Origin of the sequence: Spirosoma sp. 209, assembly GCF_002006735.1 — a bacterium.
Classification (GTDB): domain Bacteria; phylum Bacteroidota; class Bacteroidia; order Cytophagales; family Spirosomataceae; genus Spirosoma; species Spirosoma sordidisoli.
In genome coordinates this window covers 115,344-172,715 of record NZ_MVEC01000001.1, presented here as the reverse complement: position 1 = coordinate 172,715, position 57,372 = coordinate 115,344, and the positions used below count along the sequence as shown (strand labels likewise).

The window sequence follows — 57,372 nt, the reverse complement described above, 5'->3', positions numbered from 1 at the left end:
CGCAAACGACCGACTCGCTGGCGGTAGCATCGAGACACTCGGCTACGTACGGGGTCGAGGTAGCGGGACTGGCCGCATCGGCCACCCGAACACCGTTCTGGCTGCGCGCTAATCAGTTTGGTATTGTTCCCGTCAGCAGCCCGGCCGGCCTGGCCATAGTGCAGACAACCGGCCGTTACGGCCTGAGCGCTGCCCATCCGAATCGGCAGCTTTCGTACGGGGTAGAGGTCGTAGGAAACGCGGCTCCTCAGTCGCGGGTGTTGATTCCGCAGGCGTATGTGTCGCTCGATATGGGCCGTTTCAGTTTGTGGGGCGGTCGTAAAAAAGAAATCATCGGTCTGGGCGACTCAACCCTGACATCTGGTTTTTACGCCTGGTCAGGAAACGCCCTGCCCATCACTAAAGTACAGATTGGCACCCGCGGATTTGCTCCGCTGGGTTTCACCCGGGGACTGGTATCCATCAACGCTTTTTTTGCACATGGGTGGTTTGCCAATACCGACTCCATTCAGGGCTCGTTTCTGCACCAGAAGGCGGTATACGTCCGGATCGGCCGTCCCCACAGCCGACTTCGTTTCACCGGTGGTGTGCTGCATAATGCCCAGTGGGGAGGCCGCTCGGCAACCCTGCCCAAAACACTCGCTATCAACGGACAACTTCCCAGCTCGTTCCAGGATTACCTCTATGTCCTGACCGCCCGGGAAGGAGGGGAGTCCGATTCGCCCAATCTGACCGACTTCGATCGCCTGAACCGGGTGGGTAACCATTTGGGTTCCATCGATTTTGCCCTGGAGACAATCGTAGCGCGCTGGCAGCTTATGGGCTATTATCAGCATCCCTTCGAGGATAAATCGGGGGTGGTGTTCGTCAACATGCCCGACGGTCTGTATGGGCTGCGGCTGAAACGGCAACCGGGCACCGGCTTCGGGGTCGACAACCTGCTGATCGAGTACCTGACCACCCTCAGCCAGAGCGGATCGATCACCGGCACCGTACGCTACGACGGCAAAGACGATTACTTCAACAACTACCAGTACCGCGACGGCTGGGTACAGGATCGGAACGTAATTGGCACCCCGTTTTTCGCGCAGCTCCGCGACGTCCGGACCGATGTGCCTTTTTCTGTCAACTATAACGTGCTGGCTATTGCCAGCAACCGGGTCGAGCTGATCCATCTGGGACTGGCCGGATCGGCCGGCGAACGAACCCGCTGGCAGCTGAAACTATCGGCCAGCCAGCATTACGGCGCCCCCCGGCGGGTATTCAGTCGGGCCGTACCGCAGTTTTCCGGTTTGGCTTCGGTTAGCTGGCCACTCAACTGGCTGGGCGGGTCTGAACTCCGGACGGCCGTTGCCCTCGATCAGGGCGAGCTATACACCAATTCGCTGGGCGGCTGGATCAGCCTCCGAAAGACCTGGACAACCAGCCGACCCTGAGCCACCCCCGTAGTCACCGCTGCCCCTGCCCCGCCTTATTACTACTAATCCGATCGAAGCACTTTACATAAACTACCAATTCCAACTATACAGCTTATGTACGTACAACCTATGCCGTTACAACAATCAGAACTGTCTACGCTATCAACGCCCGTTAGACGAACTCGTGTAATCAGCCTGAATGTCTCACTCGGCAACTACGCTCATTTGCAGGACTGGGTCATAGAGGCAGCCCGTCACCGGGAGTCAAGGTCTGTCTGTTTCGCCAATGTACACATGGTCGTCGAGGCCCGTCGTAATGCTGCTATTGCCCAGGCCGTAAACAGTGCCGACTGGGTAGCGCCCGACGGAGTGCCTTTATTGTGGGCCATGCGTGGTTTGTACGGCCTTCGTCAGGAGCGTATCGCGGGCATGGATGCCATCAGCAGCTTATTGCAGAAAGCAGCCGAGGCTGGTATTTCGGCATTCTTCTACGGCTCTACGCCCGACGTGCTGGACGAAATTCGCCGGATCTGTGCCCGGGAGTTCCCGTCGCTGCAGATAGCCGGTATGGTATCACCGCCGTTTCGGCCCATGACCCCCGCCGAAGAAACCGCCGTTATCGATCAGATCACCGCGTCGGGGGCCGGGCTGGTTTTTGTAGCGCTCGGATGCCCCAAGCAGGAACTCTGGATGGCCCGGATGCGGGGGCGTATCCCGGCTGTATTACTCGGTATTGGCGGAGCGTTGCCGGTGCTGGCCGGCCAGCAGACACGCGCCCCCCGCTGGATGCAGAAGATCGGTACCGAGTGGTTATTCCGCCTGATGCAGGAGCCCCGCCGGTTGTTCAAACGCTATACGGTTACCAACTCCCTGTACATCTACTACTTCGTCCGTCAGTTTCTTAACCAGCAGCTATCGTATGACAAAGTCCGGAACTAACGGAGCCGGACTGGCTCCTATTGCGCTGTTCGCCTACAAGCGCCCCGATGAGGTGCGTCAGGTACTGGAAGCCTTGCAGGCCAACCATCTGGCTGCGGACAGTGAACTGTATATCTTCTCCGATGGGCCCCGTAGCCCGGCCGATGCCGACAAGGTAGAAGCCGTACGGGCTGTGCTGGATACCGCAACGGGCTTTCGGGCCGTACATCGTCAGTATGCCGAGACCAACAACGGATTGGCTAAGTCGATCATCACCAACGTAACGGCTCTGCTGGAAAAGTACCGGAGTGTGATCGTGCTGGAGGACGACCTGCTGACCAGCCCTAATTTTCTCGATTACATGAATCAGTGCCTGCAACGGTACCAGGGTAACCCACGGGTATTTTCAATTACGGGCTACTCATTCCCCATCGACCGGCCAATCAGCTACCTGGCCGACGCCTACGCCTTTCCGCGTACGGGTTCGTGGGGCTGGGCAACCTGGTCGGACCGCTGGCAACAGGCCGACTGGGCGGTGTCTGATTACGCAGCCTTCAGGGCCGATCCGGTTCGTCAGCAACAGTTTAACCAGGGAGGAAGCGACCGGGTGCGCATGCTCCGGCGGCAGCAGGAAGGCGAGATCAACTCCTGGGCAATCCGGTGGTGTTACAGCCAGTTCAAAGCGGGCGGATTTACCATTTACCCGACCGAGTCGAAGATTCAGAACATCGGCTTCTCTACTGAATCGACCAACACCAACGTATTTAACCGCTACCGGACCCGGCTCGATACGGGCGCTCAGCGAACGTTCATGCTGCCGGACAACATCGAGCCCACGGCCTACTATACCCGCCAGATCCAGCATCAGTTCAGTTTACGCGTCCGGTTGTTTAACCGACTGAAAACCTACGCCGGTTTACGCAATTAATCGTTCCGTAGGTATACCCGTACATGATTCATATTCGTATAGCTTATGCGTATTCTGTTTATCCATAATTACTATCAGCAGCGAGGGGGAGAGGATATCATATTCGAGCAGGAGGTGGCCATGCTACGGGAGGCCGGTTCGATCGTCGAAACGGTTGAATTTACCAACGATGGTTTCGACGGTTCGCTACTGGGGACGGTTACAGGGGCGGCTCTGTCGTTATATAGCAGTCAGTCGGCCAGGCGGGTCGAGCAGGCCATAGACCGGTTCAAACCTGATGTCGTTCATATTCATAATTTATTCTACACGGCAACGCCTTCTGTCATTCAGGCCGTTAAGCGACGGAATATTCCTGTCGTCATGACACTTCATAACTACCGGCTGGTATGCGCCAGCGGTATGTTGATGCGCGAAGGTGAGGTGCCCTGTGAGCGTTGCCTGACTAAAACGATTCCTCTTGACGGTATTCGGTTTGGCTGTTTCCGCGACTCGCGCCTTCAGTCTACGCAGCTTACGGCAATTACCAGCCTGCATAAACTGACGGGGGTTTGGCGTGTGGTAGACCGGTTCATCGTGCTGACCGAGTTTGCCCGTGCCAAAATGTTGCAGTCTTCGCTGCAGCTCAGACCGGATCAGGTAGTTGTAAAGCCAAATGCAGTACCTGATCTGGGGTACGCCGATCCCGCCCAGCGCGAAGATTACTTCCTGTACATCGGCCGGCTCTCACCCGAAAAGGGTATTCAAACCTTGTTGGCAGCTTTCGGAGCGACTTCACAACGGTTGAAAATATTGGGCGACGGGCCTTTGAAAGCCGATGTGGAGAAAGCCGTTCAACAGCATCCAGCTATCCAGTTTCTTGGCCACCAGCCACGGGCCGCCGTTGTCGAGCAACTAAAGAAGTGTCGAGCATTGGTTGTGCCTTCAATATGGTATGAAGGGCTACCTACGGTAATTCTCGAAGCGTTTGCAACCGGTACCCCTATCATTTATGCTGATCAGGCTAACCTCCGATCAATTGTAGGAAACTACGGAACCAGCTTCGCACCCGGCGATGCTACTCGGTTAGGGCATGTCATTAATGACGTTTCATCAGCTAAGTTGTCTGAGAACGCAAGTCAGGCAATACGCAGGCTGTATGAAACACAGTATACATCAACAGAAATTGCCCATAAGCAACTGCTTATCTATAGAGAAGTAATTCCGGCCAAAATGGCGAACGAATACGCTGTATAGCAATTCATACGCCGATAGCACCGTTCAACGAGCCCTGACTCTTCATGCGTCAGGGCTCGTTGGTGTTTATAGCAGCCGATGACATAAAAAGGTAAATGATGTCTGGAGAACTGGTACCGTTAATGAGAGTATTGTAGAGTTAAAGTCATTTTGTAATCAAAATTTTTATTAGGTAACTAGATGTAAACCGCCAGGGGTCACCAACTTTTTAACGAGTAAACGAAACCTTAAATCCCCATTTTAATCATCATTTAAGCAGGTTAGCAGGCCTTGTTAAAGAGAGATGGTGTGGATTTTAATCCACAATAGTGTAGAAATAAGTTCTTATGTATGCCTATGACTCAAATTGATTAATAAAATACTGTTTTTGGTAATTAGTGAGTTATATTATGTAAGTGTCGGAAAGTAATGAGCGATTGATTTTAATCTCTAAATTTTAAGTTCACTTTAATTCGCTGATATGTCTTAATTCCAGCTTAATCCGGTATTAACAAGTTTATAATTTGACCTTAAGTGCATGTTAATCAGGCTTTAAGGTTGATTTTATGTCGGTACATCAATTTTGTCTCAACGAAAACGGACAAAAAAGACGTACCAAATGACACAAGTTTCTACCTCCGCCACCAAGTTCTATACGCTTTTGATCTCCCTGATTATCACCGGTTTAATGACAGCATGCAGCCAGCAGGTTGATACAATCGCGCCGATTTCCAAAGCTGACGAATACACAGCATCTGCCCGTTTGGACAACATCACTGTAGACAGCAGTGCCTCGTTAAAATCAGTTGCTACCTTTCCAATAGGAAATATCATCAGCAATGATGTTAGAGACGGAGGGGCTGCTATTCAGGGTATAGTGGCTAATGAATTTAATTCAATCACCGTTGGAACATTTATGTCTTTGCAGCCATCGAAAGGTAAGTTCGATTTTTCTGCATCAGACAAACGGGTTAAAATGGCACAAACGCTTGGCCGACGGTTACATGGTCACTGCCTGGTGTACGTAGGTGGAGCACCTAGCTGGTTGCTGAACTTCAAAGGCAGTTCAGACGAGTTTGAAGCGATTGTTAAGAACCACATTCAAACCGTAGTAGGTCACTACAAAGGGCAGATTACTAGCTGGGACGTTACGAATGAAGCTATCGAGCGTAAAGATGGCACCGTGAAACAAACCCAGTTCAGAAAGCTATTCAGCAGCGACGAAGCGTACATAAACTTCATCAAGAAGTGTTTCGTATGGGCTCATGAAGCTGATCCGAGTGCCAAACTGTTCTATAATGATTGGGGTTACGAGCAATTTCAGCCTATGCTTCCTGCCCTGCGGAAAATGCTTGCTGAATTCAAACGGAGCGGTACGCCGATTGACGGCCTTGGCACACAAATGCACATCACGATCAATACGAAAGACGAGGGTATTCGTTCTGCATTGCAGGAATTGTCAGCAACTGGTCTGCAAGTACATATGTCTGAACTTGATATCGCAATTAATCCAAACAATGATAAAAACCTGGTTGTTACAGATCAACTCCTGAAGGTGCAAGCGCTTAAGTTCCAGTCTGTTGCTGCTGCTTACAAACAACTGGTACCGGCTAATCAGAAGTTTGGTATAACGGTGTGGGGATTGGCCGATACGGCTGTCGAATCTACCGGTCTCAACCAGATGCGTGTACTCCTCAATACCGAATACAAGAAGAAACCTGCGTACTACGGTTTCATGAGCGGTCTTAGAAACTAGTGTGGGGGAGTGTAGAAACAAAAAAAGCCGACGTAGAACGTCGGCTTTTTTTATGATAATTCAAATTAATTCAATCGCATACGGCGGAGAAAATATCCGGTAAAAATGCGGGCAACATCGAGCACAAAGTATAGTCCTCTTGTAGGAGCGTGTTGCATCGCAAAGTAGTAACGTAATGATAAACTAATTGGGGATCTGGTAGATGACAAACCTTTCCAGAACTTACCAAATGACAGGTCAGGTTTTATTTGCAAGCCAGTAGCGTCAACATGTCCGTATACGATACTAGGTAGCGAAACAAGTAATTTATAGCCTGCTTTCCTGGCACGTACTGAAAACTCAATATCAGCCATATACTGCTTAAAATGAACCGCATCGTACAGCCCGACCTTTTCAAAAACAGAAAAGGGAATCAGTACACCCCGGCCGGGTAAACTACCAGACTCAATAGTTGTTCCGTGGGCTAGTGCTTTCTTATAATCGTTTTCAAACTGGGCTGCGAAATACGTTTCCCCTGACCAGTACAGGTTTACTTTAGCCCCTGCGTACTCTAATCGGTCTGGATTTTTAATGTCTACACAAGCAGAGCCTACCAGGCAGGGTTTATTGGCAGCATAGACAGCCAGTAACGTCTCTACGTAATTGGCGTCCACTTCCGTATCGTCGTTGAGGGTGAGAACGAAATTCTCTTCATTCTTTACTGCATGATTCAACGCATAGCGAACGCCCACATTCGTACCTTCTGTCCACCACAAATTGCCGTCGCCAGTCAGCAACACAACCTCCGGGAACTCGGCTCTGATCATGTCGCCGGTACCATCAGTAGAACCGTCATCGACAACAACAACAGTTAGGTTAGCTATTGTTTGCTGTTGTAAGCATTGAAGACAACGCTTAGTGAACGCTTTACGGTTATGAACAGGGATGACAACAAAAATCATGATAAATTGAATTTAGCTGAATAGCAAAAAGATCGGAATGAATCAGTCCAATAAACATAAAATCGTACAGAAAATGAATTATCGTGCAACAGCGATCTCGGCGGTAACCTGCTCTGGCTGCTTTACAACTGATCTGCGATACCGTTTATTAAAAATCCCAAGCACCCAGTATCGAATATCCCGATCAGTCATTTCTCTGAATGATTGAGAAAAACACATACCAATCATTATCCAAAGGAAGAAGTACGATAAGTCAAACTGGCTGAAGTCTTCTACCCAAGCGTATGCCCAGCGGAAAGCTATATACAGGCCCATGATTGGAAGAAAAATATTATTTGATCTGTTTATAGCTAAATAGGATGCCTTGTAAAACACGAAAAAATATAAGATTACACCAACGAGTCCTGTCCATGTCAATATGTTAAGAATCGAAACTTCATTACTAAACCGTTCCATCTTACCGGTCTTCAATTCTTCAAAAGCGTGGGCACCGTAAGCATCCGAATCATTACCACGAGCAGGGGTTCTGCCAATCCAGATATAATTATTCTTAATCGCAGAGGACAACACTTCGGTGTAAATTAAGCTACGAGTATCGGCAATTAAATTCTCCTCTTTTAACTCTCCATTTGAACGTTTCAATGTAGTGTAACTACCCGAAATGTATTCTTCCATTTTAAATATGTTGAATACATTTGTGACACCAAGCCCAAAAAGAATTAATGGAGTAGCCAACAAGGTTACCCTTAAAAATTCAAGAAGTTTTGTATTTACAATAAATCTAGCAAAGTAAATGGTGCTGAGTAGAAGTGGAATGGAAAATTTTATAATATTACTTCGTGCGCTTAAATCTCCTAAAAATACAAATAGAGAAAAAATCAGTATTATTATTTTGTATTTTATTTTTAATATGGGAAAGAATAATAGTAAAAAACTGATAGGTATAAGGTATCTTCCAATTGCTTCTCCCTTAATGAAAAAAATAAAAATAAAAAAGGCTGGTAGTGCATACTTCATCCAATTTGATATGATTTTTTGAATAATGAATGGATTAGTGGAAATGTTAATAGACAAAGGCAACAGTAAGACCATACTAGTTGCAATCAAGTTCTTCCATTCCCAGTAGTTTTCTGCGATAAAAAAACCTCTGAATATGCAGCATACATTCCATAAAAGGTACCAATTGAGTACATTGATGAGTATACGACTTCTTTGATCAAGAAATATATTTCTCGATTTATACATGGCAAATAGGATGCATGTATAAATGGCCCACCAAATATAGGTGTTGCCAAGTGGGATATAAGACCATTGATTAATTGATGATACAGTTATTAAAAGTATCAAAATTGGTAAATACTTTTTAAACAAATAAGACATAACTTTCAAAGTTATTAATATAGATGTTGAAGCTCTAGCCTAAATCAATTTTCAAATTGACTTTGATACTGAACGTGGTCATTACATATGTCATTAAGCCTCTCTTTAGATAAATATACATCTTGAGCTGACTTTTTCCACCATTCACTTTCCAAAAGGGCATTACGTATATTTTCAGAAAATCTATACCTTATCACTTTAGCCGGCACTCCTCCAACAATAGCGTATGGTGGAACATCTTTTGTAACAACTGCACCTGCCGCAACAACTGCACCATGACCGATTGTTACACCATCCATCACTATTACCCTAGCACCAATCCATACGTCACTACCGATAATTATTGGTTTATATTCTTGAACTGATATGTCTCTTTCCACCAATTTTACATTTAAATTATTATAGACTTTGTAAAATATTGGCGATGTGGAGAACATCGTTAATGGGTGAGCACCTAAGCCTAGAATAACATCATGTGATATAGAACAATAATTACCTATGGTTGTATTCTGGATCAAAGCGTTTCTGCTTACGTATGTGTACTTACCAATTTGAGTATGATTAATAATACAATTCTTTAGAATATGGGAATGTGAACTGATTATTGTGTCGTCTGAGAAACAACTGCCATCATCAATGATTGATGAAGAAAAACGGCGCTTGTTTTGTATATCACGTGCACCACTGTTAACCATTCTAGCAATGCCCTTTAATAAGGCGATCGGAGACAGTAAAATACGATCTATTATTTTTTTCATAAACGTTACCAGTAGCAGGCTTCTTCAACAACGGATGCATTTTTAGGCTTCTCTTTTTGGCCTGGCCTAACCCAGTACTCATTGAACAGATTGGTATAAGGCCATACGATGAACTGTTCCCAGCGTTTACCTTTTATCCCGAACAGCAACTGGGTTGCTCCGGCCAGATGAACCGCTTTTTTACCCATCCGCTTTACATGCGCGGCCAATGGCAAACCATACGCTCCACACCCGATGATGCAGATGTCATAATCTGTATTATCGATTTCGGATTTCATCCAGTCCAGGGCCTCGAACCAATCGGCGAATGCTGTTTGTTCACCTGCAACACTTTGCACCGCTTTTATCGTTTTTAGTTCAAAGGCGGGTAATAGATTGTTGTCGAAGAGTAACTGGCGTTTTTGATACTGCTGCTCAATGGTCTCGGCGAAGGGATGGACAACCAGTACTTTTTTGCCGGCCAATGCCCTGGTCCAGGGGTTCGTGCAGAAGAAAGGCTCCAGATCTTCAAGGACCACCTGTTTGGCGCTGCTTAGTTCATTCTTGAAAAGGGTCTCTTCCTGAAGCCAGGAGCCGAGAATATCGATCTGTCTGATGTCCGACAGCATCAACTGGCAGAATTGTTCAGCTTTATCCGGTTGAGGTGGGTAAAACCCGCTCCACTGCTGCATCTGGTTAAGTGTTGCTGGTTGCCACCACCAGGGTAACGATTTGCCTTGTATAAAATCCAGCCAATTAGTGTTATGCTGTTTGATTCCCACATAATTGGTTAGGCAAAGCATTTCAGTTGAGCCAAATCGGGCAATCATGCGCGGCTTGCTATCGGTCAGTGCCTCGTAAATCAATTCATTCGCGTATTCTTTATTAGAAAACATTTTCCAGTTTCGGCCACTGGCTACCGAACCGGGCTTAACTGTAGTATAGAGCTTGCGTAAGCCTTTCAGAACGTTTGTAGAAAATTCATTCATGACCTGATCGCTAGTAAGTTTATATCAAATGAGCCGTCTTCTTCGGTAAGTATCCAGTCGTTGGTACGGGGGTACCCATGCCAGAAATTGCGTGGGCAAATTTTTATTCCGTTGCTTAGCAAGGCCGGTTTGTAGGAGAATGAGCTTTTACTCGTGATCAGCAAATCTGCGTGAACCATGTGCAGAAAGGATTCCTGAGCGCCCATGTCCAGGCAGAAATTTATGTTACTGATATCCTCAAATTTACTAAATTCTTTTTTATCTCCCTGAGAAAAAAGAAACACTTTTATTGGTTTATTAACTTGTATTGAGTTTATTACATTAAATAGTACTTTTTCGAAGTAGTCTGCATCCTGCCAGCGCATGAGCAGATTGGGATTGTTATTTTCCTGGCCAGTTACGATATCGCCACGCCGTACGTGAATCGCGATATTAAAGTTATTGCTGTCGTATAGCAGCTCATCTTTCTGACGGGCTTTGGCAGCATAAAACTTTTCTTTCAGCGCATTTTGCACGCCATACTGCTCGGTATAAAACTGGTCCTGTTCGGCAACGAAGAGTACATTCTGATCTGCGTAAGAGCTGATGATATGACGAGTCAGGCTTATTTCTCTAGCCGATCCTTCATCGAATAAAGGGAGTCGCACTTGTTTGAAACCTTTCCGGGTCAGTAGATCAGCCGCTAATATTTCATTTTCGCCAAATCCCAGTAGCGATTCCCACTTATCATTTGAAAAAGGGATATGAGCAAACTTTAGATCAAACAAACCGGCAAACCAATACCCCGCTATCCAGTTGGCCATTTGATGCCCAATACCGGCCCCTCTGTTAGGTACGGCTGTGTAATATTGTTGTTTATCCGAATCAGGCGGTTGAACGGAATTGAACCTGTAATGCCAGTACGATTTGTAGATATACGGGTAGCAGGGCTTATGTCTTAGCCAGGAAACGGTTTTGCCCCAGAGCCGCCTTCTTGCCTTTTCTATGGTGTGGCTAATCTTACCCGAAGCTCGCATATGTGTAAAATCCATCCGTCCGCTGCTACCGGCGGTTTAGTTGTTAGGCACTTTCTCCAACCTGTGGATACCCCCTCATACGCCACCTGATTTTTGTAGCGGCTATGTATATAATTCCGGCCCATCGGAGTAGTTTGTTCTTGTACAGGGCCATTTCCAGAGCTGGAAACTGAGTGATAATTTGTTTATTCAGATTTTCCAGAAACACATCGATATTCCTGTAGTTGTTCTTTCTCAGCTGCGACATAAATTCATGCCTTAGCTCGTATTTCATGAAGATCCGAAACTCGTCTTTTGTGTATCGTGAGGCTAGCCAGTTCTTATACACAGTGTTATATCGGTTCACCTTATGTAATAGTATAGTCGACTCTGGAGTAGCTGTTGCCTGACCCTGTACGCCACCTACATACACACTCAGTGGAAAGCCGCAGTACACAACCGGGGTTATAAGAGCCAGTGAGAAAAACAGGGCGAAGTCCTGATTTCTCTTCATGCCTACGGGAAAACCGCTCGTCTTATTGAATTCTTTCTTTGCAACTATAGTAGCGCTCGTATGCAAAAACACGTGGGGATTCTCGAAGAAATTGATTTCGAGAATCGCTCCGGCATATTTCCTGGCAAGTCGTATTACTTCAGTACCGTCGGCATTTCTTACAATACCGGCGCAGCAGAACATGCCTGCCTGCGGGTACTTCTCAATCGCCTGTTTCATTGTCGTCAGATAATCCCGACTCCATTCATCATCGCCATCCAGAAAAGCTATGTACTCATATCGCGCACTGGCTACCCCTTTATTTCTTGCTGCGCTTACGCCCTGGTTAGTTTGATTGACGATGCGAACGCGGCTATCCTGTGTAAAAGTGCGAATGACATCAGCTCCATTATCGGTAGAGCCATCGTCTACAATGACAACTTCGAAATCATGAAAGCTTTGCTCAAGAACAGATGAGAGTGTCCGTTCTATAGTATGTGCTTTATTATACAGAGGAATGACAACTGAGATCATGGTTTTCATAACGAGCCAGTAAGTTTGCGACTTCAATCCTGTCGGTCGAAAATGGTGTTATCAATCTTTGTAACCACTACTTTTCGCTCTTCTATATGGCAATTTGACAAGATCGTTTTGTAGCCAACGATAGAGGAACTCCCCAGTTCTACTCCTTTAAGAATAGAAACACCCCGGCCGATCCAGCAGTCACTACCAATCGTCACAGGCTTTGTTTTAGGTCGTTCATATTCGTAGCCAAATATGGGAAAATGCTTATCTGTTAGTTCTCTACGGGTAGCATCGTCGTATATCGTGTGTGTATTGGTATCCCAAATCACGCACTGATATGAAATTTGGTTGTAATCGCCAATTATTACTCTTTCGTCAGCTCTGATTTCACTTTCGTCGTTGATATTGTTATGGTCGCCTATCGTTAATAAACCACCAAACCGGACCATTATTTTTGACTTTATCCGATTATAGCTACCAAGCGTAAAAGCGCCTTTAGATATGTATATAGAGAGTTTTGAAAATTTTCCGCCCTCAAGTATATTATTTTCTCCTATTGATAATTCACCATCTACATGAATGAAAACATTCTTCAAAACAGAGCCTTTTCCTATTTTGAGGTGGCTGCCTGTTTTTACGTAGATTTTAGAATTACTTATTTGGACACTACTCTCAATGATTATGCTTCCTGGTTGTTCAGACTGAACTATAGAATTCTTTAGCAGATATTTTATTTTTACCTGTTTGAGAATGCGGTTCAATTTAGCTATGCGATACATACTACATTCGATTATTGATGGCTTAATCGCATAGCTTTTAATTTCAAGCCAGCCGTTATCTTACTCAATACATTCTTTTCACTTTTATCCAGCCCTGTTACATATGCTACAAGGATAAATATTGTTACAGAGGCTGATACAGTGAAAACCCAACGATGATCAAAATTTGCATAGGATGTTACAAATACGCTTGTTCCTACACCTGCTATTGTAGCTGGCAATACTGGAAATATAACTTCTTTGACGTATTTTTTTAAAGACAACCTTGTCTGGCTTCGTAGCACATATACCCGTACTATACCGCCAACACCTTCAAGTATTGTATAAGTGATAAACACGTAAATAATATCAAATTTGTAAGCTAATAGAAAATAGGCTATCGGAACGATGAGTAGTTTAATGCTACCACCTATCAACATATACCGTTGAATTTTCCCCGTGGCTTGTATGGCTGAATCAAAACCAACTGTGAGTTGATTCAACATCACTCCAATTAAAATTAGTGAACAAAACGTAACAGTATATTTAGGCACAACTTTTAGCCAAATTGTTAATATAATATCCATTTCGGCGATACATGGAATTGCGATAAAAGCAAATAATAGGAATCCAAACTTACATGTTTTCATGGCCAGTTTTAACATGTGATCTCTATCTTTAGCACCTTCACTTTTCATGATTTGCGGGTTCAACGCCTGAAGCATGGCCGCGCTGAAAAATATTAACTGACCCGCAACCTGATTAGCTATTCCAAAAGCAGCATTAATTACTGTGCCATAAAAAATATTAAATAACACTGACAATCCTTGATTTCTGCCAATGTAACTGAACGTTCCAAATAAATTCCAACCGGCAAAAGATATCAATTGCTTGATGACATGTGTGTCATACTCAGAGCGGTAATTCACGTGAGATTCCCTATACTTATTTCTTACGTATACCCGCTTAATGGTTCTTATTACAATAGCCGTAACCATTGTAAGGAAGCTATACATTATAAGCTTATCCGACTCTACATAAAATAGGCACAAGGCTATACCTAATTTCAATAGACTCTCAACAATACTTATAACTGCCAAGAAGCTCATGTTTTCGTGAGCATTGGTAATAGCGTCGTATGGGACTGAAATGATAGATACGAATGTTGATGCGACAACCATGTGAAAAACTAGGTTAGCGCTGCTTAGTCTCTCAGAATCTATTTTTAGTTTGTAGTTAAGAAAATAAAGCCCAATTCCCTCAATGAAAATAACAAGAATTAGAGCAATTATAAAATGAAGAATAATGCTGTTGGCAATTATTTTTTTTGTACTTTCTATGTTATCCTTTCCTATATTATAAGAGATATAGCGTTGAGTAGATACTGTCATGGCTGCATTTAAAAATGCCAGCATGGATATAAGACCACCAATAACATTGAATAAACCATAGTCTTCTACCCCCAGCGCATTAATCACCAGACGGGTCGAAAACAATGAAATCAGAATAGTGATTATTGTTTTGGTGTAGGTTATACCCGTATTGAAAATTGCTCTTTGTGCCGCTTGCATATTGAGAAGTTTACTAGGATATTTTTACCTGTAATCCTGACAGATGGCTTATATCATTTTATTCTTCCACATTCAGACTTATTGATCTAAGCTTAAGTCAATAAGTCTGAATGTGGAAGAACCTGTCAGAAAGCATTGATATTTCCTTTAATCATAGATTTTACGGTCCACCAGCATATCTTGATATCGAGCCAGACGGATTGTTTATGAATATAGAATTTATCCAGTCGAACCCTGTGTTCCATCTGAATAAGTTTGGACGTCTCTCCCCGACATCCGCGAACCTGTGCTAACCCGGTAATGCCGGGCTTAATCGCATAACGGCCTGGATAGCCGGGTATCGTGTTCCAGAACTGAGCATCATGCTGGATAGCATGGGGGCGTGGACCTACCAGACTCATGTCTCCCCAGAGAACGTTCAGTACCTGTGGTAACTCGTCGATATTGCTTTTGCGGAGGAAGCTTCCGATGCGGGTGACCCGATTATCATTCTTGGCTGCCTGTTTAAACTGCGCATTGGGATCATACGTCATAGTTCTGAACTTCAGGCAGCGGAAGAGCCGACCATTTCGGCCCGTTCGTACCTGAATGAACAGAACGGGGCCGGGGGAGGTGAGTCGAATAGCCAGACCAAGTATCGGGATGAGCCAGGATAGCACTAGGAGTACAACAACTCCCGAAACCAGCAGGTCGACCAGACGTTTGCTTACAGTTATCCATATCGGTATGGATACAGTGTCCACTTCCGTCTGGACCGGCTCAACAAAAGAGGTAGAAAGGCTGAGCATGTGGATGGTAGGTTAACGATTCTATTGTTCAGATTGTAGTAGTACGCATAAACAGGGCTTACCAAAGGGCAAAAAGAGCCTTCAGTAAGCCGTAGTCGGGGACCACGGCTTACCCATACTGAAATCATTTACCTCAAATACTGCTTAGGAGAGCGCTTTGCGGGAGTTGCCGGTTTCTTTCTCGTAATAGCCGTAGCTGTAGTAGTACGACTGGCCTTCGCCAACGGCGTTCAGGACGACATTCAGTCGCTGGAAGCGGTGCTCTTTGTAGAGCGTATCGATCATCTTCAGACACGTTTTCGGCGTGTGATCGTTGCGGATCATGAACATGGTCGTGTCGGCAAACGGAGCAATGAGCTGAGCATCCGTAACGAGGCCGATCGGTGGCGAGTCAACAATCACGTAGTCGAAGCGCTGGCGCAGTTCGCGGAAGAGCTGCTCGAGTTGTGGGCTGCTCAGCAGCTCCGACGGGTTCGGGGGCAGCGGTCCGCTCGTGATGATCTGGTAATTGGGGAAACCCGGTACCGGTTGCAGAATATCGTCCAGGGTGGCTTCCTGAATCAGGTAGTTGCTCAGACCCGCCCGGTTCGGAATGTTCAGGACCGAGTGGAGCTTGGGTTTGCGCAGGTCCATTTCCAGAATAACCGTTGGCCGGTCAACCAGGGCCAGGCTGGCGCCCAGGTTCAGCGACAGGAAGGATTTGCCTTCGCCACTGATGCTCGACGTAAACAGGACAACCTGACTGTCGGTGGGGTTGCTGCGCAGGAACTGGAGGTTGGTACGCAGCGTCCGGATCTGTTCGGCAATGACCGAGCGTTTGCCGGAGAGCATCACCAGCGGATCGTTGTTCCGGCTGGCTACCACTTCGCCCAGGATCGGTACCTGCGAGGCATCTTCTACGTCGGAACGGTGGCTGATCCGGTCGTTCAGCGCATCGCGGCCGGCCAGTACGCCTACCGGCAGTAACAGACCAAGCATGCCGAACAGCAGGAAGATAGTACTCTTCACGGGCTTTACCGGGTTGCTGCCGCTCCGGGGGGCGTCGATAGTACGGCTGTCGGCTACGGTCGATGCGTAGGAGAGGGCCGTTTCTTCGCGTTTCTCGAGCAGGTAAGTGTACAGGTTGTTTTTGATAGCCTGCTGGCGGGTAATGTTGACCAGGGTCCGCTCCTTGCTGGGAATGCTGCGGATCTGGCTTTCCAGCTGGCGGTTGGTGTTCTTAAGGCTGCGCTCGGTGCTCTGCAGTGTCCGTTTCATGTTCTGAACGTTCTCCGAGAGGCTGCTCCGAACGATCTTGATCTGGCTGTCGAGCGACTGCAGCATGGGGTTGTTGGGCGCGGTAGTGCGGCTCAGCTGATCGCGCTGGAGTTCCAGTTCGTTCATTTTACCCACCAGGCTGATCAGCACCGGATCGCCAACGGTCAGGGTAGACGGGGCCACCCCGCGCTCGTTGTTCTGGCTGTTGACGTAGCGCTCAATATCCTGAATGGCGTTCAGCTGGATGCTGGCCTGGTTCAGCTGAGCATCGTTTTCTTTGACCGTTTCGAGGAACACCTGCGCCTGCGAACTCAGGTCCGTGATGCCCTGCGACGATTTGTACGACTCTACCCCTTTTTCAACGGTGGTCAGCTCGCCCGCAATCAGCCGAAGCCGGTCTTCGATAAAGTTGAGGGTGTTGGAGGCAACGATGTTCTTGTCGGTGATGGCGTCCTGATTGTAGGCTTCGATGAGCTTGGTCAGTACGGCTTCTCCCTTGCGCGGAACGGCGTCTTCGAGCGTCAGCTGCAGTACGGTAGAGGCTTTGCTGCTGGGCTCGGCCGTCAGATTTTTCAGGTAGCGCTCAACGGTAGCGGCCCGTGGGCTAACCCGTACGATCAGCGGCTCATCAGCTACATTGAGGGGCTGTCGGGTAAAAAAGCGTAATCGGCCATATGGCGTATGAACGCTCTGATTAACCGGATAAGCCAGGTTGTTGATGCGAACGACCCGAGGGCTAACAACCGTGAGGGTCAGCTCTTCATCGTACAGATGCGGCTTGGCTTTTTCAACAATCAGCTTGATCGGCGACTGGTCGTAGATTTCCTGTTTAATGGTAGCAGTCGGGCGGAAATACTGCACTTCCAGCCCCAGTTCACCAACTACTTTGCTCATGAGCGAAAACGATTTGAGAATCTCCATCTCGTTTTCGATCACTTTTTTAGGGGCGAAGATGTCCATCTCTTTCAGGATGTTTTCTTCGCTCAGTCCTTTTTTGTCGTCTTTGATCAAAAGACTGGTTTTCACCTGGTAGATAGGTGTCTGGTACAGGGAGTAAGCATAGGCCGACCCCAGTGCTACGAGTATCGATAGCAGAAACCAGGGCCAATGCTTCAAGTAGCGCATCAATACGACCCGTAGATTTGGCTCTTTTTCGCCGTCGTACACCTGGTAAGGCGCGTAAGCATACGTACTCTGATTTGACATAATCGTGTCAGTTTACAATTGAAAAGTCATTAACAGTTGAATGGCATCGCGTAAGGTGGAGTGACTTAGAAACGGGATACGATAATCGCGACAAACGAGAGCGCGCTGAGAACAATGGGTAAAATCTGATTGGTACGGTCGGCCGTAGCGGCCCGCGCCCGGCCCGGCTCTACATAAACTACATCGTTCGGGTGCAGGTAGTAGTAGGGCGAGTTGAACACATCGCGTTTGGTCAGGTCGATCCGACCAAACGTACGCTGGCCGTTTTCTTCCCGAATGATGAGTATGTTATCGCGCCGGCCGTAGATGGTAACATCGCCCGACAGGCTCAGGGCTTCGAGCAGGGTGATCTGCTCGTTTGGAATGGCAAACAGCGAGGGGCGGCTTACTTCACCCATGACCGATACCCGGAATGTCTGGTTACGAACATTGACAGTAGGTTCTTTCAGGTATTCGGTCAGCATACCGCGTATTTTCTCCTTGATCTGCGCTACCGTCTGACCCGCCACGTTCACTTTGCCCACCATCGGCAACTCAATGGCGCCGGTTGCATCGACCAGATAGCCATTAACAGCTTGCAGAGGGGTGGTTGGTGAGGCTGGGGCGGCCTGAACTGATCCGCCGGCAGCAATAGGAGAATACGGGTTGAAGAATGAGGAGGCTTCAGGGTTTAAGCTGCTCACCTGAACCGAGAGAACATCGCCGGTCTGAATTTTCGGGATGTACCGTTCTGCAGCGCCAGTTGTGGCAGTAGCCTGAGCTAGGTCATCTTGAAAGTAAGCGAGTTCTTTTGTAGAAGCACAACCGGTTATGTACTGACTGCAAATCAGTAAACCTAGTATAACATAGTGTCCGTAATGATTAAGTCCGTGCGGGAGAGCTATTTTCATAAACTAGTATCTTTAGTATGATCGTGCGTATTATTGACTATTAATTCGAACAGGCTTAGCAAAAATAGTAAATACTATATTTACGAAACAAGAGTTCAGTTAATTAATTATACAACTGTATGGAAAAGTAATATCGCTTGTATGTCAGCGATTTACTCCCGATTGTGCTGAGGATCAGTACAATTAGCTGTCAAATAAAGCGCTTTAGTGACAAAAAAGTCAGTTTTGTAAGTATTTGATTTTCAATTAATTAAAATCTGAATATATTGGTTTTGTCCAGTTATTGAATTTTAACGATAAAGTCTATGTTTTAAATATACATATATTCATTTAAGATAGTGATCAGGTTAAAATTGTATTTTAAACAGAATAAACCCGATTAAATGTTATAGTACTTGTTACTGTAATTATGCTTACATAAATTTGATCTAAGCCTATTAGATCTTATGTATACCCTGCACAAGTATCTCCTGAGCATTGGTCTTAGCCTGTCTGTAGGGGCAGGCTACTGTCAGTCGTCTTCAGATTCACTGGCGAAAGGCCTCAACAGCCAGTCGCTGGGTATACAACTCACCACCACCGGCCCCGGCGTTTTTTACGCCCGCACGCTGAGCCAGCCGCATCGCCTGGCGCTGGTGATCCGCGGCCAGTACATTGCCTACCGGAAGCCTATCCAGATCGAAACGGCACCTAACTCGTTCCTGACCGTAGATCCTGATTTCATGATCGGTATTGCCCAGGCCGGGCTCAACTGGCATCCCTTCCGGCGGGGGTCGTTTTTCCTGGCGGGCGGGGTCGGGTACTCCTGGCATCCGCATCTGGGCGTGGTGGCTACGGCCGATACGAAGCTGAACCTGGGCGGGCTGGAGCTGACCCCCGAAGATGTGGGTACGATCGACCTGGCTATCCGCTGGAGTCCGGTGGTAGGCTATGTAGGCTGGGGGTTCGGGCGGGTAATTCCCCGCAAGCGGGTCGGCGTCGGATTCGAAATGGGGCTATTCTACCTGGGTAAGCCCCGCATCGATCTGAAGTACGAAGGATTTCTGGAAACGACTAACCTGTCGGAGCAGATTCCGGTGGTCGAGCGTAACCTGCGCCACTACCGCTACCTGCCCACGCTGAACCTGCGCGTCGGCTACCGGCTGAGCCGTTGATACACTGTTAGCTGCGGACACGACTGCAATCCAACTCAACTCATGACTATACGTCGGCTATCCTCTCTTTTATGTGCTGGTCTGGCTGCTGGCCTGCTTACCTGCCAGAACCCGTTAGACGGGGTTCAGCTGCGGGTCAAAGACCCTATCCAGATCGGGGTCGTCGAGGTACGACTCTACGATCCGGCGGGTAACCCGCGGCCAACCGATAATCGCATTACGCTGGCTGGCCCGAACGCGGCTCAGGTCGTTACCACCCTCAACACAACCCGCTACCGCATCAATCCTGACGGGGTGTTGCTGCTGGCGCCGTCGCCTTTGGTGACCCTGTCGGCGCAGGCGCCGTTCCGGTTTACTACCGTCGTCGAAGCGGAAGGGTATATGACGATCGTGCAGCCCATCGTACAAACCGGGCCGGGGCGGGTAACGCGGGTGATTCGGCAAATCAGCCTCAGTAAGCCACCCCGCACCCTGACGCCCGCCCGCCTGGCCGGACAGGCCGGTACTGACGGTACCCTGACGGCGCCCTTCAGCCTCACCACCACCGGCCTGACCGCCGACGCCGACCGGGCGTCGGTCAGCCTGCCGGCCGGTACCCGCCTGACCGATCGGGATGGGCAGGCCGTGGGGGGGAAGCTGACCATGCAGGTGTTACAGACCCACACCCGCGCCGGTGATGTGACCAGCCAGGTGCCGGGGGGCGGTATACTCTCCAACGTACACGGACAGAACGGCGGACCGGCACCGGGTAGCCTGCGGGTAACCTCGCTGGCGGGCTCGCTAACGCTGGAGATCTATAACGAAGCGTATCTGCTGGCCCACGGCCTGTCGCAACCGGCCCGCCTGACCATGGATATCAACCCGGCCACCATCAACGGCAGCAACGGCCGGCGCGTACAGCCTGGCGACTCGATTCCGCTCTACAGCTACGATGCCTTTACCAACCGCTGGCAGCAGGAAACCCCGGGAGTTATCGTACGAAACAGCCAGAACAGCCGGCTGGAGTACCGCGCCACGGCCAGCCGAACAGCCGCCTACGTGGCCACCTGGACGGAGTCGGTCTGCGACCTGGGGCCCGTTTTTACCATAAACAGCAAGCTGGCCAATGTGGATGTCAACTACCGCTGCGAACTGATTGACGCCACTACCGGTCAGCGCATCAGCAACTTCTACGCGAACGTGAACAACGGGGCCTCTATACGAGTGTCGGGCCAGCCGAGCGGGCGGCAGCTGAAACTGCGGATCTACGACGAAACCGACGCCTGGGGCAAAGGCGCCAAGGGGGGGCTGATGGCCGAGTCGGCGGCAGGCGAAACCTGCGATCCGTCACCCATTGCGGTCAGCCTGGCGTCGCTGCCGGTACCGCCGGTCATGAACCTGTCATTCGATTTCGAATGCCCCAAAGGAACCACCCTCGACGAGTCGGCCCTGCCGGCCCAGATCCGGACCCAGTACAGCGAAACCGGCAAAGAAAACTGGCGGGAGCTGATTACGGCCACCCGTACGCAACGCAAGGTAGCCTCGTACAAACTGAAGATCGGGCAGCGGTACGATTTTCGGGCCAGCACCGACGGCGGAGCTACCTGGCCCCTGCGGCAGAACAATTACCTGGTCGACAAGCCCGAGTGGAAACTGGATATCAACGCGCCCATGTACTGCAAGTAAACGGATTCTCTGAGTATGGCACGCCCCACAAAAATCCTGATTCTGCGGTTTTCATCCATCGGCGATATCGTGCTGACGAGTCCGGTTGTGCGTTGCCTGAAGCAGCAACTGCCCGGCCTGTTGGTCCACTACGCCACCAAACGGGCCTACTCGGCGCTGATCGGGCCCAATCCCTATATCGACAAAGGCTATTACCTGGACGATAGCCTGGCCGCGTTGATTCGTCAGCTGCGGGCCGAAGACTATGACCTGGTCATCGATCTGCACAACAACCTGCGGACCCGGGCCGTGAAGCTGGCGCTGGGGAAGCCGGCCTATACGGTCGACAAACTCAACTGGCGGAAGTGGCTATACGTCCGCTGGAAAGTCAACTGCCTGCCCGACCGGCATATCGTTGACCGCTACCTGGACACCGTAGTCCCGCTGGGCGTCAGCAATGACGGCGGAGGGCTCGATTATTTCATCCCCGACGCCGACCGGCTAAGCCTGGACCAGCTCCCGGCAACCCACCGGTACGGCTACGCAGCCTATGCCATGGGTGGGCAACACGCCACCAAGCGACTACCGGTATCGCGAATGATCGAGCTGGTGCAGCACATCGATTACCCGGTGGTGTTGCTGGGCGGGGCCGAAGACCGGGAGGCCGGAGCCGCTGTTGAGCAGGCGCTCGGTCCCGACCGGGTTTACAACGCCTGCGGCCTGTACCGGTTCAGCCAGTCGGCGTCCCTGGTGCAGCAGGCCCGGGTGGTGTTCAGTCACGACACGGGTCTGATGCACGTGGCGGCAGCGTTCCGGAAGAAGGTCTACGCCCTCTGGGGCAACACTACCCCCGAGCTGGGCATGTATCCCTATCAGACTCCGCACGTATCCCTGCAGGTGCCGAATCTGCCTTGCCGCCCCTGCTCGAAGATCGGTTCGGCGCGTTGTCCGCAGGGGCATTTTCGCTGCATGAACGAGCTGAATCTGGCCGTGCCCATGCCCGAGCTGAGCCACGAGCGGATCGCGTAAACAATTCGGTTTTCCCCCGAAAAATCACTATTTTTGTTTACGACAACAGCCCGAAACTAGTGAAGACAGCCACTGCAGCAAAGCCACAATCCAGGAAAACAGAAACCCCCCTCAACCGCCAATACAACCAGATTAAGGCCAAATATCCCGGTGCGCTGCTGCTCTTCCGCGTCGGTGATTTTTACGAGACCTTCGGCGAAGATGCCGTGAAAGCCAGTAAGATTCTGGGCATTACCCTGACCAAGCGGAACAACGGCGGAGCGAACGAAGAACTGGCGGGTTTTCCGCACCATTCGCTCGATACCCACCTGCCCAAACTGGTTAGGGCGGGCGAGCGGGTAGCCATCTGCGACCAGCTCGAAGACCCGGCCCTGGCCAAAGGCATTGTCCGGCGGGGCGTTACTGAACTCGTTACGCCCGGCGTTTCCTTCAACGATAACGTACTCGATACCCGCCGGAATAACTACCTGGCGGCCGTTCACTTCGGTAAGGCCGGCAGCGGACAGACCGACGATGTGTTTGGCGTGGCTTTTCTGGATATTTCGACCGGCGAGTTTCTGGCCTCGCAGGGCAACGGGCCCTATATCGATAAACTACTCCAAAGCTTCAACCCGTCGGAGGTGCTGTACTGCAAGCGCAACCGGCAGGAGTTCGGCGCGCTCTTCGGCGATAAATTTCATACCTATACGCTCGAAGACTGGGCCTTTACCTACGATTTCGGCTACAACTTCCTGAAGCAGCACTTCCAGACCACCTCGCTGAAAGGGTTCGGTATCGAAGGCATGCCCGACGGGATTATTGCCGCCGGGGTCATTCTGCACTACCTCAACGAGACGGAGCACAAGGACCTGCAGCACATTACCCGCGTTACCCGACTCGAAGAAGACCGTTACGTCTGGCTCGACCGGTTTACCATCCGCAACCTCGAGCTGACAGCCGCGCAGCAGGAGGGGGGCGTTCCGCTGATCCAGATCCTCGACCAGACCGTAACCCCCATGGGCGCGCGGCTGCTCCGGAAGTGGCTAAGCCTGCCTCTCAAGGAAAAAGCACTGATCGACGAGCGGCTCAACATGGTCGAACTGCTGGTCGAGGATATCGAACTGGCCGATACCATGGTCAGCCACCTCCGGCAAATCGGTGATCTGGAGCGGCTCGTCTCCAAAGTAGCTGTTCGGCGGATAAACCCGCGCGAGCTGCTGCAGCTGAAACGGTCGCTGCAACACGTGTTGCCGATCAAGGAGATGCTGATCACGGCGCTGAGCCAGTCCGAGTCGCCGGGGCTTCATCCGGCGTCGCTGAAGAAATACGCCGACCAGCTCAACCCGGTCGCCTTCCTGATCGACCGGATCGAAGCCGAACTGCGCGAAGATCCGCCCACCCTGTCTAACCAGGGCGGCATGATCAAGCCGGGCATCAACGCCGAGCTGGATGAGTTAACCGCCATTGCCTACTCGGGTAAAGATTATCTGCTTCAGCTCCAGGAGCGGGAAGTAGAGCGTACCGGCATCAGCTCGCTCAAAGTGGCGTATAACAAGGTGTTCGGCTACTACCTGGAGGTGACCCACGCCCACAAAAACCGGGTGCCCGACGACTGGATCCGGAAACAGACGCTGGTCAACGCCGAACGCTACATCACGCCCGAGCTGAAAGAATACGAAGAAAAGATTCTGAACGCCGAGGAGCAGATTTTTCAGATCGAGTCGCGCATGTTTGCCGATCTGATCATGGCCGCCGGTGAGTACGTAGGGGCCATTCAGCAGAACGCCCGTGTTTTGTCGGTGCTGGATGTGCTCTCCTCGTTTGCGCGGGTAGCCGTTCGGAACAAGTACGTCCGGCCGCAGATGAACGAAAGCAAGGTGCTTAACATCAAAGACGGGCGCCACCCCGTTATCGAGCAGCAGCTGCCTCCCGGCGAGCCCTACATCCCGAACGATATTTACCTCGACGACGAAACCCAGCAGATCATCATCATTACCGGCCCCAACATGGCGGGGAAATCGGCCCTGCTGCGACAAACGGCGCTGATCGTGCTCATGGCCCAGTCGGGCAGTTTTGTGCCGGCTTCCCTGGCCGAGATCGGACTGGTCGACAAGATCTTTACCCGTGTCGGTGCGTCGGATAACCTGTCGAGGGGCGAGAGCACGTTCATGGTCGAGATGACCGAAACGGCCAGCATCCTGAATAACCTCAGCGAGCGGAGTCTGGTCCTGATGGACGAGATCGGGCGCGGCACCAGCACTTACGACGGGGTGTCGATTGCGTGGGCCATTACCGAATACCTCCACAACAAGACCGACTGCCGGCCCAAAACCCTCTTCGCGACCCACTATCACGAACTGAATGACCTGGCTGTCGATAACCCGCGCATCCGCAACTACAACGTGTCGGTGAAGGAGATGGGCAATAAGGTGATCTTTCTGCGCAAGCTCAAAGAAGGCGGGTCTGAGCACAGCTTCGGTATTCACGTGGCGCAGATGGCCGGTATGCCCGCGCAGGTGGTAAACCGGGCGGGCGAAATCCTGAAGCAGCTGGAGGCCTCCCACGTTCGGGAAAACAACAAGGAGAAAATCCGCGAGGCCGTACCGCAGGAGCGCGAGCTGGCCCTCCGCATCATCGAAGCCGGCGACCCGCGCTCCGAAGCCATCCGTGAAAAACTCCGGGCCATCGACGTCAACCGCCTGACCCCCATCGAAGCGCTGCTGAAACTCAACGAACTGCTGAAACTGGCCGAGTGATGTAGCAAAGAGATGCGGATGTGTCTTTCTATGGCTGACTGGACAGGGTGCTATTTATTTTCGCACGATGAAACAATGGAGTGGTTACTGGTCAGTACAAAGGTTGGTGCGTCACCATCCTGGATTGGTAAGGGAGTATACAATTGGAAGCAACCCAGTGCTTTGGTAAACAATCTTCCTGAAAAGCATAAGCTTACATCAAATCAAACCTAACCAGATGAACAAGACACTGCACCCCCAGTATATTACCGACGAGCAGGGGAAGCGAGTCTCGGTTGTTTTGCTGATTCAGCAATGGCAACAGGTGCTGGATGACCTGGAGGAACTCGATGACATTCGGCTTTATGATGAAGTGAAGGCGCGACAGGAGCCGACTCGTTCGCTGGCCGATTATCGCAAAAAACGACAGCCGTCGAATGACTGAGTATGCAATCGTATTGACCCGGACTGCCCAGAAACAGCTGGATAAGTTGCCCGATTCAGTGGCTGAAACACTGCTTGACGCGATCGAACTGTTAGCCGCTGACCCTCGTCCGGACGGTTTTAAAAAGCTGAAAGGGCGGGCCGGGTAGCGACTGCGAAAAGGTGACTATCGCATCATTTACGACATTCACGACGATGTGTTAACGGTTAACGTAATTGGCGTTGGGCATCGGCGGAATATTTATGACTAAGTAAACAACAACCAATGGACTTGAACGTACTCACGGCTCCGCTCACGACGCACGAAATTGAATGGCGGGTGCAGAGCCAGACCAAAGATGGTCAAAAGATTATTGTCGTGCCTTACATTACCAACCGCTGCGTGATGCAACGTTTCGACGATCAGTTCGGCTGGGCGGGCTGGCAGAACGAAATCCGCGAAATAGAAGGGGGGTTTTTGTGCACCATCACGGCCGTATTGCCCGGTGGCGAGATTGTTCGCAAAACCGATGGCGCCAGCCGTACCGGCATCGAACCCATCAAGGGCGGTATCAGCGATGCCATGAAGCGGTGCGCCGTACAGTTCGGGCTGGGCCGCGCGCTCTATGACTTCCCGAAGGTGTTCATCGAAACAACCGATAAATATATTCCCAACTGGGCCACGCCCCTGCTGGACAAGATGGTCGATAAAATCAACGCGGGTGGGGTCGTTCGCGATGTGGTCGTGCTCAAACCCGAACACGCCAAGCCGGCCAAAGCGTAAACGCTGTTTAAGCCAGTTCTTCGATCCTGAATTGCTTAACCGGCTTTTGGGGTAAACGTGCACCTGCTTACCTGTTGGCGCACGTTTACCCCAAAAGCCGGTTTTTGTCTGGGGGCTAATCAATAGCCGCGGCTAGGAAAATGAGCTCATTTCCCTCCGCCTACGCTGGCCGGGCTACCCATACCCTGCGACAGGGCCAGTAATTTCTCACTTAAGGTGTTGATCGCTTTCTTGTAGCGCATTTCCAGCTCGGGCAGGTTGGCCGTCGATTTCAGCGAAGCTTCGTAGAGTAAGCCCGGCAGCATCCAGGACGCGTAGCCGCTGTTGGGGTCCGATGATGCGTAGAGCGACCGGTACCACGATCCGAACGCATTGCCTTTGGGGTCGATGAAGGCCCGCTCCAGCAGCCGAAGTTCGCGGTTCAGGTCGACCAGTTTGTCGGTACGGCCGGTTTTTAGGTAGTTCTGGCGGGCCACCTCGCAGGCATCGGCGCTCTTCTTTAGCTCGGTGACGGCGTCGAGCAGGGGTTGAATGGTATAGGTCGGCGCGTAGGCTTTGATGGCCCGTTCGGCGGCTTTGAGGTGAACGGTCAGGTCGTTCGGATAGCGGGCCACATCGTAGGGAACAAGATCGGCGTTGGCCAGTCGCAAGGTCATCGTACCCACTACCTGCTCCATCATCGGACCCATTTTGTAGGTCGGGTCGGCAAACTTGTCGTAGAAATACAGATCGTCGTATTGCGAGTGGTACAGCGTCGGGCCTTCCATACCGGCGCTCAGGGCGGGTATGCCCACGTGCATGTACGGACCGATGTGGTCAGACCCTCCGCCCAGGTTACCAATGGTTGGCTCGCCATCCTGTACGGCCGGTGCGCTCGATCCCGTAACGCGGGTGGGATTGCCCGCAGCTTTGTGGCCCATCCAGTGCTGGTAAACGGTCTTGTTCGAGTCGGGGTACTGCACCGACTGGGTAGCTTCGATGATCAGCTTTTTCAGGCTGGGCGAGGCCGAGGCTCCGAAGGTGCGGCCCGATACGGCTGCGTCGTAGTTCATGTAGGCCACGGCTTTCTGGGTCAGCTCATCGCGGAACTGCTCGCTCCATTCGGCCGAGCCAATGACGCCCGGCTCTTCGGCATCCCAGTGGCAGACCTTGATCGTGCGCCGGGGCCGCTGGCCTGTTTTGGCCAGTTTTCCGAACGACTCACACATACTCAGCAGCATGGCTGTACCCGAGTTGGGGTCGGTAGCCCCGAAGCTCCAGGCGTCGTAGTGGCAACCCGCAATGATCCATTCGTCGGGAAATTCGCTGCCCGTCAGCGTGCCGACAACCTGGTAGATGCGCTGGATAGACCGTTCCTGCTTCACCATGAGCCGCACCCGCAGGGCGTTGCCGCCTTCCAGCCGGTAGGTAAACGGAAGGCCACCCTGCCAGCCGCCGGGTACGGGGCGGGTGCCGGTCATGCGCTTCAGAATTTCAACGGCCGATCCGTAGGGGAGGGGCGTTACCGGAATTTTATGGAAGGCGACATCTTTCTCGGCCAGCCGTTTGGGCGTGTTTTTGGCATCCATGGGCAGGGCCGCTTCGCCGGGGGTGAGCGGATCGCCGGTATAGGGAACCGTCAGCAGCGAGCCGCGCTGGATCGTGCTCTCCGAATAGAACGGCCCCTCGGGAAAGGTCAGACCCCGCATGTAGCCGCTATCGGCCGGGTCGGTGAAAATCAGCACGCCCGCAGCCCCGGCGGCCTGCGCAAACTGGGCTTTATACCCGCGGAAGTTGCCGCCGTACCGCGCCAGCACGATCTTGCCGGCCACCGAAACGCCCATGGCTTTGAGCTGCTCGAAATCTTCTTTCCGGCCATAGTTGGCGTAAACGACTTCGGCCGTCACGTCGCCCGAACCCGACCAGGCGTTATAGCCGGGGGTGAGCCGCGGGTCGCTGGCGTACTTGTCTTCCCGATAAATGAACTCGCGGATGTTGAGCGGCTGCCGAACGGGTTCGACCAGCTCGACCGCAATCTCGCCGGGGCCTTTGGGAAGCATCACATCGTGCGGGTAGATGTCGACCTGCCAGCCCGCTTTGCGCATGGTTTCGGCAATGTAGTCGCGGACGCGTTCGTTTTCGGGCGAGCCCGTAATGTGGGGCACGCTGCTTAACTTTTCGAGATGCGCCTTGAAGGCAGCCGGCGACTGTTTGGTCTTGAATTCGGTTTCGAGCTTCTGCTGGGCTTCCTGCCGCGCCGGTACGAACCCACTCAGGGTTTGGGCGCTGGCCGACAGGCCGGTGGCGAGCGTAAGGACAAGTAAAGCGGTTGGTTTCATACAGTCAGGTCGTTTGGTTACGATTCAGGCATAAGATAGGCAGAAAACAAAAGCCGGAAAATACGCAGCCCGTGAAAACGCCGAAGCCACCCCATCGGGAGGTGGCTTCGGTGACTGAAATCTCTAACTGGCTGATCTTATTTGGGTTTGGCAAAGATCGTCGCGTCGACCGGGGCGTTAAAGGTGATCTTGGTGATTTTGCCGGTGATCGGGGCGGGCACCATCGGTGAGGTTATTTCACTACCGTACGGAATGGTGAGCCCGTCGGTCGTTTTGTAGTCGGAGAACGAAGCCGTAATCTCACCCTGGGGCGTTGTGCCTTTCATGCCGACAAGCTGGTAATTGGTGGCATCGACAAAATAGTTGAAAACGCCTTCGGGCCGGTTCACCTTCAGGTTAAACACGTCTTTGTCTTTGTATTTTTCTTTGCCGACCAGTTCGTAGGGGTATTTGCCACTCTTGACGTAAGCCAGCGGCATCATCTGCGGTTCGGTACCACTCTTGGCCGCTTTCATGGCCTCGGCGGGCATATCCTGCGGGGTCGTGCCGCCCTGCATGGGGTTGATCATCCAGCCTTTGTCGCCGTCGAATACGGTCGTTATCTGCGAACCCATCACCGATACGTCGCTGCGCATCGACTGACCAACGACGTACGTACTTTTAGCCGTCAGTTCGTTACCCATGACCGACATAGACTGCTCTACGTCGAGGGTTTTGATGGCAGCGACCTTGTCTGCCCCACCCAGCGCAGCCAGGTGTTTATCAATCACTTCGTCGGCCGTTTGTGCCAACGCGAGGGCCGGCACTGCCACGAAGGCAACGAAGGCAATCAGTTGTTTTTTCATGTAGAAATTAGCGTTAACGTATCCAAAGATACTAAATTAAGAACGTAAAAATTGACCGGTTTGTGATAAGTGGATACCAGTTTCGGGGAGCAAGTCCGCAAGAATCGGGTTGGCCTGGGGCGGGGTTATCCCGACCTTTGTAAGGGTCAATTGAACAACAAATTCATGAACACGAACAGCACCTACACCTATCAGCAGATGGCACAGGCAATTGAGCTGCTGGCGGCTACCTACCGCGACCGGCCCACGCTGGCCGAACTGGCCAGCCGTGCCAACGTGAGCGAGTTCCACTTTCAGCGACTCTTCACGGAATGGGCCGGGGTGAGCCCCAAAAAGTTCAGCCAGTACCTGACGCTCGAACACGCCAGGCAGCAACTGCGGCAGGGTAGCCCGCTGGCCGACACGGCTTACGATGCGGGCCTGTCGGGTACGGGCCGGCTGCATGACCTGTTCGTTACCCTGGAAGGAGTTACCCCGGGCCAGTTCAGGCAGGCCGGAGCCGGGCTTCGGCTGCAGTACGGCCGGTTTGTAAGTCCGTTCGGTGACTATGTGCTCGGGGCCATCAACGGAAAAATAGCGGTACTGCAGTTCCTGGATGAAACGGGACCGTCGGCTGAGTCGCTACTTAGGGCTGCCTGGCCCGAAGCGAGCCTGTACCACGACCCGACCGCCCTCCAGCCCCTGGCCGATCCGATTTTCAGAGTCACGACGGCAGATGGTCAGCTGCAAAAACCGCTGTCCGTCTTACTGCGCGGGTCGGCCTTTCAGCTAAAAGTATGGGAAGCGCTGCTGCGGATTCCGGAAGGACGCCTGGTCAGCTACGACCAGATTGCCGCATCCATCGGGCAGCCCACGGCCTCGCGGGCGGTCGGCACGGCCATCGGGAACAATCCGGTCGGATATCTGATTCCGTGCCACCGGGTCATCAAAAAAACCGGACTCTTTGGCGGATACCGCTGGGGCGCCGACCGCAAGCAGGCCATGGTTGGCTGGGAAGCCGCCCGGACCGCTTCCGACGCCGACTGAATCCAGGGCCGACCGGATCGCAGCCTGTTGCTGACTCGGGCTTACGACCGGTTGCCGACCGGGCCTGGCGTTAACCCGATTAAACACGGTCCGATCCTTGCTGGTTAGTTGGGTATGGCTGTTTACGATCTGGAACATCATACAATACAAGTTACCAAGCCGGGTGCACGCCAACCGGTTCGGCTTCACGTGGTGCAGGCGGGTCCGGCCGATGGCCCCCTGCTTGTACTGCTACACGGCTTCCCCGAATGCTGGTTTGGCTGGAAACAACAGATCGGGCCGCTGGCTCAGGCCGGCTACCGCGTTTGGGTGCCCGATCAGCGGGGCTATAACCTCAGCGACAAACCGGCCGGTATCGACGCCTACACCATCGATACCCTGGCGACTGATGTGGTCGCGCTCATCGACGCAGCCGGTCGGCAGAAGGCTATCGTTGTCGGACACGACTGGGGCGCGGCCGTTGCCTGGTGGGTAGCGGCCACCGCGCCGGAGCGGGTCGAGCGGCTGGTCGTGCTGAACGTACCGCATCCGGGGGTGATGAAACAAATGGCGAGCCGCGACCCGGGGCAGATGCTGCGGAGCTGGTACATCGGTTTTTTCCAGATACCGTGGCTCCCTGAAGCCATTTCCCGGCTGAACAACTGGGCTATGCTGGCCCGGACCATGCGTAGCAGCAGCCGGCCGGGTACGTTCAGCGATGCCGATCTGGATCAGTACCGGGCTGCCTGGAGCCAGGGCGGGGGCGCTCTGCGGACCATGATCAATTGGTATCGGGCCGCGCTGCAACACCCGCCAAAGCGAAACACCCAGCTCCGAATACGGGTACCGACCCTCCTGATCTGGGGCGCCCGGGATCGGTTTCTGAAGCGGGAGATGGCGCAGCCGAGCATTGACCTGTGCGACAGCGGCCAGCTGGTGTTTTTCGAGAATGCTACCCACTGGGTTCAGCACGAAGAGGCCGACGCGGTTACGGCGCTGATTGCTGCCGGCTAGATAAACCAACCCAGGGCCTACCCGGATCAATGATTGGTAGGCTGACAACCGGTTACCGATTGTTCACGGCTTGTTTCAGCAGGGCCACCGCCTGCTCCAGCTCGGCTTCTGTGCTCGAGGCAAACCCCAGTCGGGTGCCGTTGAGTAGTTGCCCCGGCGGATTATGAAACAACCCGTTGGCTATGGACAGCCCCGTTTGTCGGGCCCGTTCGGCGAGACTGGCCATGTCGATGGCCGGGTCGAACGTAGCCCAGACGGCCAGACCGCCATCGGGCCGGGTAAACTGTACGGCCTCGGGCAGGGCGGTGCTGAGCAGCTGGCAGAAATAATCGCGTCGGCTTTCGTACGTACGCAGCGCCTTCCTGAAATGGCGTTTCAGCACACCCGTTTTGATCAGCTGGCCAATGGCGAACTCCAGCATCTGGTCGCCCTGCCGGTCGATGATGCGCCGGAGCTGAGCCAGCTCGGTAATGACGGCAGTGGGCGCTACGACATACCCAACCCGAAAAGCAGGCGCTACCGACTTGGTGAGCGAACCCACGTATACGACCATGCCGCGCTGATCGGCGCTGGCCAGTGGCAGAATGGGGCGGCTCAGGTAGTGAAAATCATAGTCGTAGTCGTCTTCCAGAATCACGAACCCATACTGCCCGGCCAGTTGCAGCAGCCGTACCCGCCGGTCGGCCCGGAGGGTAACCGTTGTCGGGTAGTGGTGGTGGGGCGTCACGTACACCATCCGGATCGGTCGGCCCAGGCGTTGCTGCTGGTCGCAGAGGTCGGCCAGCTGGTCTGTGTTGAGCCCGTGCTGATCGACCGCAACGGGCAGTACCGTAGCGCCGGTGTTGAGAAAATTCATGGTAGCACCCGCCCAGCTAGTCAGCCCCGTGGCTACCACATCGGCGGGGCGGAGCAGCAGCTGACTGGCCAGGTGCAGGCCCATGATGCTGCCCCGGGTAATGAGCACATTGTCTGGGGTGGTATGCAGGCCCCGGGTTTCGTTGAGGTGCCGGGCCAGCTGTTCGCGCAGGAGCGGGTGGCCTTTGGTGTCGCCGTAGCCGAAGTGCTGTTGCGGATTGCCCCACCGGAAATAAGACCGATAGGCGCGGCTCAGCTCGTCCATGGGGGCCAGCCGGATGTCGGGAAAACCGTCGTCCAGCCGCAGGCCACCCGGGTTGGTGAGTACCGGCCGGGCCAGAAACGAGCGGGGCTCGAACGAATAGCCGGGCTGATGCCGGACCGACGGCAGGGCGAGACTGTCGGCCAGGGGCTGAGGCCGGCTGTCCAGGGCGTGACTCGTAACAAAGGTGCCGCTGCCCGACCGGCTTTCGAGCCAGCCCTGCGCCAGCAGCTCGTCATAGGCAGCCACCAGGGTTTGCCGGTGCAGACCCAGCAGCTGGGCCAGCTGGCGGGTGCCGGGCAGGCGCTGCCCGGCCGTTAGGGTGCCGGACCGGATCAGTTGCTGAAGCTGGTCGGCCAGCTGGACGAAGACGGGCGTGGCGGCTGTTTTATCGACGGCGAGCAGCGACTTGAAAGGAAGCATAACCGGACTAGCTGTTTTGTATAAACCGGACGATTTGTACGGGCCGGTAAAGTACGACTTTTGCCAGAGAAACGATTGATACCGCCATGACAACATCCCGCCTTATCCCCAGCCGACTGGCCAAACGCGCTCACTATGACGCCGAAACGATCCACCCCATTCTGGACGAAGCCTTGTTCTGTACCGTCAGCTACGCCGTTGACGGGCAGCCCATGGCCATCCCAACGGCCTACGCCCGCAAAGGAGACAAACTCTACATCCACGGATCGGTGGGGAGCCACTTTATCCGGACCATCGAAGCGGGGGCGCCGGTCTGTATTTCGGTGATGCTGACCGATGGGCTGGTGCTGGCCAAGTCGGCTTTTCATCACTCGGTAAACTACCGGTCGGTGGTTATCTTCGCTACGGCCGAGAAAGTAACCGACGAAGCCGAACGGATGGAAGCGCTGGCATTGATAACGGACCACCTGGTGCCGGGGCGCTGGGCTGACCTGCGCCCGACTACCGATAGTGAGATGCGTAAAACCACGGTGCTGGCTTTTTCGCTGCACGAAGCATCGGCCAAGGTACGCACCGGTGGCCCCTCCGATGATCCGGAAGACATGGACCTGCCCACCTGGTCGGGAGTCGTGCCGATGCAAACCGTTCGGCTGGCGCCAGTGCCCCAGGATTCCGACAGGCCCTTACCTGACTATCTGCAATGATACAGATCAGACCCTGGCAGGTTGCCGATACGGAGCCGTTGCTGGCTGTGTTCCGGAAAAACGTACCGGTCGCTTTCGGCGAGAGCGAAGTAGCCGAGTATACCGACTTTCTGACTACCTACCAGGAGCCCTATGTCGTGGCCGAACACGAAGGCCGGGTGGTCGGCGCCTGCGGGCACTCGATCCGGCTCCACGAACAGAAAGCGCACATTGTCTGGATTTTTGCCGATCCGGCGCTGAAAGGACTCGGTATAGGTACCGCACTGATGCGGTATAACCTGCTGGCGATCCGGCAGTATCCGGAGGTAACGGAACTAGTTTGTCGCACCTCGCAGGTTGCGTATGCCTTTTTCGAGCGATTCGGCTTCCAGCTGCAGTATACCCAACCCGACTACTGGGTGCCGGGACTCGATCTCTATTACATGACCGTGAAGCCGGACGCGCTTCGGGGCCTGTAACGTACCCCATAACCGCCTATGTACATCAATAAACACAACCGGGAGAACGATCCCGAGAGGCTGCTCCAGTTTATGCAGGCGCATAGCTTCGCCCTGTTCATCACAACCGGGGAAAACGGTATGCCCATGGCTACACATCTGCCCATCGAGCTGGTGGTTAGTGCCGACGGGCCGCATAAACTGGTTGGGCATCTGGCCAAAGCGAACCCGCAATGGAAAACGCTGGTGCCGGAAACGCCCGCGCTGGTGGTGTTTTCGGGGCCGCACGCCTATATCTCGTCGTCCTGGTACGATCATCACAACGTGCCAACCTGGAACTATCTGTCCGTACAAGCCAGCGGCCGGACCCGCATCCTGTCTGACGACGAAACGCTGGCCCTGCTGCGGATACAGCTAGATCGCTACGAGGCCGCTTCCCAGCATCCGGTATCGGTCGATAGCCTGACCGAAGCGTACGTGCGCCGGGAGATGCGCGGTGTGGTGGCGTTCGAGATGACCATCGACACCCTGGAGGGGGCCGCCAAACTGAGCCAGAACCGGGACGATAAGAACCATGCGGCCATCGTAGCCCAGCTCCGGCAGCAGAGCGACCCCAATGCCCGGCGTATTGCCGACGAAATGGCCGCCCGGCGTCAGCCGCCCGACCGGTTATAAATCGCCTTTGTCCTGATAAATCAGCAGCGGCACGTCCGATAGCTTCACCATCCGGCTGGTCAGGCTGGGGTTGAGCAGGCCCGACAGGAAGTCGCGCTCGCGGGTTGTCATCACCAGCAGATCGACGGTATGCTGGCTCAGGTAGGTTTCCAGACCGCCCGTTACGGTGTTGGCCTCAACGGTATCGACGGGGAGCGGTTCGGTACCGTAGACCGCCTGCAACTGGGCCGTCATCTCGGCATCGTCGTTGAGGTTCGGCTGGTTGCTGGCGCGTACGTGCAGCACCCGCAGCGAAGCCCCGAAGCTCCGGGCCAGCGCCACGGCCTGCGCAAATGTATCGTCCTGATCAAATTCGAGGGGTGTCGTAAAGACCAGTTTTTGCAGCGATACGGGCCGGGCTTCGTCTGACTGATCGGCGGGAACGACCAGTACCGGACAGTGGGCATCGCGGGCAATGCCGGTGGCTTCGCTGCCAATGAGCCGGTCGAAGAACGAAGACAGATCACTGCGCCCGGTTACGATCAGGTCGGCCTGGTGTTCGCGGGCGGCTTCCAGAATGGCTTCTTTAACCGCACCCCGGCGCAGGTCGGTCTGGCAGGTGAGCCCTTCGGCTTCCAGCTGGCCGGCCAGCTTCGTGAGCTGGTCCTGATAAACGGGTTCGGTATCCATCATCACGGTCGTGCCCACGCCCAGATCGCCAATGACCGGCATCGATGTGTCGGGCATGGGCATGGGCTGCACGTGAAGGAGTATAAGCCGGGCTTTGTAGTGGCTGGCCAGCAGGCGCGCCCAGTTCAGGGCCTGATTGGTGGCTTCGCTCAGGTCGGTAGGCAACAGAATCGTGTTCATGGTGGAAGAGGTTGTTTCCTGCAATAAACACAAAAAACAGGGCAACCTTCCCGAAACCCGTGTTGTCTGATTGTTAAGCCGTGGGCAAATACGGGCTGGCCTGGTACGAACAAATGCTCAGATTGGGCTGCACCAGAAGCAGGAACGTATCGACCGGCTCAGGGCTGTCGGCTGGATCGATAGCGCTCAGCAGCAGGTGATTACCCACCGTGTCGATCCAGATCAGCGAATCGGTCAGGTAGGTGAGCGCGATCCGGTGCTGGCTCCGGTCGGTGATGTGCGAATCGAGCAGGGTAAACCGATGCTCGACGAACGAAACCGGCTGGCCGATCGCGTCGACCAGCCCGGGAATCTGTCTGTTCAGTTCGTTTACGTACAGGCCTATGGCGAAGCTGACCCGAACCGACAGACCGGGGTCAGCCTGCGGAACGGCGGCCCGAACCTGCTGATAGGTGGTGTACTGGTTGTTGGGATTGTAGGCCTGTACCTGCAGGCGAAACTCCTGGTACGAGTCGGCAAAAACAACCTTTTCGAACTCGGAGCGGGCACTCCCGGCGTCGATGAGATGACGGAAGGCCAGCCGGATGCGGGCTTTACTCATGCGTTGACTATGGGCGGATTAACGACGGGCTGGGGCCGAAAATGTCGGGCCCTGGGGTGGGCAAAGAAAAAACCGCAGTCGGCCGAAAGCGGGTTGGCGGGGTCGTTGACGATACCGATGTCTGGCGTCAGGCCCAGCAGGGCCGCCAGCCCGAAACGCTCGACCGGGCCGGAGCAGGCGTAGTCGCCGATCGACACCCGAATGCCCTGGTGTATGCCTTCGATGATGTCGGTATTGCTCAGATCATCGTCGTCGCAATAGGCCCAGATAAACCGCCTGAGCCGGTAATGCAGGTAGTCAGCCACCGCCGATCGGTAGAGCGCGCAGAGGTCGGTAGCCAGAAACACCCGGTAGTCGTCTTCGGCAGCAGCCCAGGTTTGAATGGCCGTACCGATACGCTGGTCGAGCCGGACCGCGTACCCGCCGATGTAGTCCGACTCGCCGGTGGTCAGGAGAGCGGCTGGCTTGATCAGGTCGGCCAGGCAGTATGACGAACCATCGGCCACGGGCAGGCGGGGGAATGTCAGCCGAACGGCACCTCCGCCAGGGGGCTGAATCATCACCTGATCCCCTTCGGCCCAAGCCTGCCAGACGCCGAAGGTAACCTCAGGCCGCAGCAGCCCACCGGCAATCCAGTCATCGAGCAGGGCGTTGGCGTCGGCCAGTAAGCTGCGGGCCGTTGTGCCCCAGTCCGGACTGTCGAGGGCGTCCGGAAACGGAACCGGGATTTCCCACTGCCGAAACAGCTCACTCCAGTTCAGATAGGTGCGTACCCGGTCGGTGTCGGCGGCATCGAAGGTCGACACGCCAACAAACCGGCTGGGAAACGGGCTGAACGCAGGCCAGTCGATCATCAGGCTTTTACGTAGATGGTATGAGTCAGGTTGTACCCACCGGTGGCGCTGTTAGCGGTAACGGTGGCGAGTTCATTATCCAGGGAGTCGCTGAGGATGTTGTCGCCGGAATTTTTGAGCGAGTTCTGTCCGTGCGCTTTGTAGAGATCGGTAGTATAGACGGCCGTGTTGATGTCTTCCGGAAACGCAATCTGTGAGGTCAGCTTCAGGGTATTGTCTACGTAAACCTGCACGTGGATATGCGTAGCGCGACCCTGGTACCAGCCAGGATAGATACCCGTAAACTTTACCTGTCCGCTGGCATCGGTATACTGGAGGCCCCGCAGAAAGGTCTTGCCGGTATTGTTCTGGGTACCCAGGTAGCCCGAGTTGCTATAGCCCGAATAATACCCGTCTTTATCGCAATACCAGATGTCGACGCGGGCATTGGCCAGCACGGCGCAGCTGTTGTTTACGTTTTTAACGGTCATGGTCATGTCGAGCTGAAGGCCGGTTTTACCCTCGCGGATATCGACCCGTTGCAGGGCCGAACCCCGGCTGCTGTAGAGCGGGTAGGGGCCGTCGGTTTCGGTATCGGTTACTACGCAGCTGCCGGTGGTGGAGCCGCCCGTGGTAGAGCCGTTGGTTGTTGTACCGCCAGGGGTAATTTCCGTCTGGCTGGAGCAGGACTGTAGCAGGGCCGGGGTCAGTACCGTGCTGGCAATGGCTTTGCGGAGAAAACTCAGCCGGGAGATGGGTTCGCTGGGGATCATAGAGCGCTGATGGCAGACGGGTTTGTGTCGTCTTCTGCATCTAGTACGTCTACAGGCCCGGCTTCGTTGCCCAGTTTCCGCCTTGTGTAGAGCAAGGCGGCTAATGTGCCGACCAGCCTGCTCAGGGTGCGACGTAGGAAAACTACCCCCCAAAAAAAGCCGCGGTCCCGGTAGCCCACAGAAGGCATACGGAGACCGCGGCTACCGGTAAAGCACTGCGTATTATTTCTTTTCGGCTACCGAGCCATCCTGTTTGGTGAACTCACCGGCCGCTTTCAGCTCCACTTCATCGCTGACAACGGTTACCGGAATGGTACCGAGGCTGAAGTCTGACCGTTTGATCAGGCCGGTTACTTTGAAGCCTACTTTTTCCTGCTTGCCGCGGGGGCTTTCGTTGGTGACGGGGCCTGTCATCACCACATCGAGGGTAACGGGCTTCGTAATGCCGTGCATGGTGAGGTCGCCAACGGCTTTGTATTTCTTGCCTTCCACTTTGGTAAACGACTTGCTCTTGAAAGTAAGCGTCGGGTATTTGGCCGCATCGAAGAAGTCGGGGCTCTTGAGGTGACCATCGCGCCGTTCGTTGTCGGTGTTGATGCTGTTAACGTCGGCCGTCAGATCGAATACGGCATCAGAAAGGTCCGGTTTGGCGGCTGTTACTTTGGCGTCGAATGTTTTGAAATTACCGTCCACTTCAGACAGCATCAGGTGAGTAACCGTGAAGCCGACTTTCGAGTGCGATTTGTCGACGGCCCAGGTCTGGGCTTGGGCTGCGAAGGCGAACAGGGCAATAGCTGGGGTAAGGAAAAGACGTTTCATTGGATATACGGTTTTTATTGGGGTAATACTCAGTTACAACGGTAAATATGCCTAGAAATTAGATGCTGCTACACGTATTTTTCCCGAATGCCGAAATTCCCTGAGCGAATCCCTGTTTTAGGCTCTTTAATGCCCTGCGAGGCTCTGCAAAAAAAGACCCGGCCAGATGACCAGGTCCTTTTTAGTTGAACAGACAACGGGTTCGGTTATCGCTTCCGGCGATTTATCTGAACAAATGTACCGTCGGCCGCAAACAGCAACTCGGCGGGGCCATTGCTGGCCGTCTGGATCAGGACTTTAAACTGCCCGGTGCTGCTCTTTCCGGCTACCTTAATCGTTGAGCCTGCGTAATTGGTGCTGATGTAGCTGGTTACCGAAGCGGGTAACTCGCTGGTTTTGATGATGGTATAGTCTTTAAATCCGCGAACGATTTCCTGAACAAAGGCCCCGCTGGTAGTAAACAACAGCGCCTTACGGCCGTCGGCCTGGGTAATCATGACGATATAGCCGCGGTCCGGATCATTGACGGCTGCGTTGATGGTAGCGCTGGCAAAGTTGGTGGTGATGTAGCTGGTAATGGCCGCTGGCAGCGAAGCCACCGCTATTTTGTTCAGGCTGTCGCGGTTTCCTTTGCCACCGTGTCCGCGGCCCGGACCCCCTTTTCCGGGGCCGCCACCCCGCAGGGACAGCTCTTTGTTGAACGTGCCGTCGGCGTTGAACAGCAAGGCTTTACGGCCGTCGGCCTGGGTGATGGCCACCAGGAAGTTCCCCGTATCGTCTTTGGCTGCGTAGTTGATGGTAGCGCTGGTGTACTTCGAGGTGATATACGCCGTTACAGCGGCTGGCAAAGCCGACACATCCACGCGGGTCAGACTGTCGCGGCAGTGGAAACCCGTTGAATCGGACGAAAGCCGGGCAGCCCCCAGCGTCGAATCGGCATCGACCGACAAACCTTCCTGCTGATTGCAACTCCACAGGCCAATACCCAACAGGGCAATGAGGCTGGATAAAATTAGTTTTTTCATGGTTGTTGTTTGGTTTACTGTAGACGATTACGTGGACTCTGGCTACTCCGTTGCAGCCTGTCCGAAATTTCTGGTAGCCTACCCGTGGGTGAGTAAAACTACCTGGCTGTGTATGAGCCGATCAGGCCCATAAAAAAACCAGCCGACCCTGCCGAGGAGCACCTGTCTCCTCAGCGGGGTCGGCTGGTTCAGAACCAACCGGTAACGGTTGACGTAGCTGACTTAGTTGGCCAACTCCAGTGTCTTCAGCGGTTTCACCATGCCATAGCGGGCACCGGCTTTGCGCTGGATGGATGAGCCGATCGAGCTGAGCGGATTGGCGTTGGCCGATCCGGCCCGGGCAGAGGGGGCGGTGCCGGTAATCTGCGCCAGGGCCGTGCCGAGCAGCGGTTCGCGCGTATCGCCCAGCGGCAGCAGGTTGAGCGGCTCTTCGACCTCGATCGTGGGTTTAAAACCACTGGCATAGTCAGACTGCCCCAGGCTGTTAAACGACTTGAATACAATCGGCTGCATGCCCCATTTTATTTTGCCACTGTCGTCGGTCAGGGTGATCGAGCCTACATTTTTGCCGGTCGTGGTCGTGCCGATGGTCGTCACGGTCATGTAGGGGCGCAGGCCGTTGATGATCAGCTCACTGGCCGAGGCTGTATGGTCGGTGGTCAGCACAAATACGCGGCTGAGGTTGGCGCCTATGTTCTGGGGCTTGGTAACGAAGTTGTTGACCAGAAAATCGCTGCCGTACTGGCGGGTCCAGGCCGCCGTCAGGGTCGGGTTGCATTCCTCGCGGAAAAACAGTTTGCCGGTCGTAACGCCCTTACCGATCAGGCTGGCCAGGTTCGTCGACGAAGAGGTATAGCCACCCGGGTTATAGCGCAGATCCAGTACCAGCTCGTTAACGCCCTGGGCCTTGAAATTGCTGAAGATGGCATCGATTTGGGCGTCGTATTCGTTGGCGCGGCTGTTGTTGGCGCCGGGAACGAACTGATTGTAAACCAGATAGCCAATCTTTTTGCTGCCGACCGTGTAGACCGAGTCCAGAAACACCGGATTCTCCTGAAAAACGGTGGCCGTAACGCTCCGGCTCACGTCCGTATCGACGAGGCTGCCATTATTGACGCTGGCCAGACCGAACGTAAAATTGGTGGTGTTACCAAAGAGCAGGCTGAGGTAATTGCTCCGGTTCAGCACCTGTCCGTTCACTTTCGAGATGATGTCGCCCCGTTTCAGCCCTGCCTTCTGAGCGGGGGAGCCGGGTAGTACGTACAACACCTGGGCAATGATATCGTCGGAGCCGGATGCCCGCAGGTACAGCTGGTATTCCATACCGGTGGTAGTGGTTTCGCCACTCAGGCTGGCCTGGAGTTCCTCCGCGCTTTCCTGAATCCAGGAGAAACGGTCGCCATCGGGGTTAGAAGTTGCGTTGTATGTATTCAGCAGCGAGTTGAAAAATGGCTCGGGGGCCAGCGTCAGGTCGGGGTTAGCCGGGATCTTCGTATTCCAGTAGTAGTAATACCGCATGTTGTCGAGAATCCAGTTGTTGACCTCGGCATTGGGGTTAGCGGCTGTGGTTGTCGTGGCGGGGGTCACCAGGTCTGCCTCTTTTTTACAGGCCGATAGCAACACCGCGAAGCTGGCGACAAGTACCCAGGGCGTCCGTCGCCGGGTAGGGTTTGTGCTTACGTTTCTCATAGTTATTTGTTGGATTGCAGGGATTTCCCACACTCGTATAACGATTATTACGCCCGTAGAATGCCCGACGTTGCATTAATAATCTATTAAAGTGGTAAACTTTATGGCCACGACGACGGTGGGCCTCTGTGTGCCGACGACCGGCGCTGAACCTGATTATATCGACACATTCGCAGCCCCTGTCGGCAGATGGAAGGCCAGAGCCGGTAAAGCCGCCCCAGGCTTGTATTTTGCATCCGTATGAAGTTTTTTGAACGCTACCAGACCGGGCTTCATCTGATTGGGTGGCTCGTTTTTATCGGATTGCCGTTTCTGACCCTGCCCACGTTTCTCTGGAACCAGCAGGATCTGATCAGCATCGGTATGGCCCAGTTGCTCACCAGCCTGCTGATCATTGCGTTCTTTTACGTCAACCTGCGCCTGTTGATGCCGAAGCTGCTCGACAGTCGTGATCAGGCTGGCTCGGATGGCCTCTCAACGGGGCAGTATCTGTTGATCGTGCTGGGGATGCTGGCTGGTGTCGTGCTGACCCGTTATGCCAGCTTTTTCCTGGTTCCACCCGCCGACATGATCCAGCGGTCGATGGGTGGCCCGGGGCCGGGTTTCCCGCCACCACCCGATGGCCACCGGGGGCCGGGACCGCATAGCCCCTGGCCGGGGGCACTGAGCAGTGGTATTTCGTTCGGATTTGCCATGATGGTCAGTTCGCTGATGGCGTTGTTCCGGTTTCATACCCGCAGTCGGGAAGCCCGGCAACAGATGGCCCTCGAAAAAGTATCGGCCGAACTGGCCATGCTTAAGCTACAGGTGAGTCCGCACTTTCTGTTCAATACCCTGAACAACATCCGGTGGCTGGCCCGCCGAAAGTCGGATCAGACCGAAACGGCCGTGGTTACCCTGGCCCAGCTGCTCCGGTACATGATTTACCAGGCGCAGCAGGACCGGGTGCCGCTGCGGCAGGAAGTCGACCATCTTCGCCATTATATCGATCTGCAGCAGATGCGGCTGGCCGATAAACATACCGTCAGTTTCAACTGCGAAGGCCCTATCGATGAGCATACCATCGAGCCGCTGCTGTTTATCCCGTTCGTTGAGAATGCGTTCAAGTACGGATTACACGGTCAGCGGGAGAGCCATATCCGCATCGGCCTGACCGTCACGGACGATACGCTGACCTTCCGGACCGATAACCCGGTTGCCGGGCCTCCGCCACTCGAGCCTGGTTCGGAGCCGCCAGAGGCTGGGCTGCCTGAGTCGGGAATCGGCGTCGCCAACGTCCAGAAACGGCTGGCGCTGCATTATCCCGGCCAGCACGCGCTGTCGCTGGTGCAGGAGGATAATCGCTTTCGGGTTGTACTGACCTTACATTTACGCCATGAACAAGCTCCGCTGCATCGCCATTGACGACGAACCGTTTGCCCTCGAGATGCTGGCCGACGATATTGCCAGGGTTCCTTTTCTGGAGCTTGTCGGGCAGTTTGCGAGTCCGCTCGATGCGCTGGATACCCTCCGGCAGCAACCGGTCGATCTGCTCTTTCTGGATATTCAGATGCCAACCCTGACCGGGGTGCAGTTTCTGCGCACCCTGCCGCAGCGGGCCGGCGTATCGGCACCCATGGTTATTTTCACAACCGCCTATGAGCAGTACGCCCTGGAGGGGTACGAACTCGACGTGGTCGATTACCTGCTCAAACCTATTCCGTTCGAGCGGTTTCTGAAAGCGGTCAACAAAGCGTACGATCTCTTCGCCCTCCGGCAGCCACCCCCCGCACCCGCCCCGCCCGATGCGCCGTCGGCGGCCACACCGCCCCCCACCCGGGGCTACTTCTTTATCTTCTCCGAATACCGGGAAATCAAGCTTTATTTCGATCAGGTGCTGTACGTAGAAGGACTGAAAGATTACGTGAAGATTTTCGTGGCCGATCAGGCGCGACCGTTCCTGAGCCGGCTGACGCTGAAAGCCATCGAGACCCGGTTGCCTGCCGAGTCGTTCTGCCGGGTGCATAAATCATTCATCGTATCGCTCGATAAAATCAGCTCGTTTCAGCGAACGAAAATTTTTGTGGGCAAGCAGGAGATACCCGTGGGCAGTAGTTATGTCGACGAGTTCGAGCGGAAATACGGGGCGGGCTAGGGAGCCGGCCGCTTCGGGGGTGGGGTGCGTCGGGCCCGTTTGTCGAGTTCCAGTTGCCGGTATACCTGCCTGAACTCCTGTCCGCTGGCAACGGCGTCGGTCAGAACCCGCACGTTGGCCCGCCCAACCGTAGTGAGCCAGCGCGATACCTCGTCGGCGGCCGTCTGGTAAGCGAGCATAACCCGTTCGTAGCCTCCGCCAAAAAAATCGCGGGTCGATTCGAGTTCCGAAAGCGGCAGCACCGACCGTTGGGTGAACGGAAGCTGGTACTCGTCGACGTCGAACGAGTCGGCCGGAGCGGGCGTATCGGCGGGTTTGTCCCAGAGGTCGGGGGGGCTGAACCGATAATCGACCATGAGCGCCAGCCCTTCGTTGAACCAGACGGGAATCTGCCGTTTCACCCGCCACCAGCCCAGCCGCGCAAACAGCTCGTCGTGACAAAGCTCGTGCGCAATGACGTCGGCGTTGTTGCCTTCTGGCCCAAGTACCAGAAACGAATCGCCCCAGGGCGTTCCCAGACTGCATCCGGCGCCTTCGCCACCCAGGCAATATTGTTCATAATCAGTCTGTTTCGGGCAGTAGATCAGTACGGCCTGGCCGCGTCGGTCGCCCCAGAACCGGCTGATCCGGTTGCGGGCCGTCAGCACGTGGGCTTTGAGCTGGCTGGTTTGCCGGGCTGTGGCTGCCTGATTGACGTATACCCCCGGGCTACCGTTCAGCAGGCGAAAGCCCGGCGTCTGTCCGATCCGCATACACCGCCACAGCTGCGGATACAGCAGCAGAAAACCAATCGGCAGGGCAATCAGTAAAGGCAGGAGATAACGAACAAAAAGGCGCAAGCGGAAGCAGATTTTATTCGACGCGAAGTAAGCGACGAAGTATACTACGAAGTACGGTATAAATTCAAGACGTCGTAAATCGCAGTTTGTTTGGTCAGAGCCGGCTGGCAAAACCAAACGCTTAGACAATACCTTACGATCAAAGCCGGATTACTGGCCTACTTTATTGGTTTCTATGGCAACATCTACACTTATCATTGGCGCGGGTATGGCGGGTCTGTCGGCCGCCCAGGCCCTGACGCAACAGGGCTGGCGCGTTACTTTGCTCGACAAAGGGCGCGGAGTTGGTGGTCGCATGGCTACCCGACGCCTGCTGACGGCCCGTGCCGACCACGGCGCTCAGTATTTCTCCGCCCAAAGCACGGCGTTCAGCTCGTTCACCAACAGGCTGGCCGCGGCCGGGGTGGTGACCCCCTGGCATCTGGAAGAAGCCGGTCGCACGGAGTCGGAGTTCACCCATTCGCGCTTCGTTGGGGTAGGGGGCATGAGCGCTATTCCTAAATACATGGCCGATGCTCTGACGGTGCTGACCGGCCAGAAAGCGATTCGCATTGGTCAGGACGACGCAGGCTGGCAGGTCATTACCGAGACCGGCGATACCCACCGGGCTGACTCGCTGCTCATCACCATACCCGCTCCGCAAGTCCTGGCCCTGCTGCACGATAGCGGTCTGTCTCTTACCGACACTGACCGCCAGGCTCTGTCAGCCATTGTTTACCAGCCCTGTATCGCGGTGCTGGCCGCGCTCAACAAGGCCAGCCACATTCCGGCGCCGGGCGGTATCCGCTACGAAACGGGCGATATTGCCTGGATTGCCGATAATGAGCAGAAAGGCATTTCATCTACGCCTTCCGTTACCCTGCACGCCAGCGCGGCCTTCAGCCAGGCTCATCTCGACGAAGCCGATCTCAACACCCTCGGCCAGCGGCTGCTTGAGCAGGTGGAGGACATGGTGCCGGCCAGCTCGATTGTTGCCATGCAGGTGCATCGGTGGCGGTATAGCCAGGCCGAGGTCCGCCATCCGGATTCGTATCTGGCCGCTACGGCACCGTTTCCGCTGCTGTTCGGGGGCGATGGTTTCGGGAGCGGCAACGTAGAGGGTGCGTTCCTGTCCGGTCTGCACATGGCCCAGGCTCTGACGGGTGTAGCGATGGAAGGTTAATTTTTAGTTGACTATCAATGGTTTGGTCTTCACCATGGTCCGTGTCCTCACCGGGACGCGTAGTCGAACCAAGCCCGCGTCAGCAATAATCAGGTATCAGCTAAACCATCCGGGCGAGTGGTCCGTGAGGACACGGACCACGGTGAAGGGACACGGTGAAGAGCGGGGAGCCGACCGTACGAACCAGGTTGGTCGGCGCTACTGTGGTTGCAGGTTGGGCTGGGCGGTTGCCTGCGGCTGGGCCTGAATCACCTCGTAGTCACTGGCATTGACCCGGCGGGTGGCCTTTCGGTAGGCTGCCGTCAGGTCAGGCCAGATGGTGGTGTTCCGGCCTTGTTTGTTCAGGTACCAGCTCTGGCAGCCCGAGGCCCAAACGGTGGTGCTGAGCTTCTGCTGGATACCCTGGTTGTAAGTCTCCTGCGCATCGGGTTTAACATCGAGGAACGCGCCCTGGCCCGCCCGATCGAGTAGGTCGAGATAACCCATGACGTAGTTCAGCTGCGATTCGATCATGTGAACAATGGAGTTGTGCCCCAGGCCGGTATTGGGCCCGACCAGAAACAGCAGGTTGGGGTAGCCCGATACCGTCAGGCCGTAATGGGCTTCGGCGCCGTTCGTCAGCCACTCGTCGAACAACACCCGGCCCCGTCGGCCCGTCACGTGCAGATCGCAGATGATGTCGGCAGCGACGAAGCCCGTGCTGACTATGATCGCATCGACCGGGTGTTCGGTACCGGTTTTGTCGACAATGGCGGTGGGCGTCAGTTCGGTGATGACGTCGGTAACCAGCTCGACGTTGGGTCGGGCGAGGGCCGGGTAATAGTCATCCGAAACCAGCACCCGTTTACAGCCCAGTTTATAGGCTGGCGTGGCCTTGCGCCGTAAGGCCGGGTCCTGAATGGCACTTTCCAGATGCCTGAGCGCCTGTTTGGTACCGAAAGCGTTGAACGTGTCATTGCCCAGAAACGACAGCCCCCGCAGCTCGTTGGTCCAGTAAATGAACGACCGGTACAGTTGCCGGAGCGCGGGCACGTGCCGGAACAGCCGCTGCGTGAAAGGCGACACGGGTCGGTCCAGGCGCGGGGTGACGTACGGCGCGGTTCGTTGAAAAACGGTGAGATGCCCAACCCGCGGGGCAATGGCCGGTATGATCTGGATCGCGCTGGCACCGGTACCCACTACCGCTACGCGTTTCCCGGTCAAATCATACGAACTGTCCCAGCTGGCCGAGTGAAACAGGCGACCGGCAAAGGTATCCATGCCCGGCCATACGGGCAGGCTGGGGCGGTTGAGCGGACCGATCGCGCCGATCACTACCCGTGCCGTTGTAGTATGCCCCGCCCGGTCGGTCAGGGTCCAATAGCCGTCCTCTTCCGAAAAGGTGGTTCTGACAATCTCGGTATTGTAGCGGATGTACGGGGTCAGGTCGAACTGCCCGACGGTTTTTTTCAGGTAAGCCAGAATCTCGGGCTGGGTCGAATAGACCCGTGACCAGTGCGGATTGGGCGCGAACGAGAAGGAATAGAGGTGAGAGGGCACATCGCAGGCACAGCCCGGATATACGTTGTCGCGCCAGGTGCCGCCCACTTCGCTGGCCCGCTCGAACACGACAAACGAAGTGCCCCGTTGCCTGAGCCGGATGGCTGCGCCCAGACCCGCAAAACCGGCTCCGATAATGGCTACGTCAACAGAAGGCGTCGACATGGTTACGATGGATGAGTTGATGTACACAAATATACCTTAAACCAGACAGGATTGAACGATACGCCGAAAGAAGGGTGTTAGTGGGAAAAAGTGTGGAAAATAATCTACTAAATCCATCTGTAAACCTACGTTTCATCGTATTTTTAGTGTTAATCCCTCTTTCCATTAATCAATATCTGTTTATGCAACGTACTCAGCTGAAAGAGTTTTACGGCTATGGACTGATTCTGGCCGTTCTTATTTCTGTACAGGCGTACTCCATTTATGTAGCCGTAACCACCGACTTATCCCTTAGCTGGCAGCATTATCTGGGTTTTGGCGCTACGGCCGTAGCGGGGGTGTTGTGGGCGTTTCGTAAGCCGCAGTATCTCTTCTACGCGCTCGGACTCACGTTGATACTGGGGTACGAGAACCTGCTGGGGTTTACGCCCTCGCTCGATTTCACGGCGACCCGCTATTACATCAACAACATGGCGCTGCACGTTTCGTATCAGGATTTTTCGATGTACATGCTGCTGATCTGGGCCTACGTTGCCCATGACCGGTTGCGAAATCTGGTAACGGGGCTGCTGGTCAGATAGCCCGTGCGCCGTTTACCCGCGTAACGCATTTCGTAAACACGTCAGGGAGTGGCTGGTTTCTCGTCCGGAAAGCTGCCACTCCCTGACGTGTTTGTGTTGATGGCCGGTCAGGGTCGGCAGCCGCACGATCTTACCCGTTTGCCAGTTGGCGTCGAATCGTCTGTCGTCGGGGAGCAGCCTGCAAAACCGGGCGGGTTGTTCGGCGGGGTTAGGGAAGGGCCCAACAAAAAAACCGCTCGTCTGAGCGGTTTTTTTGATCAACGCATGGCCGATAAAACGAATCCAACGAACCACTTAGGCCGTCAGCGACCAGCCCTCGCGGTACTTGCGCGATACGAACTGGTTGGCTTCGTCGAAGTTGGTGATCTTCATGTTCTTGCCATCCCAGGTTAGCTTCTTGCGTCCTGGGTAGCTGAAGCCACGGCCGTTGGCATTGGCGTTGCGCAGGGTATAGCTCCGGATCGCCACGTTACCCATCAGCACCGACTCGGTCAGCGGACCGGCAAAGTCGAACGACGAGGTCAATCCTTTATGTTCTTTGCTGTTAAAGCCGGCCTTGCAGGCTTCGGTCCACAGCACCTGATGACCATTTTCGGGCAGGGCAGGGCCGTCGGTCTGGATCTTGGCCGCTTCAAATTTCTTGCCGTCTTTGGTGTATACCTTCGGATCGTTACCGTACATGCCGCATACCATCAGGCCTTTATCGCCGATCATGAGCACGCCATTTTCGCCGTTTTCCGGCATTGGCTCGCCCTCGGGCAGGAACTCGGGCCGGAAGGGACGAAGGCCACCGTCGGACCAGGTCATGGTAACGGCCTGCTTGTTTTTAGCCGACTCGGGAAACTTCAGCTCAACCCGCGACGAGGGCGGGCAGCCTTCGGGAATATATTCGGGTGTCCAGTCTTTGAGGAATACCGAACCGATGCTGGTTTCTACCTCGGTGGGGTAGCCCAGACCGAGTACGCGGAACGGCACGTCCATGATGTGGCAGCCGATATCGCCGAGCGCTCCGGCGCCGAAGTTCCACCAGCCGCGCCACTTGAACGGGTGATAGGCGGGGGTATAGCCCACTTTCTGGGCTGGCCCGATCCATACGTCCCAGTCGAGGTCGGCCGGTACGCTGGCATCGGCCTGCGGAACCGGAATACCCTGCGGCCATACGGGGCGGTTGGTCCAGAGATGAACGGTATGCACCTTACCGATCAGTCCTTTGTCGAACCACTCGACCATCTGTTTCTGCTGCGGGTTCGAGGACCCCTGGTTGCCCATCTGGGTAACGACCTTGTATTTGCGGGCCGCTTCGGTGAGCATCCGCGCTTCGTAAATATTGTGGGTTAGTGGTTTCTGCACGTATACGTGTTTGCCCCGCTGCATGGCTGCCATAGCGATAACGGCGTGCGTATGGTCAGCGGTCGAAACCGTTACGGCGTCGATGTTTTTGGCTTCCTTATCGAACATCTCCCGGTAATCCTTATACCGTTTGGCGTTGGGGTGCTGCTCGAAGTTTTTCTTGACCTGATCGCGGCTCCAATCCACATCGCACAGGGCTACAATGTTGTTGGCCCCTTTGTTGAAGGCATTGTTGGTATCTGAGAAGCCTTTGCCGGCAATACCGACACCGGCAATGTTTAGCTTGTCGCTGGGCGCAATAAAGCCTTTGCCACCCAGTACGTGACGGGGTACGATGAAAAAGCTGGTAGCCGCCAGGGCACCAGTCTGGATAAACTGGCGACGGGTTGTGCCGTTACCGGTTGGTTTATCGGGTTGATTCATAAAAAAAGTGCTTGAATCTGGTTCACTTGTCAAAAGAAGCGGTTGCCTGTTTTTTACCCGGCGGTCAGCGGATTTTTCGGGTGGGACGGCTGCTATATTTGGCGCTCGTTGATCATCCGTTCATGAGCAGACTGCTTTTTTTACTTCTCTGGGCCACGAGTGCCCTGGCTCAATCATCCCTGCCTGCCCTGATTCCGGCACCGCAAACCCTCGAAACCCGTTCTGGCACGTTTGTGCTGACGGCCCAGACCCCGATCACGGTGCTGACGCCGGTTGCGTCGGTGCGCCGGATGGTGCAGGACAACTTACCGGGTCTGAAGCTGACCGATCAGCCCCGTCCGGCCAGAGCCATTACGGTTCGGCTGGCCGCGGTAGCGGGCGTGGGCCCGGAAGGGTATGACCTGGTCGTGGGGCCATCGGGTATTACGCTGACAGCCCCGCAACCGGCCGGGTTGTTTTACGGCTTACAAACGCTGCGGCAGCTCCTGCCCGCCGGAGACCCGGTGCCGGCCAGGGGTGTTGCCGGAAACCAACCCCTGACCCGGCGCACCCTGCCGGCGCTGCACATTCGCGATCAGCCGCGGTTTGGCTGGCGGGGGCTGATGCTCGACGTAAGCCGTCATTTCTTTGATAAGGCCTTCGTGAAGCGATTCATCGACCAGATGGCCCAGTACAAGTATAACGTCTTTCACTGGCACCTGACCGACGATCAGGGCTGGCGGATCGAGATCAAGAGCCTGCCGCTGCTGACCCAGATCGGCTCCCGGCGCGTACCCCGTACCGGTCGGTGGTGGGATATCGAGAACCCGCTGCCCGGCGAGAACCCTACCTATGGTGGCTACTATACGCAGGAAGACATCCGGGAGATTGTGCGGTACGCGGCAGACCGGCATATCACCATTGTGCCCGAGATCGACATGCCCGGCCATATCATGTCGGCTATTGCGGCCTATCCGAATCTGACCTGCGGAAACAAACCGGTGGTGGTACCGCCCAACGGCAAATTTTACCGGCTGGAAGATAACAATCTCAACCCCTGCGAAGACAGTACGTACATCTTTGTCGATAAGGTGCTGACCGAGGTGGCGGCCTTGTTTCCCGGTCCCTACATTCACGTGGGGGGCGACGAAGCGTACAAGGGATTCTGGGAGAAATGCGATGCCTGCAAGCCGTTCATGGCCGCCAACAATCTGAAGTCGGTTCTGGAGCTGCAGAGCTACTTCATCAAACGGGTCGAAACGATTGTGCAGGCCAAAGGAAAGAAACTCATCGGCTGGGACGAGATTCTGGAAGGAGGGCTCGCCCCCGATGCAACCGTCATGAGCTGGCGCGGCATGAAAGGAGGGATCGAAGCCGCCAGACAGGGGCACCCGGTCATTATGACGCCGTTTCAGCATTGTTACCTCGATCTGTACCAGGGCGAACCTACGGCCGAACCCAGTACCTATGGGATCTGCCGCCTGAGCGATTCCTACGCGTTTGAACCCGTTCCTGACAGTGTGCGGGCGGAGCTGATTCTGGGTGGGCAGGGGAATCTGTGGACAGAATCGGTGCCGAACGCGCGCCATGCCGAGTACATGATCTGGCCCCGTGCGTTTGCGCTGGCCGAAGTACTCTGGTCGCCCAAAGCCGCCCGCAACTGGCCGGGTTTCATGAATCGCGTCGAAGCCCACTTCCGGCGGTTCGATGTGCTGGGCGTCAACTACGCCCGGAGCGTTTATAACCCGATTATTACCGTAAAGCGGCCGCCCATCGGGTTTGTCGAGGTATTCCTGAGCCACGAACTACCCGACGCGTTTTTGTACTACACCACCGACAATACCCTGCCCGACGACCGGTCTCCACTCTATACTAAACCGATCCTCATGCCCAAAGGCGCCGACCGCCTGAAAGTCGTAGCCTACCGAAACGGCAAACCCATCGGTCGCCTGATCGAAGTCACAACCGACGAGCTAATGAAACGGATAAAATAACCGGACTTGCCGGGTATAAGCTGGGTACGGTGTTGATGAATTATAATGCGCGACCTGGTACTAAGGCATTTGAAAGGTAATGTACGGCATCCTCAGGTCGATTTGGGATCAACGTTGGCCTGAGAATGGGTCTTCTTTCTTACGGAAGTAATTGCCGATTGCGGCTGCTACAAGCACCAGTAAACCAACAAGAGTTGCTTTCATAAAAATGCTAAGGTTGAAGTGCGAGAGGGTAGATTAACGGAGAATACTGGCGCAAAAATAAAATGGATTAGTATGCACTTGAAGCTGTCAGGTATTCTTCTGGTCAGGCGTTTATGATTTGTTTTCGAATGATACGTAGCGACGCTCCTGATAAGTTTGTACAGTAAAGAACCTATACGGAGCTAATAAGGGTACTAGTAAACAATACACGGCTATAATCATCGCGTTTGTCGCCTTGTTGACAAATGGGTATGGAGACTATACGTTGATTTGAGTTTCGTAATCAGCTGCTATTCTGTTCATGAAGCTCCTTCCTTACATATTCGCTCTTGGGGTGTGTTTGTTACCCGCCACGCTCTCCGCCCAAACCACAAACGGATTTACCGACGATGTAGACGCGTTTATGAAGGCCCATGTGGTCGACGGGCGCGTGGATTACGCGCAGCTAAAAAAGTCGGGTGCTGAGTTGGCAGGTTTGTACAGGCAACTCGGCTCGGTTAATCTGACGGGCGCATCCAGCCCGGAAAAGAAGGCATTTTACATCAACGCCTATAACGTAGCGGTTATCTACCAGGTTGTGCAGGCATTCCCGCTTAAATCACCCCTCGACAAAGCAGGCTTCTTCGATAAGCTCAAGCATCGGGTGGCGGGGCAGGAGATGACCCTGAACCAGCTCGAAAAAGAGAAGCTGCTCGCTGCCTACGGCGATGCGCGTGTGCATTTCGTTGTCGTATGCGCGGCCGTGAGCTGCCCGCCGTTGGCTGGTTTCGCCTACACCGCCAGTAAGCTGGACGCCCAGCTGGACGAACGTACCAGGCTGGCGCTCAACAATGCATCGTTTATCCGGGTCAACAAAGGCCAGAAGAAGGTGGAACTATCCAAAATATTCGACTGGTACAAGGGTGATTTCACGAAAGACGGCCAGTCTGCGGTCGCCTTCGTCAACGGGTTTCGGCGCGAGAAAATCCCCGCGGATTATGCCGTGGGCTTTTACGAGTACGACTGGAGCCTCAACGCCCGGTAACCCCAGGGCTGACAAGTGCTCATCAGTTTAGTAAGCGCATTCCCCGTCCGGCCACATTTTTTATTCGCCAGCCTGATAGAAATTTCGTATTCGTGCTTCCTCCACGTAGCCGCATCTCCGGTAAAAGGCTCGCTGGTACTCAAAGTCCGGTAATACTGAGGTTTCGATCAGCAACAACCGTTCGTGCCGTGTCCGCAATGCCTGTTCAACGTAACGCAGCAAAGCCGCTCCGCGACCCTGTCCCTGACGGTCAGGATGGATGGCAATCAGGTACAGATTATACGTGCCGTCGGTCAGTCGCTCCGGCGCGTAATAAGCTATACCCACCGGCCCGTTGTCGTCGTCGGTGAGCCAGCTGTCGCTACTGTCGGGATTCGTAACGTAATCAGCCAGCATCTCGTCCAGCATGTCGGCGGGAAACAGACCAACGGCGTCGCTCCCGACCAGATTTGCAGGTGCGATACCCAACCCAGCGGCTCACCGACCACGGGCTGTACGCTGGTTACTTTCCATTGGCCGGACTCTCCGCCAACGAACGTAGAAAGGGTAGTGGCCATGCGACAGAGAAGCAGGGTAGGCGTGGGCTATTTCAACTCGGCATTCCCGAACAGTACCGAAAAGGCTTTGCACCAGATGATGACAAACCGCTGCCGGGCCGGATCGGCGCTGGTCGGGAGCTCGACCGAGAACGTACCGCTCGTGCTGTTCAGTCTCGACACTTCGATAAAATTGCGTAGCCCCGTGTTTTCGGCCAGGTAGATACGCAGGTCGGGGCCGCCATCTGTGCGGAAGTTGGTAAAGACCAGCGTCTGTTTGCCGTTAACGGCCTGCACGCTTACGGTCCCGCTGGTGGGGTGCACATTGCTCACAAACATGCCCTGCAGGCCTCCAGCCTGCCCTGTCGTAGTCGTTGATGATGCGGGTGTTCCGACGGTGGCGGTGCCGGATACCGGGGCCGTACCGGTCGTGGCGCCGGGGTTGATGGTTTCTTCGGTCGTTGAACAGCCGACCAGCAGGCCCAGGGCCAGCAGGGAAACGAATAAAAGCGTTTTCATCGTATCGGTCATTGTGTGTTTACCATTTGATGAATATGCCGGCGTTGTACGACCGCGAGAACGGCACGTTCTCACCGGCCAGCGCGCCAATCACGCTGGCCGTCAGCCCCAGTTTGTCCGGAACGATGTCGTAGGCCGCCTTCAGGCCCGCCCCCAGAAACTGTTGGTCATTCAGGTACGTGCCCGTAAACTGGTAGGCCTCCGTATTGAAAAACGGTCCGTTTTTGGCGGGCAACCGAAAATCGATCGTACCGGCTACCCACAGCCGCGGGTGCAGCCGGTAGCCGAATTCGCCGTTCAGCTTCAGAAAGTTGCTGTAGTTCTGCGTCATAAGTCCATAGCCCGCTTCGGCGTAGTAATAGGTGCGGCTCCCGCCCGACCCTACGGAGAGGTAGGGCAGTACGGTCCAGCCTTCGTAGCCCGTTCGCAGACCCAGCCGGTCATTGTTGGTGAAGGTGTTGGCCAGCGCATCGACGCCTATACTGACTGTAACGGGACCATCGAGCAGCGCTCGTTTTACGCCCAGGCCCATATTGCCGATACCCGTCAGCGTACCGGCATTGACCGGGTTGGCGCTAACATTGGTACTTGGCCCCGTCTTCAGTAGTTTGTAGGGCAACACCCCCCGGATTTCCCAGCCTTTGGCGATGCCATACTCGGCATAGAGCTGCAGGGTTACGTCGCTGGTGTTTCTGAACACGGCGGTTTCTGAGCCGGTGGGCCCGTAGACGGCGTTGTAATACAGACCGGAATAGCCAAGCTGCACAAAGCCTTTACGGTAGCCACGAATCCAGGGGCCACCCGCCATCGACAGCGTAGACAGGGTAAGGAGGAGCGAAACAAGAAAAAGACGGCGCATACGAGTGGTAGAAGAGGGTGAGTTACTTGGACTCTTTATCTTTTATCGATGGCCAGTTGGCGTCGGCCTTTTTGATGTAGCCCGTCTGGTCTTTGTTCCATTCCGTCCGCACGTTCGTGTTGTAGTTCAGGTACAGCTTATCATCAACGATGGTCCAGGCAGCGGCTTCGGTGGGGGCCTTGTAGCCGCGCGATGTGCCAAACGCGCAATAGCCGCCGTACTGCGGAGCGTAAGTCACGGGGTTCGCCCTGAACGTATCCCGATTTTTTTCACTGGCAAAATACCAGTCAGCGTCTTCGTAGCGGTAGGTGATTGTAGGGTCGCCCGGTACCGGTTTGTGCTCGGTGAAGTAAGCGACGGGGTCGTAGCCGTTGATGGCCTTACCGCCGGGGGCGTAAATGGTTGATTTCTGAGCAAGAGCTGTCGTGACGGACAACAGGGCAAGAACGATCAGACGAAGAATGGGCAGTTTCATGGTGGTTATTTAGTTGATACATGGGTTGATTGACCAGACGTCAGTTGGTCCAGAATCGCGTCGTGAATCAAATCCGGGCGACTCCAGGGGATGAAGTGATTCATCTTCGGAATCAGCTGCATCGTGACGGGCGCGTTAACGAGCATTCGTTGGGCAAACGCGGCATTGCCGGCGGGTACCAGGGGGTCATCTTCGCCCTGAATGACCGTGACGGGTACGCGGATCGTGGCCCAGCGCGGACGCATCGTTTCCAGCTCACCCTTGAGTGGCAAAATTTCCTGGTTACTTACGTCGAGTTCGGTGGGCAGCCATTGCCGGAACGGAAACACGGTGCCGATGGGGCGGTACCATTCCTTTTCTTCCAGGTCGGGATCGATCGAGGGAGCAACCAGAATGAGGCCACCCACGTCGTTGGGATAGTCCATCGCCATCCGGGCGGCTACGGGTCCACCCAGTGAATGCCCGACCAGAATGGGCTTGCGGACGGAACGACTGAGCCGCAACAGAGGAGCCAGACTGGCGGCCTGAACGGCCAGCGAGCGTTCGGGTTTCCCCAGCCCTGACTTGCCAAAACCAGGCCGATCTGCCGAAATTAACTGCGCGCGGGTATAGAGAGACGAATCGGCAAAGAAGCTGATAAAGGCATCCCACGACCCCGGCGAACCGTGAATAAACAGGACTGTAGGTAAGGTATCCCGTCCAATCCGGGCGTAGTGAACCGGCCGGGTCCCATTACCGGGAACAGCCTGAATCATCGCAAACGTGGGTTTCACCGGTCGACTGGCGAAATAATCAGCCACGTTCGGATCCGACATCCGCACCGACACAAACCGGGGGATCAGCGCTATCAACAGAAACAAAATGAGTAGCAGCATACGCCATCGAAAACGAGAAGAGCCCATAAGTAGAGACGCAACCGCACCGGCGGACCGGCAATTGCGTTTGGTTGGCGTCAGCAATTAGTATCCATAATCATCCGATCGGCAAAAACGCAACTACCTTTGACCGCACTTACATGACGGCCTGAACCAGCTGCCAGATCGCCATGCCGATAAACAGCCCACCCGTTAGCCGGTTGATCCACGGGCCGTTCAGGTACCGCAAAAGGCGGTGCCGCTGCCAGTCGGCCAGCCATACAAGAACGACCAGCAAACCAAAGGCACCCGCGGCCGTTCCGAGCGCAAATACCCACTGGCTGGTAAACTGCCCGGCCGGCACCAGCATGTGGCTGCCAATGGTGGCCTGACTCAGGTAAAGCCACACCGCCGACCAGAAAGGCAGTAGCTGCGGGTTCGTGGCACCCAGGGCGATCCCTTTCCAGAACGGCAGCGATACCCCATTGGTCGGCGCAACGCTCAGCACAACGGGCTTCTGCCGAAAGGCGGCAAGGCCAGCGCCCAGCAGCACCGGAATCGGCGCATACGCCAGAACGACCGTCCAGGTGGACTGCGCAGGAATGAGCATCAGCCCACCGGCCGCCAGCCCACTATACCCGATCTCGGGCAGACTGCCGCCCAGGGCCAGCCACAGTCCGGCGCGCCGGCTTTGGCTTAGCGTCGTCTGTACAACGGCCAGATTAACCGTGCCGGGATGCATGGACCCGGCGAAACTAATGACGCTGACGATGAGGAAGAGCAGGAGCATAGGGCTTGATTGTCAGTTCTGTACGGTTCCATTGTCAGGCTGGTAATCTGACCGGCCGGGGAGTCGTGGGTGGTCAATGAGACTGGTGCTGTACCGTCGAATAGGCTACTCCAAAATGCGGGGGTAGGTCAACGTCAGGGAACGCGTTCATAACCGCAACCTGGATCAACGCCATGTGATGAATCGCATGTTCGACATTGTAGAGCAGCTCGCGGGCAAACGACGACGGGATCTGGATGGTCTCGGCGCCCGCCACCGACAGGTCGGCTTCCAGCTGTAGGTACTGGTTGAGATCGAGCCGCTGGATA

Annotated in this window: 54 protein-coding genes and 1 pseudogene (2 of these 55 running past the window's edge); 23 read left to right on the top strand and 32 right to left on the bottom strand. The window is 54.6% G+C overall.

Annotated elements, in window-relative coordinates; genetic code table 11:
• From B1C80_RS00755 to B1C80_RS00735, 5 genes are all read left to right on the top strand, one after another.
• Positions 1-1,436: the 3' portion of a capsule assembly Wzi family protein gene (locus tag B1C80_RS00755; RefSeq protein WP_077919137.1), read on the top strand. Its footprint begins 64 nt before the window's first position; the window shows 1,436 of its 1,500 coding nt (coding positions 65-1,500); the start codon falls outside the window, past its left edge; it ends in the stop codon at positions 1,434-1,436.
• 111 nt (positions 1,437-1,547) lie between these two features.
• Positions 1,548-2,357 carry a WecB/TagA/CpsF family glycosyltransferase gene (locus tag B1C80_RS00750; protein WP_236648545.1) on the top strand — a complete coding sequence of 270 codons (810 nt, stop codon included), beginning with the start codon at positions 1,548-1,550 and terminating at the stop codon, positions 2,355-2,357.
• Positions 2,338-3,264, top strand: coding sequence for a glycosyltransferase (locus B1C80_RS00745; protein ID WP_077919135.1), 927 nt, complete (start codon positions 2,338-2,340; stop codon positions 3,262-3,264). The genes B1C80_RS00750 and B1C80_RS00745 overlap by 20 nt, the downstream gene beginning before the upstream one ends.
• A gap of 45 nt (positions 3,265-3,309) precedes the next feature.
• Entirely contained in the window at positions 3,310-4,497 is a 1,188-nt protein-coding gene (locus B1C80_RS00740) for a glycosyltransferase (protein WP_077919134.1), read from the top strand.
• A gap of 598 nt (positions 4,498-5,095) precedes the next feature.
• Positions 5,096-6,232 (top strand): endo-1,4-beta-xylanase, encoded by a 1,137-nt coding sequence (locus tag B1C80_RS00735; RefSeq protein ID WP_077919133.1) that lies wholly within the window; start codon positions 5,096-5,098, stop codon positions 6,230-6,232.
• Positions 6,233-6,297: 65 nt separating this feature from the next.
• On the opposite strand, the gene B1C80_RS00730 is transcribed toward B1C80_RS00735, so the two are convergent.
• The 11 genes and pseudogenes from B1C80_RS00730 to B1C80_RS00680 all read right to left on the bottom strand — a co-directional run bounded on the left by B1C80_RS00730 (position 6,298) and on the right by B1C80_RS00680 (position 18,684).
• Entirely contained in the window at positions 6,298-7,173 is an 876-nt protein-coding gene (locus tag B1C80_RS00730; RefSeq protein WP_077919132.1) for a glycosyltransferase family 2 protein, read from the bottom strand.
• 78 nt (positions 7,174-7,251) lie between these two features.
• Positions 7,252-8,265, bottom strand: a complete 1,014-nt coding sequence (locus tag B1C80_RS00725; protein ID WP_077919131.1) for a hypothetical protein — start codon at positions 8,263-8,265, stop codon at positions 7,252-7,254.
• A gap of 460 nt (positions 8,266-8,725) precedes the next feature.
• Positions 8,726-8,897: pseudogene (locus B1C80_RS28945) on the bottom strand (DapH/DapD/GlmU-related protein); the annotation flags it as partial.
• 419 nt (positions 8,898-9,316) lie between these two features.
• Entirely contained in the window at positions 9,317-10,279 is a 963-nt protein-coding gene (locus B1C80_RS00715) for a hypothetical protein (protein ID WP_077919129.1), read from the bottom strand.
• Positions 10,276-11,295 (bottom strand): alpha-1,2-fucosyltransferase, encoded by a 1,020-nt coding sequence (locus tag B1C80_RS00710; protein ID WP_077919597.1) that lies wholly within the window; start codon positions 11,293-11,295, stop codon positions 10,276-10,278. The genes B1C80_RS00715 and B1C80_RS00710 overlap by 4 nt, the downstream gene beginning before the upstream one ends.
• 43 nt (positions 11,296-11,338) lie before the next feature.
• The gene (locus tag B1C80_RS00705; protein ID WP_201723538.1) at positions 11,339-12,310 is read right to left on the bottom strand and encodes a glycosyltransferase family 2 protein; all 972 of its coding nucleotides are present in this window, start codon (positions 12,308-12,310) and stop codon (positions 11,339-11,341) included.
• 23 nt (positions 12,311-12,333) lie between these two features.
• Positions 12,334-13,071: a hypothetical protein gene (locus tag B1C80_RS00700; RefSeq protein ID WP_077919128.1), complete on the bottom strand. Its 738-nt coding sequence runs from the start codon at positions 13,069-13,071 to the stop codon at positions 12,334-12,336.
• Between the two features lie 11 nt (positions 13,072-13,082).
• Positions 13,083-14,621 carry a lipopolysaccharide biosynthesis protein gene (locus B1C80_RS00695; RefSeq protein ID WP_077919127.1) on the bottom strand — a complete coding sequence of 513 codons (1,539 nt, stop codon included), beginning with the start codon at positions 14,619-14,621 and terminating at the stop codon, positions 13,083-13,085.
• A gap of 125 nt (positions 14,622-14,746) precedes the next feature.
• Positions 14,747-15,409 (bottom strand): sugar transferase, encoded by a 663-nt coding sequence (locus B1C80_RS00690; RefSeq protein WP_077919126.1) that lies wholly within the window; start codon positions 15,407-15,409, stop codon positions 14,747-14,749.
• A 144-nt stretch (positions 15,410-15,553) separates the two neighbouring features.
• Positions 15,554-17,872 carry a polysaccharide biosynthesis tyrosine autokinase gene (locus B1C80_RS00685; protein WP_077919125.1) on the bottom strand — a complete coding sequence of 773 codons (2,319 nt, stop codon included), beginning with the start codon at positions 17,870-17,872 and terminating at the stop codon, positions 15,554-15,556.
• A 65-nt stretch (positions 17,873-17,937) separates the two neighbouring features.
• A complete protein-coding gene (locus B1C80_RS00680) occupies positions 17,938-18,684 on the bottom strand; it encodes a polysaccharide biosynthesis/export family protein (RefSeq protein ID WP_369822676.1) in 747 nt (248 codons plus the stop codon).
• Positions 18,685-19,208: 524 nt separating this feature from the next.
• On the opposite strand from B1C80_RS00680, the gene B1C80_RS00675 reads away from it, so the two are divergent.
• From B1C80_RS00675 to B1C80_RS00645, 7 genes are all read left to right on the top strand, one after another.
• Entirely contained in the window at positions 19,209-19,916 is a 708-nt protein-coding gene (locus B1C80_RS00675; protein ID WP_077919123.1) for a hypothetical protein, read from the top strand.
• 42 nt (positions 19,917-19,958) lie between these two features.
• Positions 19,959-21,581 carry a hypothetical protein gene (locus tag B1C80_RS00670; protein ID WP_077919122.1) on the top strand — a complete coding sequence of 541 codons (1,623 nt, stop codon included), beginning with the start codon at positions 19,959-19,961 and terminating at the stop codon, positions 21,579-21,581.
• 15 nt (positions 21,582-21,596) lie between these two features.
• On the top strand, positions 21,597-22,589 hold the full coding sequence (locus tag B1C80_RS00665) for a glycosyltransferase family 9 protein (RefSeq protein ID WP_077919121.1): 993 nt from the start codon (positions 21,597-21,599) through the stop codon (positions 22,587-22,589).
• 59 nt (positions 22,590-22,648) lie between these two features.
• Entirely contained in the window at positions 22,649-25,324 is a 2,676-nt protein-coding gene (gene mutS, locus B1C80_RS00660) for a DNA mismatch repair protein MutS (RefSeq protein ID WP_077919120.1), read from the top strand.
• A 217-nt stretch (positions 25,325-25,541) separates the two neighbouring features.
• Positions 25,542-25,748, top strand: a complete 207-nt coding sequence (locus B1C80_RS00655; protein WP_077919119.1) for a hypothetical protein — start codon at positions 25,542-25,544, stop codon at positions 25,746-25,748.
• A gap of 151 nt (positions 25,749-25,899) precedes the next feature.
• Entirely contained in the window at positions 25,900-25,998 is a 99-nt protein-coding gene (locus B1C80_RS28940) for a type II toxin-antitoxin system RelE/ParE family toxin (protein WP_201723545.1), read from the top strand.
• A gap of 14 nt (positions 25,999-26,012) precedes the next feature.
• On the top strand, positions 26,013-26,510 hold the full coding sequence (locus tag B1C80_RS00645; RefSeq protein ID WP_077919118.1) for a Rad52/Rad22 family DNA repair protein: 498 nt from the start codon (positions 26,013-26,015) through the stop codon (positions 26,508-26,510).
• Positions 26,511-26,656: 146 nt separating this feature from the next.
• Here B1C80_RS00645 and B1C80_RS00640 read toward each other — a convergent pair whose 3' ends face one another.
• Together B1C80_RS00640 and B1C80_RS00635 are read right to left on the bottom strand one after the other, a co-directional pair.
• Positions 26,657-28,828, bottom strand: coding sequence for a M28 family peptidase (locus B1C80_RS00640; protein ID WP_077919117.1), 2,172 nt, complete (start codon positions 28,826-28,828; stop codon positions 26,657-26,659).
• A 137-nt stretch (positions 28,829-28,965) separates the two neighbouring features.
• On the bottom strand, positions 28,966-29,673 hold the full coding sequence (locus B1C80_RS00635) for a DUF4292 domain-containing protein (RefSeq protein ID WP_077919116.1): 708 nt from the start codon (positions 29,671-29,673) through the stop codon (positions 28,966-28,968).
• Positions 29,674-29,838: 165 nt separating this feature from the next.
• Here B1C80_RS00635 and B1C80_RS00630 point away from each other — a divergent pair, with 165 nt between their 5' ends.
• A complete protein-coding gene (locus B1C80_RS00630; RefSeq protein WP_077919115.1) occupies positions 29,839-30,699 on the top strand; it encodes a methylated-DNA--[protein]-cysteine S-methyltransferase in 861 nt (286 codons plus the stop codon).
• 114 nt (positions 30,700-30,813) lie between these two features.
• Positions 30,814-31,692 (top strand): alpha/beta fold hydrolase, encoded by an 879-nt coding sequence (locus B1C80_RS00625; RefSeq protein ID WP_077919114.1) that lies wholly within the window; start codon positions 30,814-30,816, stop codon positions 31,690-31,692.
• Positions 31,693-31,744: 52 nt separating this feature from the next.
• Here the strand turns inward: B1C80_RS00625 and B1C80_RS00620 are convergent, their stop codons facing one another.
• Entirely contained in the window at positions 31,745-33,232 is a 1,488-nt protein-coding gene (locus B1C80_RS00620) for a PLP-dependent aminotransferase family protein (RefSeq protein WP_077919113.1), read from the bottom strand.
• A gap of 86 nt (positions 33,233-33,318) precedes the next feature.
• Between B1C80_RS00620 and B1C80_RS00615 the strand changes: the two genes are divergently transcribed.
• From B1C80_RS00615 to B1C80_RS00605, 3 genes are read left to right on the top strand one after another with little or no spacing between them, the layout of a single operon-like run.
• The gene (locus tag B1C80_RS00615) at positions 33,319-33,936 is read left to right on the top strand and encodes a pyridoxamine 5'-phosphate oxidase family protein (RefSeq protein ID WP_077919112.1); all 618 of its coding nucleotides are present in this window, start codon (positions 33,319-33,321) and stop codon (positions 33,934-33,936) included.
• Complete coding sequence (locus B1C80_RS00610) at positions 33,933-34,394, top strand: GNAT family N-acetyltransferase (RefSeq protein ID WP_077919111.1); 462 nt, start codon at positions 33,933-33,935, stop codon at positions 34,392-34,394. The genes B1C80_RS00615 and B1C80_RS00610 overlap by 4 nt, the downstream gene beginning before the upstream one ends.
• A gap of 18 nt (positions 34,395-34,412) precedes the next feature.
• Positions 34,413-35,048: an FMN-binding negative transcriptional regulator gene (locus B1C80_RS00605; protein WP_077919110.1), complete on the top strand. Its 636-nt coding sequence runs from the start codon at positions 34,413-34,415 to the stop codon at positions 35,046-35,048.
• Here the strand turns inward: B1C80_RS00605 and B1C80_RS00600 are convergent.
• From B1C80_RS00600 to B1C80_RS00570, 7 genes are all read right to left on the bottom strand, one after another.
• Positions 35,043-35,897, bottom strand: coding sequence for a universal stress protein (locus tag B1C80_RS00600; RefSeq protein WP_077919109.1), 855 nt, complete (start codon positions 35,895-35,897; stop codon positions 35,043-35,045). The genes B1C80_RS00605 and B1C80_RS00600 overlap by 6 nt on opposite strands.
• A gap of 73 nt (positions 35,898-35,970) precedes the next feature.
• Complete coding sequence (locus tag B1C80_RS00595) at positions 35,971-36,498, bottom strand: hypothetical protein (RefSeq protein ID WP_077919108.1); 528 nt, start codon at positions 36,496-36,498, stop codon at positions 35,971-35,973.
• Complete coding sequence (locus B1C80_RS00590; RefSeq protein WP_077919107.1) at positions 36,495-37,352, bottom strand: vitamin B12 dependent-methionine synthase activation domain-containing protein; 858 nt, start codon at positions 37,350-37,352, stop codon at positions 36,495-36,497. Before B1C80_RS00590 ends, B1C80_RS00595 begins: the two co-directional genes overlap by 4 nt.
• Positions 37,352-38,104, bottom strand: coding sequence for an intradiol ring-cleavage dioxygenase (locus B1C80_RS00585; protein WP_129600292.1), 753 nt, complete (start codon positions 38,102-38,104; stop codon positions 37,352-37,354). The genes B1C80_RS00590 and B1C80_RS00585 overlap by 1 nt, the downstream gene beginning before the upstream one ends.
• A gap of 222 nt (positions 38,105-38,326) precedes the next feature.
• A complete protein-coding gene (locus B1C80_RS00580) occupies positions 38,327-38,923 on the bottom strand; it encodes a YceI family protein (RefSeq protein WP_077919106.1) in 597 nt (198 codons plus the stop codon).
• Between the two features lie 206 nt (positions 38,924-39,129).
• Positions 39,130-39,948, bottom strand: a complete 819-nt coding sequence (locus tag B1C80_RS00575; RefSeq protein WP_077919105.1) for a PepSY-like domain-containing protein — start codon at positions 39,946-39,948, stop codon at positions 39,130-39,132.
• A 222-nt stretch (positions 39,949-40,170) separates the two neighbouring features.
• Complete coding sequence (locus tag B1C80_RS00570) at positions 40,171-41,637, bottom strand: S41 family peptidase (protein ID WP_077919104.1); 1,467 nt, start codon at positions 41,635-41,637, stop codon at positions 40,171-40,173.
• 240 nt (positions 41,638-41,877) lie between these two features.
• Between B1C80_RS00570 and B1C80_RS00565 the strand changes: the two genes are divergently transcribed.
• Positions 41,878-43,041, top strand: a complete 1,164-nt coding sequence (locus B1C80_RS00565) for a sensor histidine kinase (RefSeq protein ID WP_077919103.1) — start codon at positions 41,878-41,880, stop codon at positions 43,039-43,041.
• Entirely contained in the window at positions 43,013-43,771 is a 759-nt protein-coding gene (locus tag B1C80_RS00560; RefSeq protein ID WP_077919102.1) for a LytTR family DNA-binding domain-containing protein, read from the top strand. Before B1C80_RS00565 ends, B1C80_RS00560 begins: the two co-directional genes overlap by 29 nt.
• Here B1C80_RS00560 and B1C80_RS00555 read toward each other — a convergent pair.
• Positions 43,768-44,610, bottom strand: coding sequence for a hypothetical protein (locus tag B1C80_RS00555; protein WP_077919101.1), 843 nt, complete (start codon positions 44,608-44,610; stop codon positions 43,768-43,770). The genes B1C80_RS00560 and B1C80_RS00555 overlap by 4 nt on opposite strands.
• A 175-nt stretch (positions 44,611-44,785) precedes the next feature.
• Here B1C80_RS00555 and B1C80_RS00550 point away from each other — a divergent pair, with 175 nt between their 5' ends.
• Positions 44,786-45,772: an NAD(P)/FAD-dependent oxidoreductase gene (locus B1C80_RS00550; protein WP_077919100.1), complete on the top strand. Its 987-nt coding sequence runs from the start codon at positions 44,786-44,788 to the stop codon at positions 45,770-45,772.
• A gap of 198 nt (positions 45,773-45,970) precedes the next feature.
• Here the strand turns inward: B1C80_RS00550 and B1C80_RS00545 are convergent, their stop codons facing one another.
• Positions 45,971-47,476 carry an NAD(P)/FAD-dependent oxidoreductase gene (locus tag B1C80_RS00545; RefSeq protein WP_077919099.1) on the bottom strand — a complete coding sequence of 502 codons (1,506 nt, stop codon included), beginning with the start codon at positions 47,474-47,476 and terminating at the stop codon, positions 45,971-45,973.
• 182 nt (positions 47,477-47,658) lie between these two features.
• On the opposite strand from B1C80_RS00545, the gene B1C80_RS00540 reads away from it, so the two are divergent.
• Positions 47,659-48,057 carry a hypothetical protein gene (locus B1C80_RS00540; RefSeq protein ID WP_077919098.1) on the top strand — a complete coding sequence of 133 codons (399 nt, stop codon included), beginning with the start codon at positions 47,659-47,661 and terminating at the stop codon, positions 48,055-48,057.
• Positions 48,058-48,069: 12 nt separating this feature from the next.
• Here the strand turns inward: B1C80_RS00540 and B1C80_RS28610 are convergent, their stop codons facing one another.
• Together B1C80_RS28610 and B1C80_RS00535 are read right to left on the bottom strand one after the other, a co-directional pair.
• Positions 48,070-48,318 carry a hypothetical protein gene (locus B1C80_RS28610; protein WP_129600286.1) on the bottom strand — a complete coding sequence of 83 codons (249 nt, stop codon included), beginning with the start codon at positions 48,316-48,318 and terminating at the stop codon, positions 48,070-48,072.
• A gap of 33 nt (positions 48,319-48,351) precedes the next feature.
• A complete protein-coding gene (locus tag B1C80_RS00535) occupies positions 48,352-49,830 on the bottom strand; it encodes a Gfo/Idh/MocA family protein (protein ID WP_077919097.1) in 1,479 nt (492 codons plus the stop codon).
• A gap of 122 nt (positions 49,831-49,952) precedes the next feature.
• Between B1C80_RS00535 and B1C80_RS00530 the strand changes: the two genes are divergently transcribed.
• Positions 49,953-51,803, top strand: a complete 1,851-nt coding sequence (locus tag B1C80_RS00530) for a beta-N-acetylhexosaminidase (protein WP_077919594.1) — start codon at positions 49,953-49,955, stop codon at positions 51,801-51,803.
• 505 nt (positions 51,804-52,308) lie between these two features.
• The gene (locus tag B1C80_RS00525; RefSeq protein WP_077919096.1) at positions 52,309-53,031 is read left to right on the top strand and encodes a DUF547 domain-containing protein; all 723 of its coding nucleotides are present in this window, start codon (positions 52,309-52,311) and stop codon (positions 53,029-53,031) included.
• A 60-nt stretch (positions 53,032-53,091) separates the two neighbouring features.
• Here B1C80_RS00525 and B1C80_RS00520 read toward each other — a convergent pair whose 3' ends face one another.
• The 7 genes from B1C80_RS00520 to B1C80_RS00485 form a co-directional block, all read right to left on the bottom strand.
• Positions 53,092-53,499 (bottom strand): N-acetyltransferase, encoded by a 408-nt coding sequence (locus tag B1C80_RS00520; protein ID WP_236648543.1) that lies wholly within the window; start codon positions 53,497-53,499, stop codon positions 53,092-53,094.
• A gap of 116 nt (positions 53,500-53,615) precedes the next feature.
• Positions 53,616-54,086 (bottom strand): DM13 domain-containing protein, encoded by a 471-nt coding sequence (locus B1C80_RS00510; RefSeq protein ID WP_161492688.1) that lies wholly within the window; start codon positions 54,084-54,086, stop codon positions 53,616-53,618.
• Between the two features lie 19 nt (positions 54,087-54,105).
• Entirely contained in the window at positions 54,106-54,945 is an 840-nt protein-coding gene (locus tag B1C80_RS00505) for a hypothetical protein (protein WP_077919094.1), read from the bottom strand.
• Positions 54,946-54,967: 22 nt separating this feature from the next.
• Entirely contained in the window at positions 54,968-55,420 is a 453-nt protein-coding gene (locus B1C80_RS00500) for a YHS domain-containing (seleno)protein (protein ID WP_077919093.1), read from the bottom strand.
• Between the two features lie 5 nt (positions 55,421-55,425).
• Complete coding sequence (locus B1C80_RS00495; protein WP_236648542.1) at positions 55,426-56,295, bottom strand: alpha/beta fold hydrolase; 870 nt, start codon at positions 56,293-56,295, stop codon at positions 55,426-55,428.
• Between the two features lie 136 nt (positions 56,296-56,431).
• A complete protein-coding gene (locus tag B1C80_RS00490) occupies positions 56,432-57,064 on the bottom strand; it encodes a LysE family translocator (RefSeq protein ID WP_077919091.1) in 633 nt (210 codons plus the stop codon).
• A gap of 73 nt (positions 57,065-57,137) precedes the next feature.
• Positions 57,138-57,372, bottom strand: the 3' end of a protein-coding gene (locus B1C80_RS00485) for a hypothetical protein (RefSeq protein WP_077919090.1). It continues 266 nt past the right edge of the window; 235 of the gene's 501 nt are visible here — the last part of the coding sequence; the start codon falls outside the window, past its right edge — the gene reads right to left on this strand; it ends in the stop codon at positions 57,138-57,140.

Excerpts from the sequence above, each read along its gene's own strand:
- B1C80_RS00685 (WP_077919125.1), bottom strand. The coding sequence starts at position 17,872 with ATGTCAAATCAGAGTACGTATGCTTACGCGCCTTACCAGGTGTACGAC.
- B1C80_RS00535 (WP_077919097.1), bottom strand. The coding sequence starts at position 49,830 with ATGAATCAACCCGATAAACCAACCGGTAACGGCACAACCCGTCGCCAG.
- B1C80_RS00735 (WP_077919133.1), top strand. The coding sequence starts at position 5,096 with ATGACACAAGTTTCTACCTCCGCCACCAAGTTCTATACGCTTTTGATC.
- B1C80_RS00500 (WP_077919093.1), bottom strand. The coding sequence starts at position 55,420 with ATGAAACTGCCCATTCTTCGTCTGATCGTTCTTGCCCTGTTGTCCGTC.
- B1C80_RS00630 (WP_077919115.1), top strand. The coding sequence starts at position 29,839 with ATGAACACGAACAGCACCTACACCTATCAGCAGATGGCACAGGCAATT.
- B1C80_RS00750 (WP_236648545.1), top strand. The coding sequence starts at position 1,548 with ATGCCGTTACAACAATCAGAACTGTCTACGCTATCAACGCCCGTTAGA.
- B1C80_RS00565 (WP_077919103.1), top strand. The coding sequence starts at position 41,878 with ATGAAGTTTTTTGAACGCTACCAGACCGGGCTTCATCTGATTGGGTGG.
- B1C80_RS00585 (WP_129600292.1), bottom strand. The coding sequence starts at position 38,104 with ATGATCCCCAGCGAACCCATCTCCCGGCTGAGTTTTCTCCGCAAAGCC.
- B1C80_RS00665 (WP_077919121.1), top strand. The coding sequence starts at position 21,597 with ATGGCACGCCCCACAAAAATCCTGATTCTGCGGTTTTCATCCATCGGC.
- B1C80_RS00575 (WP_077919105.1), bottom strand. The coding sequence starts at position 39,948 with ATGAAAAAACTAATTTTATCCAGCCTCATTGCCCTGTTGGGTATTGGC.
- B1C80_RS00690 (WP_077919126.1), bottom strand. The coding sequence starts at position 15,409 with ATGCTCAGCCTTTCTACCTCTTTTGTTGAGCCGGTCCAGACGGAAGTG.
- B1C80_RS00525 (WP_077919096.1), top strand. The coding sequence starts at position 52,309 with ATGAAGCTCCTTCCTTACATATTCGCTCTTGGGGTGTGTTTGTTACCC.
- B1C80_RS00560 (WP_077919102.1), top strand. The coding sequence starts at position 43,013 with ATGAACAAGCTCCGCTGCATCGCCATTGACGACGAACCGTTTGCCCTC.
- B1C80_RS00635 (WP_077919116.1), bottom strand. The coding sequence starts at position 29,673 with ATGAAAAAACAACTGATTGCCTTCGTTGCCTTCGTGGCAGTGCCGGCC.
- B1C80_RS00620 (WP_077919113.1), bottom strand. The coding sequence starts at position 33,232 with ATGCTTCCTTTCAAGTCGCTGCTCGCCGTCGATAAAACAGCCGCCACG.
- B1C80_RS00645 (WP_077919118.1), top strand. The coding sequence starts at position 26,013 with ATGGACTTGAACGTACTCACGGCTCCGCTCACGACGCACGAAATTGAA.
- B1C80_RS00705 (WP_201723538.1), bottom strand. The coding sequence starts at position 12,310 with ATGAAAACCATGATCTCAGTTGTCATTCCTCTGTATAATAAAGCACAT.
- B1C80_RS00715 (WP_077919129.1), bottom strand. The coding sequence starts at position 10,279 with ATGAATGAATTTTCTACAAACGTTCTGAAAGGCTTACGCAAGCTCTAT.
- B1C80_RS00730 (WP_077919132.1), bottom strand. The coding sequence starts at position 7,173 with ATGATTTTTGTTGTCATCCCTGTTCATAACCGTAAAGCGTTCACTAAG.
- B1C80_RS00675 (WP_077919123.1), top strand. The coding sequence starts at position 19,209 with ATGTATACCCTGCACAAGTATCTCCTGAGCATTGGTCTTAGCCTGTCT.
- B1C80_RS00545 (WP_077919099.1), bottom strand. The coding sequence starts at position 47,476 with ATGTCGACGCCTTCTGTTGACGTAGCCATTATCGGAGCCGGTTTTGCG.
- B1C80_RS00610 (WP_077919111.1), top strand. The coding sequence starts at position 33,933 with ATGATACAGATCAGACCCTGGCAGGTTGCCGATACGGAGCCGTTGCTG.
- B1C80_RS00600 (WP_077919109.1), bottom strand. The coding sequence starts at position 35,897 with ATGAACACGATTCTGTTGCCTACCGACCTGAGCGAAGCCACCAATCAG.
- B1C80_RS00740 (WP_077919134.1), top strand. The coding sequence starts at position 3,310 with ATGCGTATTCTGTTTATCCATAATTACTATCAGCAGCGAGGGGGAGAG.
- B1C80_RS00580 (WP_077919106.1), bottom strand. The coding sequence starts at position 38,923 with ATGAAACGTCTTTTCCTTACCCCAGCTATTGCCCTGTTCGCCTTCGCA.
- B1C80_RS00700 (WP_077919128.1), bottom strand. The coding sequence starts at position 13,071 with ATGTATCGCATAGCTAAATTGAACCGCATTCTCAAACAGGTAAAAATA.
- B1C80_RS00605 (WP_077919110.1), top strand. The coding sequence starts at position 34,413 with ATGTACATCAATAAACACAACCGGGAGAACGATCCCGAGAGGCTGCTC.
- B1C80_RS00710 (WP_077919597.1), bottom strand. The coding sequence starts at position 11,295 with ATGCGAGCTTCGGGTAAGATTAGCCACACCATAGAAAAGGCAAGAAGG.
- B1C80_RS00570 (WP_077919104.1), bottom strand. The coding sequence starts at position 41,637 with ATGAGAAACGTAAGCACAAACCCTACCCGGCGACGGACGCCCTGGGTA.
- B1C80_RS00640 (WP_077919117.1), bottom strand. The coding sequence starts at position 28,828 with ATGAAACCAACCGCTTTACTTGTCCTTACGCTCGCCACCGGCCTGTCG.
- B1C80_RS00540 (WP_077919098.1), top strand. The coding sequence starts at position 47,659 with ATGCAACGTACTCAGCTGAAAGAGTTTTACGGCTATGGACTGATTCTG.
- B1C80_RS00725 (WP_077919131.1), bottom strand. The coding sequence starts at position 8,265 with ATGGTCTTACTGTTGCCTTTGTCTATTAACATTTCCACTAATCCATTC.
- B1C80_RS00655 (WP_077919119.1), top strand. The coding sequence starts at position 25,542 with ATGAACAAGACACTGCACCCCCAGTATATTACCGACGAGCAGGGGAAG.
- B1C80_RS00550 (WP_077919100.1), top strand. The coding sequence starts at position 44,786 with ATGGCAACATCTACACTTATCATTGGCGCGGGTATGGCGGGTCTGTCG.
- B1C80_RS00615 (WP_077919112.1), top strand. The coding sequence starts at position 33,319 with ATGACAACATCCCGCCTTATCCCCAGCCGACTGGCCAAACGCGCTCAC.
- B1C80_RS00590 (WP_077919107.1), bottom strand. The coding sequence starts at position 37,352 with ATGATCGACTGGCCTGCGTTCAGCCCGTTTCCCAGCCGGTTTGTTGGC.
- B1C80_RS00490 (WP_077919091.1), bottom strand. The coding sequence starts at position 57,064 with ATGCTCCTGCTCTTCCTCATCGTCAGCGTCATTAGTTTCGCCGGGTCC.
- B1C80_RS00510 (WP_161492688.1), bottom strand. The coding sequence starts at position 54,086 with ATGAAAACGCTTTTATTCGTTTCCCTGCTGGCCCTGGGCCTGCTGGTC.
- B1C80_RS00695 (WP_077919127.1), bottom strand. The coding sequence starts at position 14,621 with ATGCAAGCGGCACAAAGAGCAATTTTCAATACGGGTATAACCTACACC.
- B1C80_RS00670 (WP_077919122.1), top strand. The coding sequence starts at position 19,959 with ATGACTATACGTCGGCTATCCTCTCTTTTATGTGCTGGTCTGGCTGCT.
- B1C80_RS00530 (WP_077919594.1), top strand. The coding sequence starts at position 49,953 with ATGAGCAGACTGCTTTTTTTACTTCTCTGGGCCACGAGTGCCCTGGCT.
- B1C80_RS00595 (WP_077919108.1), bottom strand. The coding sequence starts at position 36,498 with ATGAGTAAAGCCCGCATCCGGCTGGCCTTCCGTCATCTCATCGACGCC.
- B1C80_RS00495 (WP_236648542.1), bottom strand. The coding sequence starts at position 56,295 with ATGCTGCTACTCATTTTGTTTCTGTTGATAGCGCTGATCCCCCGGTTT.
- B1C80_RS00505 (WP_077919094.1), bottom strand. The coding sequence starts at position 54,945 with ATGCGCCGTCTTTTTCTTGTTTCGCTCCTCCTTACCCTGTCTACGCTG.
- B1C80_RS00745 (WP_077919135.1), top strand. The coding sequence starts at position 2,338 with ATGACAAAGTCCGGAACTAACGGAGCCGGACTGGCTCCTATTGCGCTG.
- B1C80_RS00625 (WP_077919114.1), top strand. The coding sequence starts at position 30,814 with ATGGCTGTTTACGATCTGGAACATCATACAATACAAGTTACCAAGCCG.